General features: G+C 48.1%; 51 protein-coding genes (2 of these 51 cut by a window edge). 8 read left to right on the forward strand and 43 right to left on the reverse strand.

Annotated elements, in window-relative coordinates; genetic code table 11:
* The 5 genes in view from HMPREF1536_RS21510 to HMPREF1536_RS21530 are tightly spaced (at most 35 nt apart) and all read right to left on the reverse strand, a layout consistent with a single transcriptional unit that may run on beyond the window.
* Positions 1-1,175 carry the 5' portion of an NAD(P)/FAD-dependent oxidoreductase gene (locus tag HMPREF1536_RS21510; RefSeq protein WP_028729099.1) on the reverse strand. Its footprint begins 424 nt before the window's first position, so 1,175 of the gene's 1,599 nt are visible here — the first part of the coding sequence; it begins with the start codon at positions 1,173-1,175; its stop codon lies beyond the left edge, outside the window.
* A gap of 31 nt (positions 1,176-1,206) precedes the next feature.
* Positions 1,207-2,580 (reverse strand): DNA repair protein RadA, encoded by a 1,374-nt coding sequence (gene radA, locus HMPREF1536_RS21515; RefSeq protein ID WP_028729098.1) that lies wholly within the window; start codon positions 2,578-2,580, stop codon positions 1,207-1,209.
* A gap of 34 nt (positions 2,581-2,614) precedes the next feature.
* Positions 2,615-3,571 carry a hypothetical protein gene (locus HMPREF1536_RS21520; protein WP_028729097.1) on the reverse strand — a complete coding sequence of 319 codons (957 nt, stop codon included), beginning with the start codon at positions 3,569-3,571 and terminating at the stop codon, positions 2,615-2,617.
* Positions 3,572-3,606: 35 nt separating this feature from the next.
* Positions 3,607-4,152: a ferredoxin domain-containing protein gene (locus HMPREF1536_RS21525; RefSeq protein ID WP_028729096.1), complete on the reverse strand. Its 546-nt coding sequence runs from the start codon at positions 4,150-4,152 to the stop codon at positions 3,607-3,609.
* A 35-nt stretch (positions 4,153-4,187) separates the two neighbouring features.
* Positions 4,188-6,308 carry a KamA family radical SAM protein gene (locus HMPREF1536_RS21530; RefSeq protein ID WP_028729095.1) on the reverse strand — a complete coding sequence of 707 codons (2,121 nt, stop codon included), beginning with the start codon at positions 6,306-6,308 and terminating at the stop codon, positions 4,188-4,190.
* A gap of 543 nt (positions 6,309-6,851) precedes the next feature.
* Between HMPREF1536_RS21530 and HMPREF1536_RS21535 the strand changes: the two genes are divergently transcribed.
* The 3 genes from HMPREF1536_RS21535 (at position 6,852) to HMPREF1536_RS21545 (ending at position 9,807) form a co-directional block, all read left to right on the forward strand.
* The gene (locus HMPREF1536_RS21535; protein WP_028729094.1) at positions 6,852-7,133 is read left to right on the forward strand and encodes an HU family DNA-binding protein; all 282 of its coding nucleotides are present in this window, start codon (positions 6,852-6,854) and stop codon (positions 7,131-7,133) included.
* 200 nt (positions 7,134-7,333) lie between these two features.
* Positions 7,334-8,020: a two-component system response regulator PhoB gene (locus HMPREF1536_RS21540; protein ID WP_028729093.1), complete on the forward strand. Its 687-nt coding sequence runs from the start codon at positions 7,334-7,336 to the stop codon at positions 8,018-8,020.
* A 17-nt stretch (positions 8,021-8,037) separates the two neighbouring features.
* Positions 8,038-9,807 (forward strand): two-component system sensor histidine kinase PhoR, encoded by a 1,770-nt coding sequence (locus HMPREF1536_RS21545; protein ID WP_028729092.1) that lies wholly within the window; start codon positions 8,038-8,040, stop codon positions 9,805-9,807.
* Here the strand turns inward: HMPREF1536_RS21545 and HMPREF1536_RS21550 are convergent.
* The 11 genes from HMPREF1536_RS21550 to HMPREF1536_RS21605 form a co-directional block, all read right to left on the reverse strand.
* Positions 9,791-10,570: a LytR/AlgR family response regulator transcription factor gene (locus tag HMPREF1536_RS21550; protein WP_028729091.1), complete on the reverse strand. Its 780-nt coding sequence runs from the start codon at positions 10,568-10,570 to the stop codon at positions 9,791-9,793. The two genes, HMPREF1536_RS21545 and HMPREF1536_RS21550, sit on opposite strands and share 17 nt — an antisense overlap.
* Positions 10,567-11,604 carry a sensor histidine kinase gene (locus tag HMPREF1536_RS21555; RefSeq protein ID WP_028729090.1) on the reverse strand — a complete coding sequence of 346 codons (1,038 nt, stop codon included), beginning with the start codon at positions 11,602-11,604 and terminating at the stop codon, positions 10,567-10,569. Before HMPREF1536_RS21555 ends, HMPREF1536_RS21550 begins: the two co-directional genes overlap by 4 nt.
* A 13-nt stretch (positions 11,605-11,617) precedes the next feature.
* Positions 11,618-12,511, reverse strand: coding sequence for an efflux RND transporter periplasmic adaptor subunit (locus HMPREF1536_RS21560; RefSeq protein WP_028729089.1), 894 nt, complete (start codon positions 12,509-12,511; stop codon positions 11,618-11,620).
* A gap of 253 nt (positions 12,512-12,764) precedes the next feature.
* On the reverse strand, positions 12,765-17,108 hold the full coding sequence (locus HMPREF1536_RS21565; RefSeq protein WP_028729088.1) for a CusA/CzcA family heavy metal efflux RND transporter: 4,344 nt from the start codon (positions 17,106-17,108) through the stop codon (positions 12,765-12,767).
* 252 nt (positions 17,109-17,360) lie between these two features.
* Entirely contained in the window at positions 17,361-17,543 is a 183-nt protein-coding gene (locus HMPREF1536_RS21575) for a hypothetical protein (RefSeq protein ID WP_028729086.1), read from the reverse strand.
* Between the two features lie 157 nt (positions 17,544-17,700).
* The gene (gene pgl / locus HMPREF1536_RS21580) at positions 17,701-18,402 is read right to left on the reverse strand and encodes a 6-phosphogluconolactonase (RefSeq protein WP_028729085.1); all 702 of its coding nucleotides are present in this window, start codon (positions 18,400-18,402) and stop codon (positions 17,701-17,703) included.
* A 12-nt stretch (positions 18,403-18,414) separates the two neighbouring features.
* Entirely contained in the window at positions 18,415-19,884 is a 1,470-nt protein-coding gene (gene zwf, locus HMPREF1536_RS21585) for a glucose-6-phosphate dehydrogenase (RefSeq protein WP_028729084.1), read from the reverse strand.
* An 18-nt stretch (positions 19,885-19,902) separates the two neighbouring features.
* Positions 19,903-21,357: a decarboxylating NADP(+)-dependent phosphogluconate dehydrogenase gene (gene gnd, locus HMPREF1536_RS21590; RefSeq protein WP_028729083.1), complete on the reverse strand. Its 1,455-nt coding sequence runs from the start codon at positions 21,355-21,357 to the stop codon at positions 19,903-19,905.
* A gap of 25 nt (positions 21,358-21,382) precedes the next feature.
* Positions 21,383-22,765 carry an FAD-dependent oxidoreductase gene (locus tag HMPREF1536_RS21595; RefSeq protein ID WP_028729082.1) on the reverse strand — a complete coding sequence of 461 codons (1,383 nt, stop codon included), beginning with the start codon at positions 22,763-22,765 and terminating at the stop codon, positions 21,383-21,385.
* A gap of 172 nt (positions 22,766-22,937) precedes the next feature.
* On the reverse strand, positions 22,938-23,813 hold the full coding sequence (locus HMPREF1536_RS21600; protein WP_028729081.1) for a helix-turn-helix domain-containing protein: 876 nt from the start codon (positions 23,811-23,813) through the stop codon (positions 22,938-22,940).
* A gap of 24 nt (positions 23,814-23,837) precedes the next feature.
* Positions 23,838-24,644, reverse strand: a complete 807-nt coding sequence (locus HMPREF1536_RS21605; RefSeq protein ID WP_028729080.1) for a helix-turn-helix domain-containing protein — start codon at positions 24,642-24,644, stop codon at positions 23,838-23,840.
* A gap of 117 nt (positions 24,645-24,761) precedes the next feature.
* On the opposite strand from HMPREF1536_RS21605, the gene HMPREF1536_RS21610 reads away from it, so the two are divergent.
* From HMPREF1536_RS21610 to HMPREF1536_RS21620, 3 genes are read left to right on the forward strand one after another with little or no spacing between them, the layout of a single operon-like run.
* On the forward strand, positions 24,762-26,621 hold the full coding sequence (locus tag HMPREF1536_RS21610; protein ID WP_028729079.1) for an SLC13 family permease: 1,860 nt from the start codon (positions 24,762-24,764) through the stop codon (positions 26,619-26,621).
* Between the two features lie 51 nt (positions 26,622-26,672).
* Positions 26,673-27,635 (forward strand): DUF2156 domain-containing protein, encoded by a 963-nt coding sequence (locus HMPREF1536_RS21615; protein ID WP_028729078.1) that lies wholly within the window; start codon positions 26,673-26,675, stop codon positions 27,633-27,635.
* Positions 27,589-28,554, forward strand: a complete 966-nt coding sequence (locus HMPREF1536_RS21620) for a GNAT family N-acetyltransferase (protein ID WP_028729077.1) — start codon at positions 27,589-27,591, stop codon at positions 28,552-28,554. Before HMPREF1536_RS21615 ends, HMPREF1536_RS21620 begins: the two co-directional genes overlap by 47 nt.
* A gap of 30 nt (positions 28,555-28,584) precedes the next feature.
* Here HMPREF1536_RS21620 and HMPREF1536_RS21625 read toward each other — a convergent pair whose 3' ends face one another.
* The 26 genes from HMPREF1536_RS21625 to HMPREF1536_RS21740 form a co-directional block, all read right to left on the reverse strand.
* Positions 28,585-28,809 (reverse strand): hypothetical protein, encoded by a 225-nt coding sequence (locus tag HMPREF1536_RS21625; RefSeq protein ID WP_028729076.1) that lies wholly within the window; start codon positions 28,807-28,809, stop codon positions 28,585-28,587.
* Positions 28,810-28,829: 20 nt separating this feature from the next.
* Complete coding sequence (locus HMPREF1536_RS21630; protein ID WP_028729075.1) at positions 28,830-30,392, reverse strand: ATP-binding protein; 1,563 nt, start codon at positions 30,390-30,392, stop codon at positions 28,830-28,832.
* Positions 30,393-30,446: 54 nt separating this feature from the next.
* A complete protein-coding gene (locus tag HMPREF1536_RS27240; RefSeq protein ID WP_081693389.1) occupies positions 30,447-31,301 on the reverse strand; it encodes a D-Ala-D-Ala carboxypeptidase family metallohydrolase in 855 nt (284 codons plus the stop codon).
* The gene (locus HMPREF1536_RS21640) at positions 31,291-31,497 is read right to left on the reverse strand and encodes a hypothetical protein (protein WP_028729074.1); all 207 of its coding nucleotides are present in this window, start codon (positions 31,495-31,497) and stop codon (positions 31,291-31,293) included. Before HMPREF1536_RS21640 ends, HMPREF1536_RS27240 begins: the two co-directional genes overlap by 11 nt.
* Before the next feature lie 4 nt (positions 31,498-31,501).
* Positions 31,502-31,951 carry an HU family DNA-binding protein gene (locus HMPREF1536_RS21645; protein WP_028729073.1) on the reverse strand — a complete coding sequence of 150 codons (450 nt, stop codon included), beginning with the start codon at positions 31,949-31,951 and terminating at the stop codon, positions 31,502-31,504.
* Positions 31,952-32,155: 204 nt separating this feature from the next.
* Positions 32,156-32,626 (reverse strand): hypothetical protein, encoded by a 471-nt coding sequence (locus HMPREF1536_RS21650; RefSeq protein WP_150115642.1) that lies wholly within the window; start codon positions 32,624-32,626, stop codon positions 32,156-32,158.
* Positions 32,627-32,688: 62 nt separating this feature from the next.
* On the reverse strand, positions 32,689-33,849 hold the full coding sequence (locus HMPREF1536_RS21655) for an OmpA family protein (RefSeq protein WP_028729071.1): 1,161 nt from the start codon (positions 33,847-33,849) through the stop codon (positions 32,689-32,691).
* A 3-nt stretch (positions 33,850-33,852) separates the two neighbouring features.
* On the reverse strand, positions 33,853-34,134 hold the full coding sequence (locus tag HMPREF1536_RS21660) for an HU family DNA-binding protein (RefSeq protein WP_028729070.1): 282 nt from the start codon (positions 34,132-34,134) through the stop codon (positions 33,853-33,855).
* A 2-nt stretch (positions 34,135-34,136) separates the two neighbouring features.
* Positions 34,137-34,646 carry a hypothetical protein gene (locus HMPREF1536_RS21665; protein WP_028729069.1) on the reverse strand — a complete coding sequence of 170 codons (510 nt, stop codon included), beginning with the start codon at positions 34,644-34,646 and terminating at the stop codon, positions 34,137-34,139.
* Positions 34,647-34,658: 12 nt separating this feature from the next.
* A complete protein-coding gene (locus HMPREF1536_RS21670) occupies positions 34,659-35,003 on the reverse strand; it encodes a four helix bundle protein (protein ID WP_028729068.1) in 345 nt (114 codons plus the stop codon).
* Positions 34,987-36,357, reverse strand: a complete 1,371-nt coding sequence (locus tag HMPREF1536_RS21675; protein WP_052349887.1) for an RNA-directed DNA polymerase — start codon at positions 36,355-36,357, stop codon at positions 34,987-34,989. The genes HMPREF1536_RS21670 and HMPREF1536_RS21675 overlap by 17 nt, the downstream gene beginning before the upstream one ends.
* Positions 36,358-36,360: 3 nt before the next feature.
* Positions 36,361-36,594: an Lcl domain-containing protein gene (locus HMPREF1536_RS27245; RefSeq protein ID WP_157395729.1), complete on the reverse strand. Its 234-nt coding sequence runs from the start codon at positions 36,592-36,594 to the stop codon at positions 36,361-36,363.
* An 89-nt stretch (positions 36,595-36,683) separates the two neighbouring features.
* The gene (locus tag HMPREF1536_RS27250) at positions 36,684-36,854 is read right to left on the reverse strand and encodes a DUF1566 domain-containing protein (protein ID WP_081693387.1); all 171 of its coding nucleotides are present in this window, start codon (positions 36,852-36,854) and stop codon (positions 36,684-36,686) included.
* A gap of 575 nt (positions 36,855-37,429) precedes the next feature.
* On the reverse strand, positions 37,430-40,657 hold the full coding sequence (locus tag HMPREF1536_RS21680) for a BACON domain-containing protein (RefSeq protein ID WP_167331515.1): 3,228 nt from the start codon (positions 40,655-40,657) through the stop codon (positions 37,430-37,432).
* A 14-nt stretch (positions 40,658-40,671) separates the two neighbouring features.
* A complete protein-coding gene (locus tag HMPREF1536_RS21685; RefSeq protein ID WP_028729066.1) occupies positions 40,672-41,826 on the reverse strand; it encodes a BF2992 family fimbrillin-A clan protein in 1,155 nt (384 codons plus the stop codon).
* An 85-nt stretch (positions 41,827-41,911) separates the two neighbouring features.
* Positions 41,912-43,033, reverse strand: coding sequence for a fimbrillin family protein (locus HMPREF1536_RS21690; RefSeq protein WP_028729065.1), 1,122 nt, complete (start codon positions 43,031-43,033; stop codon positions 41,912-41,914).
* Between the two features lie 23 nt (positions 43,034-43,056).
* The gene (locus HMPREF1536_RS21695; protein ID WP_044193093.1) at positions 43,057-44,379 is read right to left on the reverse strand and encodes a fimbrillin family protein; all 1,323 of its coding nucleotides are present in this window, start codon (positions 44,377-44,379) and stop codon (positions 43,057-43,059) included.
* A gap of 46 nt (positions 44,380-44,425) precedes the next feature.
* The gene (locus HMPREF1536_RS21700) at positions 44,426-45,367 is read right to left on the reverse strand and encodes a fimbrillin family protein (RefSeq protein WP_028729063.1); all 942 of its coding nucleotides are present in this window, start codon (positions 45,365-45,367) and stop codon (positions 44,426-44,428) included.
* Positions 45,368-45,388: 21 nt separating this feature from the next.
* Positions 45,389-46,339 carry a fimbrillin family protein gene (locus tag HMPREF1536_RS21705; RefSeq protein ID WP_028729062.1) on the reverse strand — a complete coding sequence of 317 codons (951 nt, stop codon included), beginning with the start codon at positions 46,337-46,339 and terminating at the stop codon, positions 45,389-45,391.
* Between the two features lie 61 nt (positions 46,340-46,400).
* Positions 46,401-47,312: a fimbrillin family protein gene (locus tag HMPREF1536_RS21710; RefSeq protein ID WP_046151811.1), complete on the reverse strand. Its 912-nt coding sequence runs from the start codon at positions 47,310-47,312 to the stop codon at positions 46,401-46,403.
* Positions 47,313-47,347: 35 nt separating this feature from the next.
* On the reverse strand, positions 47,348-48,265 hold the full coding sequence (locus tag HMPREF1536_RS21715; protein WP_028729060.1) for a fimbrillin family protein: 918 nt from the start codon (positions 48,263-48,265) through the stop codon (positions 47,348-47,350).
* Between the two features lie 34 nt (positions 48,266-48,299).
* Positions 48,300-49,208: a DUF5119 domain-containing protein gene (locus tag HMPREF1536_RS21720; RefSeq protein WP_028729059.1), complete on the reverse strand. Its 909-nt coding sequence runs from the start codon at positions 49,206-49,208 to the stop codon at positions 48,300-48,302.
* 15 nt (positions 49,209-49,223) lie between these two features.
* The gene (locus HMPREF1536_RS21725) at positions 49,224-50,612 is read right to left on the reverse strand and encodes a DUF3575 domain-containing protein (protein WP_087880890.1); all 1,389 of its coding nucleotides are present in this window, start codon (positions 50,610-50,612) and stop codon (positions 49,224-49,226) included.
* Between the two features lie 502 nt (positions 50,613-51,114).
* On the reverse strand, positions 51,115-52,029 hold the full coding sequence (locus tag HMPREF1536_RS21730; RefSeq protein WP_028729057.1) for a tyrosine-type recombinase/integrase: 915 nt from the start codon (positions 52,027-52,029) through the stop codon (positions 51,115-51,117).
* A gap of 192 nt (positions 52,030-52,221) precedes the next feature.
* The gene (locus tag HMPREF1536_RS21735; RefSeq protein WP_044193091.1) at positions 52,222-53,208 is read right to left on the reverse strand and encodes an Rpn family recombination-promoting nuclease/putative transposase; all 987 of its coding nucleotides are present in this window, start codon (positions 53,206-53,208) and stop codon (positions 52,222-52,224) included.
* Positions 53,209-53,297: 89 nt separating this feature from the next.
* The gene (locus HMPREF1536_RS21740; protein ID WP_028729055.1) at positions 53,298-54,980 is read right to left on the reverse strand and encodes an AAA family ATPase; all 1,683 of its coding nucleotides are present in this window, start codon (positions 54,978-54,980) and stop codon (positions 53,298-53,300) included.
* 86 nt (positions 54,981-55,066) lie between these two features.
* On the opposite strand from HMPREF1536_RS21740, the gene HMPREF1536_RS21745 reads away from it, so the two are divergent.
* Positions 55,067-55,792: an SDR family NAD(P)-dependent oxidoreductase gene (locus HMPREF1536_RS21745; RefSeq protein ID WP_028729054.1), complete on the forward strand. Its 726-nt coding sequence runs from the start codon at positions 55,067-55,069 to the stop codon at positions 55,790-55,792.
* 20 nt (positions 55,793-55,812) lie between these two features.
* Positions 55,813-57,465, forward strand: coding sequence for an amino acid permease (locus HMPREF1536_RS21750; protein WP_028729053.1), 1,653 nt, complete (start codon positions 55,813-55,815; stop codon positions 57,463-57,465).
* 76 nt (positions 57,466-57,541) lie between these two features.
* Here HMPREF1536_RS21750 and HMPREF1536_RS21755 read toward each other — a convergent pair whose 3' ends face one another.
* On the reverse strand, positions 57,542-57,671 hold the end of the coding sequence (locus HMPREF1536_RS21755; protein ID WP_028729052.1) for a GtrA family protein. It continues 254 nt past the right edge of the window; the window shows 130 of its 384 coding nt (coding positions 255-384); the start codon falls outside the window, past its right edge; the stop codon is at positions 57,542-57,544.

Genomic DNA, 57,671 nt, shown 5'->3' on the forward strand with positions numbered 1-57,671 from the left:
CATACTTCTTCCAGCCGCTCCTGGAAAGCCATCAGGGCTAAAGGGGAGTCGGTCGGGACTTTCATCTCTTCATGTTTCATCAATTCGGGATAATCTTCAGGACGGATCTCTACCACCATCCCTGAATTCGACCAACGCGAACCCCGATTGGAAGGAGACATCCCGTTGACAACAACTTGCTTCGGGCCACTCGCAGCCGGAACGACAAACCCGCCCGGGCACATACAGAAAGAATATACGCCTCTCCCGCTTACCTGCGTAACAAAACTATATTCGGCTGCCGGAAGATATTTTCCCCTGCCCTCCTTACGATGGTATTGTATCTGGTCGATCAACTCCTGGGGATGTTCCAGACGGACTCCCACGGCAAAACCTTTTGCTTCGATAGGTATCTGCTGCTGATAAAGATATTGATAGACATCGCGAGCCGAATGGCCTGTAGCCAGGATAACCGGGCCGTAGAAAGCCTTTCCCGTATTGGTTTCTATACCGATCACTTCATTATCCTTCAGGATCAAGGCATCCATACGGGTCTCGAAATACACTTCGCCTCCACAGCGGATAATTTGTTCACGGATATTTTCTATTACACGCGGTAGTTTATCCGTCCCGATATGCGGATGGGCATCTGCCAGGATAGAGGTACTGGCACCATGCTGGCAAAAGACATTCAGTATCTTATCGACCGAACCGCGTTTCTTGCTGCGGGTATATAATTTGCCATCCGAATAGGCACCGGCACCACCTTCCCCGAAACTGTAGTTCGATTCACTGTTCACTACATGCTCACGGCTGATCAGTGCGATATCTTTCTTCCGGTCGCGCACATTCTTTCCACGTTCGACGATGACAGGACGCAACCCTAGTTCGATCAGGCGCAGGGCAGCAAAAAGTCCTCCGGGGCCGGCACCGACCACAACCACTTGTTTACCGCCGGATACATCTTTATATTCCACCGACTGGTATTCCGCTTCTTCCGGTTGTTCATTGATAAATGCACGTAGCTTAACGTTTACATAAATCGTACGCTGGCGCGCATCGATAGAACGCTTCAATAGCCGTACTGCTTGTATATCTTTCAGAGAAGCGCCGGTTTCGCGCGCAACGACCTGTTTCAGAGATTGCTCATTGACTGCTTCTTCCGGCAGAATACGGAGTTGTAATTCTTGTATCATTATTTCTTTGCTTGTTAATGGGGAAAAGAGGTTATCCGAACAGGTGCCGGAAAGCTTCCTCTACTTTCTTTACCTGTATAATCTGTATTTTGCATTTAGCGACATCGAAACCTTTCAGGTTGTTATGAGGAATGATTATACGTGAAAAGCCCAGCTTCTCCGCTTCAAGGATACGCTGCTCAATACGGTTGACCGGACGTATCTCGCCCGACAGGCCGACTTCGCCACACATACATACTCCCTGTTCGATACTGATATCGAGACTCGACGAAAGCACGGCACTGATAACGGCCAGGTCGATGGCCGGATCGTTTACTTTCAAACCTCCGGCAATATTGAGGAACACATCTTTTTGTATCAGTTTAAACCCGGCCCGTTTCTCAAGGACAGCCAGCAACATATTCATTCGCCGGAGATCAAACCCCGTTGCGCTGCGTTGCGGCGTACCATAAACGGCCGAGCTTACCAATGCCTGCGTTTCGATCAGGAAAGGACGGATACCTTCGATCGCAGCAGCGATAGTCACACCGCTCAGTCCTTCGTGATTTTGGGTAAGCAATAATTCAGAGGGATTGCTGACCTCGCGTAAACCGTTCTGCCGCATTTCGTAGATACCGAGTTCCGCCGTACTGCCGAAACGGTTTTTGATACTGCGCAGAATGCGGTACATATAATGTTGGTCGCCTTCAAACTGAAGCACCGTGTCGACAATATGCTCCAATACCTTAGGCCCGGCAATGCTTCCTTCCTTATTAATATGGCCGATCAGCAAAACAGGCACACCGCTCTCCTTGGCATATTTCAGGATAGCTGCGCTACATTCACGTACCTGTGAGACGCTACCGGGTGACGACTCCACGATCTCCGTATAAATTGTCTGGATAGAGTCGATAATCATCAGATCCGGCTGTACGTTTCGAGCTTGCACGAAGATTTGTTCGAGGTTTGTTTCACAAAGGATGAAACAGTCGGGATTTTCGTGAGCCAGACGGTCGGCACGCAGTTTGAGCTGGCGGCTGCTTTCTTCACCGGATACGTACAACGTCTTTAGCCCGTTCAACCCCAGGACGGTTTGCAGCACCAGCGTAGACTTACCGATACCCGGTTCACCACCAATCAGCACCAGCGAACCTTTCACCAGACCGCCACCGAGGACACGGTTCAGCTCCTCATCTTTCAGATCGATACGGGATTCTTCTTCGGAAGTGATGTCGCGCAATAAGACCGGACGCACTTTTTCGTTATCGGTTATTCCGGGGATAATATGTTTTGCCGAAGGTTCTTTGGTAGCAACGATCTCTTCCACATACGTGTTCCATTCGCCGCAATTAGGACATTTGCCCACCCATTTAGGAGAGTCTGCTCCGCAATTGGAGCAGACATATACTGTTTTTGTCTTAGCCATACATCTTTAAGATTTGGCGTAAAGATAGGAAAAGTTAGCCAAATAAGTCGAGTGTAAGTTGTTTCTTCTCCGCTTCCAGCTTGCGCAAGTGGCGCTTGCCCTGGGGAGTAACGATTTCAAGTTTGTCGAAGCGGGTACGGATCACCGTAGTCACCGTATAGCTGACGTTGATCGTTTCGCCCAATTCGCTTAGCTTACGTGCAATTTCCAATACGCAGTCGATGCACATGCCGCTGGTGAAGGATATCTTTTCGTCGAACATCTGCTTTTTGAAATCTTCGTCGCACATATAGAAGTCGATCGTTTCGCCTCCCTTGTTATAAATACCTTTCCAACGGTAACGGCTGTCTTTCAATACTGGTGAAATAATTTCGATCGTAGCTTTGTTATCTTTGATCGTAGGCAGGTCGTCCGAACGCAGGATAAAGTAATCGAACTGTTCACGTTTCACTTCCAGCGAACCGGAGCGGCTGCGGTTGTTCTCGTTCAATTCGCGCACGTTTATCTTCGTTACCTTGGGATAACCTTTCAGCGCTTCATAAAAATTGGACTTGCATTTGCTGAACTTCGGCCATGAAGATAAAAGCTCGATCAGCTCGCGCGGGATGAGTGCACCGACCTGTTTCAGCTTGAGAGAACGCTTCAGCAGCGCTATTTCCTTCTGCATATTCTCCTCATCGGCGTTTGTCCGGTCGGCAATGGGTTGTCCTCCAACCGACAGGGTCGGACGCGTCAGAACCTGCATCAATATATTCAATACCACGGAGATAGCACGGGAACTTTCACCGCCTATCGGCCATACAACCCTGTATCCGCCTTCCTGTAGAACAGGTTCGCAATGGGCAGTCATCTTCACATCCAACATATCAGCCAACACACGGATCATGGAAAGTATCTCCTTTTCACAACGGTGTTTGATCATAGCGTCCATATAGCCGGACTTATCGTTAAAAGAATAACGAAGTTCAAGTTTGTTTGCAAACTTTATCATAGAGTCATCATGTTATTTATCCAAAATCCTGCTAATTACTTTACGGGTTGTTCTTTCGGTTTACGATCGAAGAACGGGTTTTTAGAAGAGGCACTGACAGGGATAGCCATTACACATTTGCTCTCTTCTCCCAACCATCCCAGACGCTGGGCAGCCAGCCCGGCACTGAACATGACGCGGGTATCCAGACGCAAATCGGAAGCAGTAGCGCAGGCAGAACCGATGGCAATTCCCAGATCCACCGAATTAATGGTGCATGGAACCGTTGCCGGTTTCTCTACGCAGGTATCAAACCCACAATGTGCGCAATTCAATCCTTGTACCTGCTGGCCAGTACCCAATATGACTACGGCTTCTGCACTCAGTATATTGTCCGCATCACGCAGGAAAAACTTTAATCCGGTTTCCGCAGCCACTTTCAGCATCTCTTCAGACAGCTGATGGATATCTTCGCCGGTCACCATAGCCATTTCTATAATGTCAATACCTTTCCCTTTTGGAGCTGTCCGGGCAGCGGTCATCATCTGACGTACAGCTGTTAACACGTGTTCGTGTCGTATCTCTCTTTCGTTTTGTATCATCTTATTATTGGTTTAGCAGGAACAAAGATACACTTTTACTCGTTTTCAAGTTCAAGATTTGTCATCTTTTCTGTGATGGCAAACGGATAACCGGGATATTCGTACAAGCTGAAACGCGGTTCGGTTTCCCCTTCACAATAATTCCAGATACTTCGATATTCCTTTACATCCTCTCCCATTTCTTCCAACTGCCGGAGATAGGCTGCCACCGATTTATTTTCGACAATAAAAACCTCTCCCATTTTATTAATGATCGGGCTGTGACGGCGTCCTGTATCATGATCGAACTTAAGGATACGTTTTCCTTCCGAGGTGAGTCCCACCGTTTTAAAGGTCATACTCTTACCTATGGCCGGCAGATTCAGCACGCTACGGTCTGTCGCTGCAAACAGCAGATGATTCTCTTTAAGAAAATTGACAAGCTTCTTTCCTAAAGGACGTTTATTGGTTACGATATCATCCAATTCCGCCAGCTTATTTTCAGGTACTCTCCCGAAGATCTTTTCTTCATATTGTTCCTGAAGTGAACGGCTGTTGGGGGTGAACACGGCATAGTTCTCGTTAAAACCTTTGACAGAGAATGTATAATAGCAAATCACCCCGACAGAGTTAAGTGTCTGCCGCAGTTTAGCCGTATGTCCGCGACGGGAAGCAGCAACCGTATACACCAACTGATTTGTTATGACCCATCCGGCATCCAATATCGCCCGGATAGCCCGCTTAGCCTCCGGTGTTACTTCTAATGGAGACTGAAAATGTGTCTGAATAATAAACTGTGATACACCGACAGCCGATGCCTTCTCCTTAAACTCTTTCAGGATTGCCACCAGTTCGTCGGTAATACGCAAAGGCAGGTAAGCCAGCAGACGCGATCCCAAACGAACCCGCTGCAATTCAGCCAGCTTTTCACCTTCCGGGCGATCCTCGTTGGCTTTACGCTTGCGAACAGCCATCTTATAGACGGCTTCCAATATTTTACGTAAGGTCGCATTCTGGCTCATCAAAGCATCCCCTCCGGTGATCAGGATATCCCGCAGCTGGGCATCTTCTTCAAAATAATGCATCAACCGGCGAAGTTTTTTATCCCAGGTTTCTTTCGGCTTCAACGCTTCAAAATCGAAGTTCAGCCGTTCGCTCTGGAAGTCATACATACGCTGGCAGGAAGCACAGAGACCGCCACAGGCGCGTCCCATCGAGTCGGGTATCAGAATGGCTACTTCCGGGTAACGGCGATGGATATTATGTCCTTCAGGCAACAGCCATCCGGCGGCATTCGGTTTGCCGGCTTCCACGATGTCCTCTTTTTCCCAGGCTTTGATACTGCCATAGGTATCTACCAGCTCATTCGAGTAAAGTATATAGGAACGGACAGTTTCATCGTCAAATCCTTCTGTCCCCGGATTCAGCAAAGACAAATAATAAGGAGTAACGAAGAATGGCATTCCTTTCTTTTTGGCACGTAGCAACAAATGCATCATTTCTTCCGAAAGGGATTCACCCAGAAAATAGTTTAGCTCTGTCGGGCTTTTTATAGCCATCGACAAATGGAAACGTGCCGTATCCCACCATTCCCGAACCTGATTATACTTTTCCTCATAACTCATTTCGGGGGTAAACTGGTAACGGGAAGAAGGGGCCGTACGGCGTTCTATCTTCCGGATCAGCCGTTTTATAATACGTTCTTTATTGGCTTCACGAATAGCGATGACCTCTTCATCCAAACCAGTCGGCCAACGGTTCATTTGTCGTTTCACCAGCGAACGGTCTGTTTCAATCGTTTCCGGATGCTCCAGCAGCTTGAACTGATGGTAAAGATCGATAAACAGATCAGAAGAAACCTCATCCGTAAGTTTACCTGCCAGTAATTGCCATAGATAGGTTATCGTTTGTATCGACAGCTCCTGCCCCGTCGATAGTTCATCGATCGGGGAACCGTCATATTCTATTAAAAGTAAAATACGTTTCGCGACGGCATTTCCCATATTACCACCTCCTTCATTGACAGCTATCCTGGAAGACACAAACGATCGTAGAGCCTCCCTGAACAATTTTATGTTCCGGCTCTCTTCCGCCATTGCTACCAAATGAGGAAAGTCTCTGTTAAATACTTTTAGTAAATAAGAATTGTCGTACGTTAGTTCTTTTCTTTTAATCATAAACATCACTGCTTTTTAATAGATTGGAATAATTCAAGTCTCAGATCGCTTATTCAAAGGGATTACATTATACTAAGGATAGTTCATTTCCCGAATCGCAAATAACAGATGAAGAAGCTCAGACTTTTACACTTGTCCACAAATATAACATTTTTCATCGAAAAGCAGCGAATATTTAATGGAAAAACATTCTAATTTATGATATAACCGGAGCAAAATGACAACCTTTTCACTGTTCGATTACATTTTGGTTGCATTTTTTCATGTTTCAGTTGATACAAGTCACTTCTACTTTCACATACGTCTTGAAAAAAGAGCGATAACGTTTGCATTTATCAAAAACTATATTTATATTTGTGACAAAGTAATATTTGAGGTTAAGACCTCTCGTTTTAGGTAAAGGTATTGGTCATTATAAGAATTAAAAAGTCTACTTGTGAAAGTAGACTTTTTGTTTTATAGGACTGTTCACTAAGACAGTCTTTTTATTATCTTTGCAAAGTTTTGATTGATGCAACATTATTAATTATTAAAAAATCACCTATGAACAAAGCAGAACTGATTGCAGAACTGGCTGAAAGAGCCGGATTGAAAAAGCAAAAAGCAGCTAAAGTATTAGATGCTTACATGGAGATCGTGACTGAAAAAATGTCCAACAACGAAGAAGTCGTTCTTATTGGGTTTGGAACATTAATACCCAGACCTCAAACTAGTCGCTTGGCTCGTAATCCCAAAACAGGTGAGCCTGTTATGATCAAGCCAAGAACAACCGTGAAGTTCAAACCGGGAAAGTTCTTACTAGAAGCGATGAACGGTAAAAAGTAATAGATCCGTTTTAAAAAGCTAGAAACGGCAACGCAGGTTGTCGTTTCTAGTAAATTATTATTGAACCGAACCTTTATCTTAACACAAATGTAACATCTATTTCATCCATCCGAAACAACAATGGCGTTCCTTTGCAGGAAAATAATTAATTTTGTAAACAATGAAATGAGTTTTTCATTTCAATATAAATAAAAAAGACTATGGACATGCCCCGAATTCTTGTTGTGGACGACGAAGAGGACTTGTGCGAGATCCTCAAATTCAATCTGGAAATAGAAGGATATGAAGTAGATACCGCTTTCAGCGCGGAAGAAGCACTTAAGAAAGACCTATCCGTATATCAGTTACTTTTACTCGATGTGATGATGGGGGAAATCTCCGGATTCAAAATGGCCAGCATTTTAAGGAAAGACGAAAGCACGGCTAACACGCCTATCATCTTCCTGACAGCCAAAGATACGGAAAACGATATGCTGACCGGCTTCAACCTGGGTGCAGACGATTATATTTCAAAACCGTTTTCCATCCGGCAGGTTGTCGCACGTGTTAAGGCCGTGTTACGCAGAACTACAGAAAAAGAGAAAGCTACCGTAAACGAACTTCTAGAATACGAGACACTGGCACTGGATATAAAACGTATCAAGGCTTCTGTCGACGGGAAAGAAATTCCGTTGACCAAAAAAGAGTTTGAGATATTAAAACTATTGCTGGAAAACAAAGGGAATGTATTTTCACGTGAAGAGATCCTGTCGCGCATCTGGAAAGATGAAGTATATGTACTGGATCGCACCATCGATGTCAACATTACCCGCCTGCGGAAAAAGATCGGCCCTTACGGAAAAAACATTGTCACCCGCCTCGGCTTCGGTTATTGTTTTGAATGCTAATACCCGTCATTTGAATTATGGTAAAGAGAGAGAATATGAAGAGCAGAATACCGTTCAGCCAACGGTTGTTCTGGTCTGTTTTTGTGATGTTTCTGGGATTTACGGTCTGCTTTCTGTTGTTTCAGTATCAGCGGGAGCGCGAATTCTCACAGGAGAAGTTGAATAATGTATTAAGTAACTATAATTACCAGCTATTCCGACGTACACAACAGCAAGGCACCGATATTGACAAAACCGTAAAGCAGTTCATTGAAGATATTCCGCAGAAGGATTTACGTGTGACGATCATTAATCCGGAAGGGAAAGTGCTTTTCGATAACAGCGGAACCGAAGAGTTCAACAACCATAACGACCGCAGCGAGGTACGCAAAGCCCGTTTATATAATGACGGTTTTGCCATCCGCACATCCGGCTCGACAGGTAGAAGATATTTTTATTCGGCCAGCAATATCGGCGGTTACATCTATCGTTCAGCACTGCCTTACGATCCGTATGTACAAAGTGCCCTGTCGACCGACAAGGACTTTATTTATTTCATGGTGCTGATGACCCTGATCTTCTTCTTCGTCCTCTCCCGCTTTACTTTCAGCATCGGACGAACGATATCGAAACTACGGGATTTTGCCCTGAATATAGAGAAGGACAGGATACCGGAAACGGATTACATGTTCCCCAACGATGAGCTGGGCGATATATCGAGGAACATCATCACTTTATATCATCGCCAGCAAAAGGCAAAGGATGAGCTTTCGATGGAACGTGAGAAACTGATCAAGCACTTCCAGTATGCCAAAGAAGGGTTTGCCATGTTTACCGCAGAAGGGAAAGAGATCCTTTCCAATATTCTCTTTATCCAGTTCTTCAACGTGGTTTCCGACAGCCAGATCCGCCAGGCGGAAGAGGTGGTCGACATCCAGGAACTGGAACCGATCAAAGCATTTCTGAATAAGAATATCCCCAATACGAACCGGAAGCGGAAAGTATTGCGCGAGTCGGCGACTGTCGATAAAAACGGAAAGATTTTCCTGATCGAATGTATCCTGTTTCTGGATAACAGTTACGAGATATCGATCAACGATATCTCCCGCCAGGAAGAAGAAAGCCGTATGAAACGCCAGCTGACGCAAAACGTAGCACACGAGCTGAAAACCCCGGTTAGCAGTATACAGGGATATCTTGAAACGATCATCAGCAATCCGGAGCTGGCAGAAGACAAGCGTCAGTTCTTCCTCGAACGTTGCTACTCGCAAAGTACCCGCCTGACGGGTCTTCTACGCGATATCTCCGTATTGAACCGGTTGGATGAGGCTTCCGAACTGTTCGATCTGGCCGACACGAATATCTCCAGGCTGATCAGTGAGATACAAAAGGAATGCTCGAAAGAAATGGAAGAAAAGCAGATCACATCCGAAATCATCCTGCCGGGTGATCCGACCATTCATGGTAATTACTCTTTGCTGTATTCCATCTTCCGCAACCTGTATGACAATGCAATTGCTTATGCGGGAGAAGGATGCAAGATCACGATCAACTGTTACAAGGAAGATCCTAAATTCTATTATTTCAGCTTCGCAGATAACGGAACGGGTATTTCGGAAGAGCACATCAACCGTATCTTCGAACGTTTCTACCGTGTAGATAAGGGACGAAGCCGCAAGGTAGGCGGAACCGGTCTGGGATTGTCGATCGTAAAGAACGGCGTTAATTTCCACAAAGGCCAGATATCTGCCAAGAGTAGCCCGGGAAAAGGAGTTACTTTCTTCTTTACGCTTAAAAAGAAGTTGTAGTAGATCCTGTGAACCACTCCTTAAATTCGGAAACACGAACTTTACTGACCAATATCTTCTCCGCGGCAGGCACTTTTAGATTAACCGACAAACGTCCGTTAAACCAAAGGTCGATATCCAGAACTGCCTTTCGGGAGATTAGATATTGACGGTTTACGCGAAAGAACAGATTCGGATTCAGGCAATCCGACAATTCATCCAGTGTTTGTGTAAAAGTATATTCTTTCCCGTCCGTCACAACAGCCTTTACATTTCCTTCATGGATATAAAAAAACAGGATCATATCGACAGACAAAGGAAGCAGTTTATCCCCTTTGACCGGAACGAGGAAATGGGTTTTGTAACTCTCCTGTCGCTTCAGTACGCTGATAAGGCTGCTGTAATCCGGTTCTTTCACCGGCGACTCGGCTTTCAGTTGTCTCAATTTACCGATCGCTTTACGGATGTCGCTTTGCCCGATAGGCTTCAACAAATAATCGATGCTGTTCACCTTAAAAGCACGCAGGGCATATTCATCATAAGCCGTCGTAAAGATGATCGGACAGGTGATATCGACATGCTCGAATATTTCAAAAGAAGAACCGTCGGCCAGATGAATATCCAGGAAGATCAATTCCGGCATCGGATTGGCACGAAACCATTCGACACTTTCAGTAATACTATCCAACACAGCTATGATCTCTATGTCGGGAGCCTCATCACACAGGAGTGCCTTCAGATTGCGGACGGCCGCTTTCTCGTCTTCAATGATTAATGCATTCATATCAATGGAATGGTTACAGTAAATGTATTATTGTCTTCACGCACTTCGATCTCCTCTTTAAATAACAGGCGGTAGCGTTTTGCCAGGTTCGACAAACCGATCCGCATGCCGCTGCTGGCCGTCAGTTTACGCTGGATCGGATTACCGACCGTTAAGCGTTTCCCCTCCGAATAGATCCGGATAGTCAGCGGATGGCGGTTACTGATCTCATTATGCTTGACGGCATTTTCAACCAGCAACTGAACCGACATAGGCGGGAGCTGGCAAAGCATAGCCCCTTCCTCAATCCGGATATCGAACGACAGATTATCTTCATAACGCATCTTCAACAGGAACAGGTACGCATCGACAAACTCCATCTCTTCCTGCAAAGTAACGCTCTGGCATTCGTTCTCCTGCAAGGTATAACGAAGCACACGGGAAAGTTCCTGCAGATAATCCTGGGCTTTATCGGGTGTCTCGCGGATCAGCGAACGCAGCGTATTCAGCGAATTGAAAAGCATATGGGGATTCAATTGATTCTTCAGGGCTTCGTATTGATTGACCAGGTTCTCCGTCCGCAACTGCTGATTCTCGATCAACACCTGCTGGCTTTTGCGGATCAGATGGATCATATAACAACTGCCTGTCACAATACAGGTGATGATAAAGTCACGCAACGGATGCAGATAATGATGCACCATCGCATCAATGGCAGGAATATCGAAATGATGATGCAGGAAGACAAACCCTTGTCCCAACAAGTTACTCATTACCCAGGTCATGATAAAAGACAGCATCATCTTCAGCCAGGTGATACGTGCCGTCGCCCGGTTAAACCCGAACAACAAAGTGTTGAGCGTAAACAGGATCAGCAGGGAAACGAACGTGAAAAAAACCTCGTTGGCAACATCGGCCAGCCGCATCCCCGGAAACAGGTTATCCTGCCCGGAATGATCGAACAGGGAGATCATTTCCGGGAAATGAGTCAGGAACGCCACCACTACGGAAATGACGATCACTGCCAGTTTATATTTATCTACATTTAGCTTCATGCCACAAAGATACTTATTTCTTTTCTACGCGTGCCGTAACATACATGCCAGGACGAAAACGTTCGTTATTTCCTTTTACCCGTGCATATATTTCAAGAGAGCGGTTGACGGCGTCCACTTCCTGTCCGATGGAGAGCAGGGTGGCATCAAAGGTTTGTTTACCCATACCGTTTACGCGGAACTGGATGCGGCTTCCGGGGGTCAGGTCATCCAGGTCTTTTTCGTAAGCGGTCAGGCAGAGCAGGGTTTCCCCTTTGTCGATCACATCACAGACCGGTTCGCCGGCATTGAGATATTTACCCAGATTGATTGTCATTCCGGCCACATATCCATTCAGCGGAGATTTCACTTCGAGATAAGGACGGATACCGCTTTTCAACAGATCAGCGGGATCGACACCGAGGATCGTCAACTGGGCGGCAGCGGCTTCCAGGCGGCTTTTCATCGACAGATAATCTGCCTTACTCTGCTGAAAACGTTTCTGGGAAGCAGCTTCCTGCGAACTTAAACGCTCCTGCCGATGGAATTCGGCTTCCAGATATTCCGCTTGTGCATGCGCTTCGAGATAATTTTGCTGGAGAGTGATAAAATCAGGGTTCTCCAACGTTGCCAGGACAGTACCTTTCCGCACATAGTCACCCGGCAGCAGAGATGTTGCATGTACGGTTCCTCCCATTGTCAGCGTAACAGTGGCATGACGCTGAGGGGGAACGATCATTTTCCCATTAAAGGAAGAATGATTCGGCATAGCGGTTGCAGAGGTGACGGCATCCACCTGAAGCGAGTCGGCTGCAGCAACTACCGGTTCGACCTCCGGCTTTGAAATCTCTTGTGGTTGTTCTTTTTCCGTAGTCGCGCTACAGGCTGCCAACAACAGGGCAGCAATGGGAATAAATATTCTTTTCATCGTATCGTTTTTATTATAAATTCTTTTTATTCGGTATTTCCGGGGACAATGCCAATAATTCTCTGTAAGCACTGTCCCCGGGTTGGACAGCGCCAATAATTTTCTGTAAGTACTGTCCTCGGGTTGGACAGCGCTGATAATTTTCCGTAAGCACTGTCGCCAGGCTGGACAACGCCAATAATTTTCCGTAAGCACTGTCGCCAGGCCGGACAACGCCGATAATCTTCCGGAAGCATTGTCGGGCGGAATATTTCTATCGCGTATACAATTCCAGTTCCAGCGCGGAGATATTGTAATTGTAAACAGATTCAATATATCCTCTTTTTATCTCCCGCGCGCTCTTCAAGCTCTGCACGAACTGCATAATATCCGTTTCACTCTCGCGGAATTGTATCTGCGCACTCTTTAGCAAAGCATCGGCTTCCGGCAAAGCTCCCGTCGTATAATAACGGATACTTTCACCTTGCTGGCGAAGCATTGCCTGCAGTTCGTCGACCTTATTGCTTAGCTGGCGCGTACTTGCTTCCGCTTCCGTACGGGCGATATAAGCATCTATCCGTGCCTGCCGCGTACGACTTTGCTGCGAAAAGAACAGGATCGGGAACGAAACGCCGACCATCCAGGAGTTCAGTCCGCTAAGCGGCGCTATTTTCTGGCGGATATAACCGACCGACAGCTCCGGAAAGAAACGGCTACGCTCCACGTTGAGCATCGCTTTCTTTTCGTCTGCCGTACTTTGGAAATATCCGACATGCGCATCCGACAGCACAGCAACTCCGGTTTCTGCCGGGAATAAAGCCAGCGTACTGTCAGCCGGGACGATCGGCCGGTCGGCATAACAAGCCCAAGTAAACCGGCGTGCAGCCAGTTGCAACTCTTCTTCCGACTGCATCAGGCGGGTACGCAGATCTGCGGCAAGCGTGGTTGCCATATTCCGTTCCAGCAAGGTGATATCACCCTGTTCGTAACGGAGTTGACCGGCTTGTTGCAGACGTGCGGCCAGCTCATTCTGTTCGCGGTAAAGGGAACGGAGATTGGCTGCATATTGATAATAAGCCCAGGCACGCTTCACTTCGGCGATGATTTCCTTTTTCACCATATCCCGATAGTATTCGCCGGTTTCGATCTGTTTGCCGACAAGCGTATTCTTATAAAACGGAGTGAGCAAAGAACCCAGCGACTGGGTCACTTCGATCTGATTATCGTTGCGCGTCTCGCCATTGATCTGTCCCCATGAATAGCTGACCGATGTCGGAGCCAACTCCCACGATTCGCCACGGGCAGTACGCGAACGGTCGATGGCAGCAGATGCCGTTTTCAGACGCGGGTGATTCTGCAGGGCGACAGACAACGCTTCATCCAGCGAAACCATAGCTGCCCGACCAGTTACATCATTCTGAGCCCAAGCCGGGGAAGCCAGAAGAGCAAGCCCCAGGATCATCGGCAACGCCTTTACTCCTCTCCCTTTCCGGATCTTCTTCCATAAGAACGGGAATGAATTTACCAGCCGGTAAAAGACCGGAATAATCAATAAGGTAAGGACGGTAGAAACAATCAGTCCCCCAATCACCACCGTCGCCAGCGGACGCTGCACTTCAGCTCCGGCCGACCGGGCAATCGCCATCGGCACAAATCCCAGGGAAGCGACCAGCCCTGTCAAAAAGACCGGACGCAGCAGGTGCGGACAGCCTTTAGCTATAATACGGTTCGTACACATATAATATTTATTTCGTTTACGCAGGTCATTAAAGTGATTGATCATCAGGATACCATTCAGTACCGCCACACCAAACAAAGCTATAAATCCCACCCCGGCCGAAATGCTGAAAGGCAAACCGCGCAGCCAAAGCGCCGCGATACCGCCGATAAGCGACAAGGGGACGGTTGAGAAAACCACCAGCGTATAAGTCACGCTCTTGAAAGCAAAGAACAACAACAAAAGAATCAGTGCCAAAGCCACCGGAATAACGATCAGCAAGGTATTAATGGCATTCTGCAGGTTCTCGAACTGGCCGCCGTATTCAAAATAATAGCCGGGCTTCAGCTTGATATTCTTATCCAATGTATCCTGAATGTCGGAAACGACCTGCTGAATATCCGCATCACGCACATTCACCCCGATCACAATACGGCGTTTGGTGGCATCCCGGTTAATCTGGAGCGGCCCGTTCACCAGTTCGATGTTCGCCACTTCGCTCACCGGGATCTGGATGCCTTCCGCCGTACGGATAAACAGTTTATCCAGATTCAGGTCAGACACTTTATCCTTATCGAGACGGAGCACCAGATCGAAGCGGCGTTCATTCTCAAAAATCACGCCGGCAGCTTCACCGGCATAAGCCGTGCGGACAATCGTATTCAGTTCCTCTATATTCATCCCGTAGCGGGCAATCTTGGCGCGATCGTATTTAACCACCAGCTGCGGAAGTCCCATTGCCTGTTCCACGATCACGTCGGCCGCCCCGGATACTTTCTCAACAAAGGCGGACGCTTCTTTCGCTTTCGCATAGAGTTCTTCCATGTCTTCACCATACAGTTTGATGGCTATATCCGCTTTGGCACCCGTCATCAGTTCGTTGAAACGCAACTGGATCGGCTGGCTGAAATTAAACTCGGCACCCTCGATCGGTTCAAGAGCCGCCTTCATCTTCTCCACCATCCCGGCACGGCTCGACGCGGAAGTCCATTCCTTGAAAGGCTTCATGATGATCATTATATCGGCATCTTCCACTGCCATCGGATCAGTAGGCACTTCCGCCGTTCCTATCTTGGCAACCACGTGTTTAATCTCGGGAAACTGATCCATCAATGTCTTTTGTGCCTCGCCGGACAATTCGATGCTACGGGTCAGCGAACTTCCCGCCGGAAGCGTCATCTGCATGGCAAAGTCCCCTTCATCCAGGGTCGGGATAAACTCGGCCCCCAAACGGGTAAACAACAACAAGGAAGCCGCCAGCAAAGCAAAGGCAGAAACGATCGTCGCCCAGATATGATGCAGGCAGAAACGCAGGCTGCTTTTATATACCCGGTTCAGTTTCTCAAAGAAACGATCGGCAAAAGTAGGTTTGGATGAAATAGTCCGTTTCAGGAATAAAGAAGCCATCATCGGCACATAGGTGAGCGAAAGGATTAACGCGCCGATAATACAAAAGACAAGGGTCTTTGCCATCGGTGTAAAGTATTTTCCCTCGATGCCGGTCAACGTAAGGATCGGGAAAAAGACGATCAGGATAATCAGCACCGCAAACGTGGCACTTCGCACCACACCGCTTGCCCCGGCCTCCACTTCCTTGTCCATCTCGGCTTTCGACAGTGTACGTCCGGCAAGCCGCCGGGTATAAATATGTGCCAGGATCCCTTCCACGATCACGATCGAGCCGTCCACAACGATACCGAAGTCGATAGCCCCCAAGCTCATCAGGTTGGCCGACACACCGAATATACGCATCATGATAAAACCGAACAGCATCGCCAGCGGAATAACGGAAGCCACGATCAGCCCGGCGCGAATATTCCCCAGAAAGATAATCAACACGAAGAAGACGATCAGGGCACCTTCTATCAGGTTCCGTACAACCGTCGAGATATTGCGGTTTACCAACTCCGAGCGGTTCAGGTAAGGCTTCACGCTGACACCTTCGGGAAGCATCTTCTGTACCTTATCGACACGCGCTTCCAGCTCTTTCGTCACCAGATTGGCGTTAGCTCCTTTCAGCATCATAGCGATACCGCCCACACATTCGCCCTCGCCGTCTTTCGTCATGGCACCAAAACGCTTCGGTGCTCCGAAACGGACTGTTCCGACATCGCTGATATGGATAGGGATGCCTCCCCGGTTGGTTATCACGATACGTTCGATATCTTTTGTATCGCTGATCATCCCTTCGGAACGGATATAATAGGCCCGGTTCACTTTTTCGATATAGCTACCGCCTGTATTCTGGTTGTTGCTGTTGAGGGCGGCATACACATCACTGATAGTAATATTCAACGAATACAAAGCGTCAGGGTCGACCGCGACTTCATACTGTTTCAGATAACCGCCGAAACTATTGATCTCTACAATCCCCGGAATACCGGAAAGCTGCCGTTTAACGATCCAGTCCTGGATAGTACGCAACTCCATCGCATCGTATTTATCTTCATAACCCGGAGCCACTTTCAATACATATTGGTAGATCTCCCCCAGCCCGGTGGTTATAGGCATCAGCTCCGGCGTTCCCAGCTCAGACGGGATTTCACCGGACACGGTTTGTATCTGTTCGTTGATCAACTGCCGGGCATCCAATGTAGGTACACTCTCCTTGAATACGACCGTTACGAGCGACAGCCCGAAACGGGATACGGAGCGTATCTCTTCTACATTCATAATATTGCTCATGGCAATTTCTATGGGAAAAGTAATCAGTTGTTCTACTTCCTGCGGGGCAAGGGTCGGCGAAACAGTCACGATCTGCACCTGGTTATTGGTTATGTCCGGTACCGCATCGATAGGAAGCGTCAACATTGCATAAATTCCACCGATCAGCAGAAACAGCGTCGTAAGCCCGACGAACAACTTTTTGTGGATAGAAAAATGTACAATTGCTTTAAACATCACTTTGTAATTTAAAATAATATTACAAAGCTAGCCAGACGGAAAGTGATTACATATAATAAAATACTGAAGCTGACGGAATGGGAGGTGAAGTGTACCTATCAGCATTTAAACGGAAAGGGGAAAAATAATCCGGAAAAGATCAGAGCTATAGTCTTCCTGAAAAGGGGTACATGCGTGTGTAAAAAAGGGGTACATGCGTTTGGTAAAAGAATACAGGCTCTTATTCGTGATCTCTTCCGGAATTAAATCTTATACGACATCGTCTTTTTCGTTGAAGTCGTCGGCTTCCTGGTTACCGCCTTCGATAGTTTCTGTTACGTCCTTGATATCGTCGGCTGTATACGTATTCCCGGTTATAGAATTGTCGACAGACATTCCTTCATCTGTCAGCTCGGAACTTTCGTCCCACAATGTTTTCATTATCTTTGTCATAACCATTGATTTTAATTAGTTAATACTTTAGTTTAACAAAGCTGGCAAGGAAATTGTTGTCCCCAGCCGGGAATTATTCTCCGTAATTGACGGGTGCCGTCAACGGGAGGTGATGACCATCGTCAACGAGGGGTGACGGATGCCGTCAACGGGAAGACTAGAGCGTCGTATAAACGATCGAGTCTACCGCATGAGATAAAATATAGGCCGCCGGCGTGGCATTCACTGCCGAATAGCCCTGTTTCAACTCCTCGATTGCCGGCCCCTTACCCGCACCTAATACCGGTACAAGCAACGGAGAACCGTTCAGTATGATCGGGCCGGTCATCGTGATACGGAACTGCCCGGTTTCCGGATGCTGCGAAACGGCATAATTGCGGCTGTCCGTCAGCAACGGAAGATTATCGGGAAAGATAGAGGCCGTATGCGAATCCCCTCCTATTCCCAGAATGATACAATCGAAATAAGGGAACTGGCCGTGGCGGGGCAGATATTCCTTTACAATACGCGAATAACGCATGGCCTCCGTACCCGGCTCCACCTCACCGTGAATACGATGGATATGATCCCGGGGGATCTGGAGAGGTTCGAACAGCAATTTGTTCGCATGTCCGAAATTACTATCCGGATCGGTCGGGGCCACACAACGTTCGTCTACCCAGAAGAAACGCAGACTATCCCAATCGATCTTATCTCTGTATTCATCCACCCAAAGGGCGAACATCTTCTTAGCCGTTTCCCCGCCGGAAAGGGCGAGGTTGAACGGCTTTTGGTCTTCCTTCCGGGCCATATAAGTCATCAACTGACTGGTCAATGCCCGGAGAGCTTCTTTGTTGTCTTTATAATTCTCTATTTTCATACGCTTCATTTTTTAGCCGCACGAATCGCAGGGAGCTCCCATCGAATCGGCGCCCAGGTTCATTCTCTCTATCGGCCCGTTCTGTCCGGGTTCATAGAAGTACAGCCGCTTCGATCCTTCTTCTTTCCAGTGATGCAGGATCGGATCGATAAAACGCCAGCTGGCTTCCAAAGCGTCGCTGCGGGCATACAGGGTCGAATCGCCCAGCATGGCATCCAATAGCAACCGTTCGTAGGCATCCGGCAAATGAGTCTTTGAAAGCGAGTCGTAACGGAACTCCATTCCGACCTGTTTCACCGTAAATCCGGCTCCCGGCATCTTCAGCCCGAAACGCAAGGTGATGCTTTCGTCCGGTTGGATACGGATCACAAGCTTATTACAGGAGCTTCCCGAACACTGTCCGGCAAACAACTGGTGCGGGGTCGATTTAAAATGGATAACGATCTCCGACGACTTCTCCGGCAGTTTCTTCCCGGTGAAGAAGTAGAACGGTACGCCGCTCCACCGCCAGTTATCGATAAAGAACTTCATACCGACGTAAGTCTCCGTATTCGAATCGGGAGCCACGTTCTTCTCCTCGCGATAACCGTCGTACTGTCCCCGTACCACCCACTCGTTCATTTCGCGGATCGTATAAGGACGGATCGAGCGGAACACCTTCACGATCTCGTCACGGATCGGTTCCGGATCGAACACGGAAGGCGACTCCATCGCAGCAAAAGCCATCAACTGCATCAGGTGATTCTGTATCATGTCGCGCAAAGCGCCGGCGCCGTCGTAATACTTGCCGCGATTCTCCACCCCCAGCGTCTCTGAGGCACTGATCTCGATCGAGTCGACATAGTTGCGGTTCCAGAGAGGTTCGAATATGCCGTTCGAGAAACGGAGTACCAGGATGTTCTGCACTGTCTCCTTTCCCAGATAATGGTCGATACGGTAGATCTCTTTCTCATCGAAGATACGGCACAGATGCTGATTCAGGTTCTGCGCTGTCTCCAGGCTCGTACCGAAAGGCTTCTCCACGATTACCCGGCGCCATCCGTCTTCCGACGCAGCCACATTCATACCGTTCTCCTGAAGATACTTCGGGATCAACTCGTACATCAACGGCGGAGTCGCAAGATAATAGATCACCTTGTCGGGAAGATTTTCCTGCTGTTGCAAAAGATGGATACGGTCTTTCAGTTTTACATATTCGGCGGTGTTGGTTGAATCGAATGCCAGGTAGAAAAGTATCCGGAAGAAGTTATCCAGATCTTCGCTGTTTGTTTCCTTATTTCCCCGTGCTTCCAGTATATGTTTACGTTGTTCGGCACGGAACTCTTCATCCGTAAACGCGGTGCGCGCAGCACCCAGAATGGCAAAATGTTCGGGTAACATCTTGCTGACATACAATTCAAAAAGTGCCGGAAGCAACTTGCGGCCTGTCAGGTCGCCCGATGCCCCGAAAATAACAAGTAGCTGATCATTTGGTCTGTTCATCCTCACGTCCTCCACTTGTTAAACATTATAAGTTCCGGATACCGTGTTACCGCCTTCGCCCGTCCAGTTGGTATGGAAGAAGATGCCACGTTCGCGGTCTGTCCTTTCATAGGTATGGGCTCCGAAGTAATCACGCTGTGCCTGGATCAGATTGGCAGCCGAATGCAGAGTACGCAGTCCGTCGAAATAACTCAGGGCAGAGCTCATGGCCGGTAAGGCGACACCGCTCAGGGCACCTTCCGAAACAGTCTTACGCCAGGAAGGCAAAGCATTTTGTATCTTGGTGCGGAAGAAGTCATCGAACAGCAGGTTTTCCAGCTTCGGGTTCTTGCGGTAGGCTTCCGTTATCTTCTGAAGAAAGACGGAGCGGATAATACATCCCTTACGCCATATCTGGGCGATCGTTCCGTAATCCAGCTCCCAGCCGTAATGTTCGGATGCACGGCGTATCAGGGAGAATCCCTGGGCATACGAGATCAGCTTGGAAGCATACAACGCCTGGCGTATCTCCTCCACGAACAGGTTCTCACCCAGTTCGACTGGTTCGGGATACAGGCCGGCTGCTTTCTCACGTTCGGCATAAAGGGCTGACAACAGACGGGCATAAACAGCTTCGGTAACCAGCGTCAGCGGGTCGCTTTCGTCCATAGCGGCAATCGCGCTCCACTTTCCGGTTCCCTTTTGTCCGGCCACATCAAGTATCTTATCCAGCAACGGCTTACCGTCTTCATCGCGGAAACGGAGAATATTCTTCGTAATCTCGATCAGGAAACTGTCCAGTTCGCCTTTATTCCATTCTTCAAAGACAACCGACATTTCGTCGTCGTCCAGTCCTTTACGGTTTTTCAGCAACGAATAGGCTTCGGAGATCAATTGCATATCCCCGTATTCGATACCGTTATGAACCATCTTAACGAAATGTCCGGCTCCTCCCCGTCCGATCCACTGGCAGCAAGGCGTACCGTCGTCCAGCTTCGCAGCGATACCCTGCAGGATATCCTTTACGATCGGCCATGCTTCGGGAGAACCGCCCGGCATAACGGAAGGCCCGTGAAGTGCGCCTTCTTCACCGCCTGAGATACCTGAACCTACGAAGTACAGGCCTTTTGCTTCCACTTCCTTCACACGGCGTTCCGTATCGTGGAAATCGGAGTTACCCCCGTCGATGATCACATCGCCCGGCGACATGTGGGGCAATAATTGTTCGATCATCTCGTCTACCGGCGCACCGGCTTTGATCATCATCATGATGATACGCGGACGCTTTACGGCATCCGTCAGTTCTTCGATCGAATGTGTAGCGATGAAGTTCTTCCCTTTACCGCGGCCATTCACAAAACGATCCACCACACCTTCCTCACCGGGAAAGTTGCGGTTATATACAGCAACGGTAAAACCTTTGCTTTCCATATTCAGAGCCAGGTTCTCGCCCATTACGGCAAGCCCGATCAGTCCGATATCTGCTTTTTTCATGTTCTTTCTATTTTATATTTTGTTTTTATTGTTTTATCAATGCGAACAAATCGTTCAGCGATTCGCTCATCGACGGGTGAGTATAAATACTATCCCGCAAAAATGTATAATCTTTTCCTGCCCGTATCGCCAGCGACACGAGGTTGATGACTTCCGTAGACTCCGCACAGAACAAAGTACACCCCAGTATTTCTCCTGTTTCCGTATCTACAATGGCTTTCAGCAGGCCGTCTGTCTGGTCGAATGTCCGTGTACGTGGGAATGCAGTAGCCGGAATACGGGCAATACTGACTTTCCTTCCTGAGTTAAGGGCTTCCTCCTCTCCCATACCGATGCGCGACAACGGCGGGTCGATAAATACGGAATAAGCCACACCCAGGCGGTCGTCTTTCGTACGTGTTCCTTTTCCGAACAGTTCATCCTTTATCACACGATAGTCATCCAGAGAAATATAAGTGAACTGAAGACCACCGGTTACATCGCCCATTGCCCAGATACCGGGCACGTTCGTACGAAGATGTTCATCTACCAGGATGGCTCCCCGGTTGGAGAGTTGTATTCCGGCAGCTTCCGTATTCAAGCCTTCCGTATTCGGCTTACGCCCGGTGGCCAGCAGCACGGCTTCGGCAGAGATCTGCTTATCCAGTCCTTCTTTATTCTCTTTATATATTATAACAGCTTCCGCCCCGTTGTGTTCAATAGACTGAACCTGGGCATTCAGATGGATGCTGATTCCTTTCTTTTCGAGAACGGCTTTTACGGCTTCAGCAATATCCCGGTCTTCACGGGCAATGAACTTGTCCCCGCCTTCCAGTATGGTCACTTCCGAACCGAATCCGGCAAACATCGAAGCGAACTCCAGGCCGATATAACCGCCGCCTACGATAACGAGCCGGCGTGGTAACTTGTCCAGTTCCATGATAGAGGTGCTGGTATATACGAAAGGATTTCCCTCCAGCCCTTTGATGGAAGGAAGGATAGTTGTGGCACCCGTATTGATAAATATCTTTTCACTTTCCAGCAGCAGGGCTTCGCCTCCCGCTTTTACTTCTATTTGATGAGGAGAACGGAAAGAGGCAACACCAGTATAAACCGTAACCGTATCTTTCGAATCGAGATTATCGAAATTCTTTTTACGCAAAAGGGCTGTCAGCTCCCGCTTTTCAGCAATCGCTTTACGGTATTCTTCCGCATATTGTTCAAAAGACGATGGTTTTCTGTACGAAATCACTTTCGACATGTGTACCAGCTTCTTTGTAGGGATACAACCTATATTGATACAGGTGCCGCCGTACATTCCGGCAGAACGTTCAATGATGGCCACATTCCATCCCCTTGATCCCAACTCTGCGGCAAGTGTCTTGCCGGCTTTCCCAAAACCAATGATTATCGCATCATACTTCTTCATCTTACATTTCTCCTCTTTTGACTTTGTTATTAACAGAACATTCGTTTTAACCTAATTGTTCGGAATTTTTTGTAATAACCGACAATTAATTGTTAACCTCCTCTCCTTAGAAAGTAAAAGCTAACGGTACAAAAGTAGAGAATACGTAGAGTTAAGGCGATGATAATTTTCCCTATAGAGTTGGCAATTTGTCTATTTGGGTCTCTTCTCCCTGATTTTTGTTCTTCTTCCGGTATTCGGTAGTACTCAATCCGGTTGCATTTTTGAAGAAGCGGCTGAACGTCGCCTGGTCTTCAAACCCCAACAACAAAGCGATCTCTTTGGAACTTTTCGAAGTGTAAAGCAACAAACGCTCCGCTTCCGCCTGCACACGATTGTGGATGACACGGATAGCAGACGGCTGTTGATACGTAGACAGTAAGTTAGCGAGTGTCTTAGGCGACTTGTTGAGCATATCGGCATACTCCTGCACCTGCTTTTTCTCCTTGAAATGGGTATCGACCAGGACATAGAACTTGCGGATCGTCTCAAACTGCATCCCGTTTTCTTTCCTTACCCCCTGCCGGTTCTCCGCCACTCGCGTACATAATATAATAAAGCGTTTCAGCAATACACGGAGCATTTCATCCTGCAGATGGTCGCGGCTCTCGAATTCTTCACGCATGATCCCTGTCAGCGTCTCGATCTTCCGCCGTTCCTGATCCGACAAGTCGAATACGACCACATGCGATGATCCGTGGAACAACAACCCGTTGCATGAGACTTCATGGTCGTTGCCATAGATACAATAGAAATTACTGTTGAACATCAGGGCAAAATACGATCCGTCCACCCGCACGAACTCCAGGTGATGCAGGTGCGATAAAGTGAGCAACTGCCCGGCATTCAGTACCACCGCCTGATGGTCGACATCCAGTTCGAGCTGACCGGAAACCACCCATATAAACTTATACAATGTTTTGTCTTTCAATAAAGCCGGGTTAGCATCCAGCGAATCCGTTAAAACTACTTTCCCTTTGATCTTGCTGTTTTCAAATGATAAATTCATGGTATTCCTATACATTATATATTATTACCTCCATTCGGTAGGGATCTCACCCGTATTCCTGCGGAACCAGCGGGAGAAGGTATCGTGGTTGGCAAACCCCAGCATCGTAGCTATCTGCGAAGGACGCAGGCGGGTCTTCGACAACAGGTCTTTTGCTTCCAGCAATACAAACTCACTGATCCATTCGGCTGCCGATATTCCGGCCCCTTGTTTACACCGGATATTCAGCTCCTGCGAATTGATCCCTAACTTTTCTGCGTAAAAGTACGCAGGAGAATGGTGATATCGGCTAATTAATGTCGCAAATTGTTGGAAAAAGAGCGAATTTTCTGTTTTAGGCACTTCGGCGACTGCTTTTCCCTGCTGCAGGTTTATGATCAAAGCCCGCAGCAACGACTCGACCACCTTGGCACGCATCTCCTTCATCTGCTCGATCTGCGACTCGACCAGGTGCAGGTAGGTTCTCGTCTCTTCAATTTCGTTGGAAGGGATATCACGGTACACAAGGCGTTGCCGGTTGATAAGCAACTCTTCGGAGACATAGACGATTATTCCGGAAAAACCGGTCGACTGGAAAGGTTTCACCTCAGTCACATCGTCACTGGCCACAAGCAGGAGTTGTCCGGCCGTTACATCATATACCTGATGCAAGGCATGGCAGTTAAAAGCACCTCCGGTACAGATCACGGCCAGTGTCCCCGACTCCAACGGAAGCAACTGGTAATTTTCACCATCTTTTACATATAGGATCTTCAGCGAACTTTCAAGCGTTAGCTCAGGCGTCGATACCGTATTGTAAAGATCAACAGGTAATATTCTTTCTGTTTTCATTTTTTAATTACTATTTTTAGCGTATAAATTAAGTATCGGGTAAACATACAAACGTCATTGTTAGTTTATTATACAGTGGGATTTTATCTTTAGTTAAAACCATCTTAAGAACATTTTATGATAACAACTCTTATTATTCTCGCACTTTCCGCCGTATTCTTTGTGAATGGGAAAGTACGTTCAGACCTCGTTGCTCTTTGTGCGCTGGTCTTATTAATGGTATTCAACATCCTGACTCCGGCGGAAGCGCTCTCCGGTTTTTCCAATTCTGTCGTCATCATGATGGTGGGACTGTTCGTTGTAGGCGGCGCTATCTTCAAGACAGGTCTGGCCAAGATGATCGGTAGTAAAATATTACAACTGGCAGGTACCAGCGAGATCAAACTGTTTATACTGATCATGTTGGTCACCGCTTTTATCGGTGCCTTTGTCAGCAATACCGGAACCGTAGCCCTGATGCTGCCGATCGTTGTCAGCATGGCGATGAATGCCAATATCAACCCCAGCCGTTTTCTAATGCCTCTTGCTTTTGCAAGCAGTATGGGGGGGATGGCCACGCTGATCGGTACGCCTCCTAACCTGGTGGTACAGGAAGCATTGTCGAATGCAGGATACAACGACCTTTCCTTCTTCTCTTTCACCCCCATCGGCATCGTATGTATCACAGTCGGCATCATCATCCTGATCCCATTGAGCAAATGGTTCCTGACCAAGAAAGATGAAAATAAGAAGACCGATGCATCCTCAGGCCGCTCTCCCCAGGAACTGGCAGCCAAATACAGCCTTTCCGACAATCTATACCGGGTACGGGTGCATAAAGACTCATTGGTACGTAACAGGAAACTCCAGGAGCTCAACATCACCAGCCTGTATAATCTGACCATCCTCGAGATCCGGCGCAAGTCTTCCTCACAGGGACGCTTTATGAAAACGGTCGACCAGAAACTAGCCGGGCCCGATACAGAGATACAGGAAGAAGATATATTATATGTATTCGGCGACTTCGAAAATATAGACAAGTTCGTAAAAGAGAACCACTTGGATCTTACCGAGTCGCAGGTATCCGAATTTACGGGTGATGCGGAAAAACTCAGTGTACGCGAGATCGGTATCGCCGAAGTCCTGCTGATGCCCGATTCCAAGCTGATCAACAGAGCGGTCAAGGACTCCGGTTTCCGCGACAAATATTCAGTCAACATACTGGGGATAGAACGCAAAAACGAATATATCCTGTCTGATGTAAAGGATGTGAAGATGCATGCCGGAGATATCCTTCTGATACAAGGGAACTGGGACGACATCGCCCGTATGAGCAAGAAGCAGTCGCAATGGGTAGTACTCGGCCAGCCGGTCGAAGAAGCTTCCAAGGTTACCCTCGACTACAAAGCACCTGTTGCCGCCGGTATCATGGTCCTGATGATCGCCGCTATGGTATTCGACTTTATCCCCATCCCTCCCGTTACCGCCGTACTGATTGCCGCCATACTGATGGTGCTGACAGGATGTTTCCGGAATGTGGAAGATGCATATAAAACGATCAACTGGGAAAGTATCGTGCTGATCGCGGCCATGCTGCCGATGTCGCTCGCGCTGGAAAAGACGGGGGCTTCTTCGCTTATCTCCGAAAAACTGGTAGGCGGACTGGGTAACTACGGGCCGCTCGTCCTGATGGCAGGAATCTATTTCACGACCTCTTTGCTGACCATGTTTATCAGCAACACGGCCACAGCCGTACTGGTCGCCCCGATCGCTTTGCAGTCGGCCATCGCCATAGGGGTAAGTCCCTACCCGTTCCTGCTGGCAGTAACAGTCGGAGCCAGTATGTGTTTTGCTTCTCCATTCTCCACTCCGCCGAATGCACTTGTGATGTCGGCCGGTAAATATACGTTCATGGATTATGTGAAAGTGGGTCTTCCTCTTCAGGTCATCATGGGAATAATTATGGTGTTTGTGCTGCCTTTATTATTTCCTTTTTAAACATTCGTGCATCTTAATTAGTTTTATATTTGCACGACAAAAAGAAAAATGATGAAGATTCCTTTTAAACCAATTACTATAGAGGATAAGGAGACAATTACCTCCTTTACCTATCCTCACAATTATCGCAATTGCGATTATTCGTTTGCCAATATTTGTAGCTGGCGTTTCCTGTACGACACGGAGTTTGCCATTGTCGACGGATTCTTGCTGATCCGCTTCCTGATAGAAGACAAAAGCAGGATGGTTTACATGACTCCGGCCGGAGAAGGCAACCTGCGACACGCGTTGGAACTGCTGGAAGCCGACTCACGCGAGCACGGCCATCCGTTATGTATGCTGGGAGTAACCCCCGATGCCAAGGAGATGCTTGAAAAAGCATTACCCGGCGGGTTCTTTTATATCCCTGAACGGGATTATTTCGACTATATCTATCAGCGTGAAGACTTGGCCTTGCTGAAAGGCAAGAAGTACCAGTCGAAACGCAACCATATCAATAACTTCAAAAAGAGATATGAGTACGAATATTCCCCCATTACCCCGGAACTGATCCCCCAGTGTCTGAAGCTGGAATGTACCTGGTACAAAGCCAACCGGACGGAAGACGATGCGGAAGATCTGAACTACGAACGTATCTCCATGACCTATGCCCTCAATCACTTCAACGAACTCGGGCTGATTGGCGGAGCCCTGCTCGTCGATGGCAAAGTGATTGCCTTTACATTCGGTGCGCCTATCAACCATGATACCTTCGGAGTACATGTGGAAAAGGCCGATGTCGACTATGAGGGAGCCTACACCGTCATCAACCAGGAATTCGCTTCCCGCCTGCCGGAACAGTTCACCTACGTCAACCGGGAGGAAGACCTGGGTATCCCCGGACTACGCAAAGCGAAACTTTCCTATAACCCGGTCATACTATTGGAGAAAAACGCCGCGATAAAGAAAACGCAAAACAATAAACAAGATGAACAAGCAACAAGTAATCGATCTGTGGCGTCTCTCGTTCAATGATACGGAAGAATTTATACGCCTCTATTTCGACCGGGTATACAAGGAAGAGAATACCCTGGTCATTGAAAAGGACGGACAGGTGGTATCTGCTTTGCAGATGCTGCCTTATACAATGACATACTACGGGACAGAAATATCCGTAGCTTATATCTCAGGGGCATGTACCCTCCCTTCGATGCGAGGAAAAGGCCTGATGCGGCAACTTATCCAGAATGCATACGAGGAAATGAAATACCGGTCGGTAGCCGTAACGGCTCTGATCCCGGCCGATCCCTGGTTGTTCGATTATTACCGGGAACAAGGTTACACCGAGGCTTTCGACTATTCCGAGGAAACCTACATCCGCCCCGAAGAACCGGTATGGGCTCCGAAACTGACTGTGGTTCCTCCCGAAGTTCCTTCGATGGATCTGCTGTACAAGTTTTTCGATAAGCACATGCGCCAACGTCCCTGTTGTGTACTCCATACCAAAGACGACCTTATCACGATCCTGCGCGACCTGCAACTGTCCGGCGGACAACTACTCACCGCCCTGGACGAACAGGAACAGCCTGTCGGAATGGCTTTCGTACTTCCCCCCGACCATACCTCCGGCATACCGGAAGCAAACCAGCAGCTGTATATAAAGGAATTTCTTTACGACGACGACCGGGTGGCAAACCTGCTGCTCCAGGAAGCGACCCTGCAAAACAACGTAAGCAAAGCCGTTTACAAAACACCTCCGGTCGTTCCCGGTACACACCCGATGGGTATGGCCCGCGTGATCGACACGGAACGGTTGATGCACCACTGGTTGTCTACGCACAAGGATGCTCCGGTATCGGAAAAGTTATTAAAGGAGCAGGATATCCAGACTTTCACACGGATCGTAATGGGATACCCCCAACGGGAAGCTTATATGAGCCTGATGCTGGATTGATCCGGCACCAGGCTCATATAAGCTTCCGTGTCAGCACGAAAGGTTATTCTTCTTTTCCAGCGCTTCCTTATAAAGCTTTTCCTGTAATATCGCAAACTGCGCAATATATTCTTCCTCCATCATCCCTTCCGGTTCACTAGCCCCATCCGTTGCCACAAACAAGCTGATCCGCTCACTCATTTTCAGATATTCTTCAAAACCTTCACTGGAAGCATTCAGCACACTGATAATTGTCTTGTATTTGGGAGTTTCCATACTATATCTAATTTATATGATTAATCTTTCGTTATCCATTCTGCAATATTCCGTTCCTCCGCACTAAAAGAAGCACCTACTTTTATAAGGGTACGACCATCTGCAATATAAGGGATCAAATACCCTTTTTCATCGATCTGCCGGATGGCATCTTCTGCACTACCATCCAGTTTGAATTCAAATACATAGATGTAATCCTTCGTCTTTACTACCGCATCGGCTCGGCCTCTGGCACTACGAACCTCCGCATCGCAAAATTGTCCCATCAGCTTAAATACCAGATAGAAAACGACCTGATAATGTCGTTCCGTACGATCATTCAGTTCATAAGGGAAATCTGCAAAAAAAGCCTTAAGCCGAGTCAGAAACGCATCCGTTTCTCCGGCACGAAGCTCACGTATAAACTGTTCTATATAAAAACCGCTTTCGTCATCCGATACCGGTGTATAGAAAGGCACTATAAAATTCAAAAAACCATATTCCACCTCTTCATTCGGAAAAGCCAGTGTATAATTTTGAAACTCCCTGTCATAATCCTTTATCGTCAGGTAACCACTCTGATAAATCACCGGGATCGGGTTATTAGCCTCCACTCTGTACTCCGAAAAAGCTGAAGCACGCAACTCCACCCCTTCGATGATCCTTCGCAAATCATAGTTACTTTTTTTCAATAACTGAATAAGGAAGGTTGGAGTCCCAGTCTGAAACCAATAATTACTAAAATCCTGTTTTACCAATACGTTCAATACACTGAAAGGATTAAAGACCCCTTCGGCCACCGGATGAAAATGATAACCGTCATATTTCTTTGTCAATGTATCGATCGTTTCTTCAAAAGTAAGATCATTCGCATCTCCCAGACTGGCTATCTCATTCGTAAAATTAGCAGTCAATTCACCCTTTGTCAAACCGCAAAGAGTGGCATATTGACGCGCCATACTGATATCATTCAATTGATTCAAATCACTGAACACGCTCACATGAGCAAATTTGGTCACACCGGTAAGCAGGACGAATTGCAGATAAGGATCGGCACTTTTCAATACACCGTAAAAACCTTTCAATGTACTCTGAAAAGTTTCTAACAAAACATCGTCTCCCAAAGCCTGTAACAAAGGTTTATCATACTCGTCGATAAGAACAACGACTTGCTTTCCGGTCTTTTCGTAAGCACGACGGATCAAACCCTGAAACCGGTCAGCCAACGTCTTTTCTCTCTCATCTCTGCCCCATCTATCCTCCCAAATATTCAGATGTCTGATTAATATAAAAGACAGAGACTCTGGAGATACGAACTTCTCCGCATTCAAATCCAAATGTAGCACCGGATATTCAAACCAGTCCTTTTCGAGCTGTTCGATAGCCAACCCTCTAAACAACTCTTTCTTTCCCTGAAAATAAGCTTCCAGTGTCGAAATCAGCAAACTCTTTCCGAAACGTCGTGGACGGCTCAAAAAATAAGGTTTGCCCCTCGTCACCATTTCATAGATCAAAGCCGTCTTGTCTACGTAAGCATACCCCTTGCTTCGCAAATCCTCGAAGCTTTGTATTCCGATCGGCAGTTTTTGGAGTTCTGTATTCATATTATCCGTTTTATGTAGCAATACACAAAGATAACATTTTCTTTAGAACAACCCTTATTTTTCCTTCCTTAGTTTACACACAATCCACAGACAAAACAACAATAATAAGGCTAATCCGGCGAGTGGCAGGAAAGGGCTCCGGGGCGAAGAGCGGGCGGTGTGTTGAGCCGTGAGGTTTTCTGTAGCAAGACGTTCATATTCCGTATGGCTGTCTGTAACGGCAAGCAGTGAATCCGTCCAGGAACAGATGCGGGAAACTTTGGCGGTAGTGACGCTTTGCAGGTATTGCACGCCGGAACTGTCCGGCGGCAAATATACAACCTGCTCCAACTCCCACGAAAGGCTGTCGGTGATCTCCAGGTTCGCGACACGGATCAAACTATCCCGAAGGCTTACGTGTACCGAATCCCTGCGCTCTTCCAGACAGGTACCTGCCACCGTACGGCGTGCTCCGCATCCCGCCAGCAAAAAGATAACACATAACATACAGAGAATAACCTGCATACGATTCTTTCCTGAAGTCTTTAACGAGAGATGAAGGAACTTCCTGCGCTTATACAGGATCGCCTGGTCGAAAGGCAAACCCGACTGTAACAACAGTTCCAACAGCTTCGCCGGGCCTTCGGGAGTATAACAATCGGCTGCCTCCCCCTTCAGATGCTGGCTCGTAGATACGCCACCCACCAGACGGTTCACCTCTTTGTTCCGGTAACCGCTCAAAACGGCGATCGGCTTCTTATACAACTGCCGCAAGGGTTCCAGCAAACAACCGGTCAGATGTTGCAACGACACCTTTGCTTCGGGAGACGGTGTATTGTCGATTGCATGCTCTACCGCAGTACGACTATAGGTAAGTTCTTCCAATGTGAAATGCTCACTCAACCAGATCTTTTTACTTTTACTTTCCATTGTCATTGATTTTTAGTTTATATGTATAATCCACCCCGAAAAGAGCTCCTGCAAACGTACTGATCTCGCCGAAAGCCACCAGCACACTGTTATCGATCAGTCCCTGCGGATCGATCCAGAACCCGCAGAAGAGAAGGACAATCCCGCTCAATGTGAGCAGGATTGCCATAATCAATTGAATTGTCAGCCGTTTCATCGGATTACTCGATCACCGGTCTGTCATCCTCGCCACCGCCTTCACCTTCATTCTTACCTTCAGAAACTGTCACCTTCTCGAAGTTAGTCCGACTCTTGGCGATACGCAACGCCTTACCGGGGAAGAAGCAAACACGCGGTTCGCGGATCATACTTACATCGAAATCCTTCGCATCGGTCACTCCATCCGAACCAAAAGAGAAACGGAGATTACCCAACTCCCCCAGATTGACACGCCGTCCGTTGCGCAAATGACGTATCGATACCACATTCACACGATCCAGCACCGCTTTCACGCTGGCGCTACTCACTCCCGAGCCGTCGGTTACCTCTTCGATCAGTTCCTCGAAAGTCACCAGGTCGCCGCAAACCATCTGTGCATACTGTTTTACCGGATGTTCCGCCTGGTCGTCCCCCAGATTCTTGCGCGGAACCATTTTGAACTTGATTGCCATAATACTAATGTTTAATAAATTAATAAAGGAGTACGATATCGAACACATGTCAAAGATATAAATCCGGGAAAACCGCTTCTATCCGAATACGGGGGAACGAACAGTCAAAAAGGGAAGAAAACGATCCCATAAGCCCCACAAGCCATCCGAAGATACCTGAAAGGCGATAGATCGATTCCTCCCCTATTTAACATCAATTAATCATCACTTACGCTTTTCCGCCCACTTACGCATGTTTTCCAAATCCTCGATATCATCCCTGTCAGCCCTGTCGTTCCGGAGCTTACAGGAGAAATACTGCAAATTCCCATCAAAACCAAAAGCCAGAAAACAGATAAAGGCCAGATGCATGGAATTAAAGTCGAAATCCTTCTCATACGTTTCCAACAACGTTAGTAACCTGCGTAACATCAGAGGTTCACGCAAAGGGAAAGCCAGTTTTCCCAATACTGTATGAGTACGCAGATAGTCGGCCGACCGGGCCCAATCGCTACATACAAAGATCAGGACAAACGTTCTGTACTCGTCAGTCATTTCCACCCAATCACAAAAAGCGGCATCATAGACCGCTTTTACATAAAAGGCCCTCTCTTCGGGAGCCATCCGTTCCGTTTTTTTCCGGAACTTTCTGCCGGAAGGTTTCTCACCCAGCAGTTCTTTTATTACTTTATACATAAAGCCGGGCCAGTCAGGGAATGGTTTGCCCTTACCGGTCCGGCACAAAAGCCCGTAGGCCATTAATATCCCTGCGCTATGCGAATATTATGACGCGACAGGCGCGGGTTTTGCGGCATCGCCTTGCGAAACCAGGAGATCGCTTCCGACGACTCGTTCTCCATCAGGGCCAATACCCCCAGGTTATTCCACGAACGCGGATCGTCGGCCACCTGCCGCAGGAAATAAGCGGCCGCTTCCCGATCGCCCAGAGCCAGCGAGGCAGCTCCCGCATTCAGCACGGCTTCCCGGCTGGAAGGGAAACGGTAAGCAGCCAATTCATATACTTCGCGGTATTGTTCCGTACCCGGACGATACAGTACCGCCACCTGCAGAAGCTCCTCGAGCGTCAGCTTATCCGGGTCGGCAACCACCTTTTCAGCCAGTTCCTCCAGTCGGGGCAACCCGGCAGGAACCCTAACCGTCGTCTCATAGGTGACGTCCAGCTCCATCCGACGCAAGCGGGAAAAGAAGCTTTTCTCTATATCCTTATATATAGCCCCCTTGCCGAGCGCCTTCAACTGCTTCCGCCGACTGTCGGCATCGGTGTATTTATCCAGTACAGCCAAGACCTCTGCGCTATAGCCGCGTCCCGACTTCGCAACCAGCTCGCGCAAACCTTCCCAGTCTTCGCCTACCCAGTCGATCGTGACCGATACATCGCCCGACAGCTCCGGCAACTTTTGCAGGTAGTTCTTAAAACCGACGGCCCGGTTACCCGCCAGCCGCTCATTCTCACTCGTGCTACCGTCGGGCGAAGCAAAGCCTGTCAGGCGGACGGCCCGTACCCTGTTTTCCGCTCCCTGCAACTGCGACAAGCGTCCTTTCAGTTTTTCCAGTTCGGCCCGGTTGTTGCCATACTTCAGGTCGAGTTTGACACTTCCTGCCGGAAAACCGATATAGGCCGTCAGTTTTTCAGTACCCAATCGTTCTGCCGGACAGGTTTCCGCTTCCGGTGTCAGATAACTGATCATCCCGCTGTAAACGGCCAGGGCATCGATCTGCAATAAAGGGATCTCCGCACGGCGCACCAAGGCAGCTGTAGACGGCACCTTCTCTACTGCAGCCGACTGGACTCTTTCCATACGTCCCGTCGACTGTGTATCTTGCCGGGTTGTCTTACAGGAAGGCAGGACAGCCAGTATACATAAACCGGCCAACCCTTTTGTTACTATTTTCTTCATATGTTATTTGTCGTGGGTATTCAAGGCCTTCAATAAAAACTTTCCGGGTTTGAACTTCACGCTCGTACGGGCTTCAATCATACAGGGAATACCTGTACGCGGGTTACGTCCCTGCCGCTCTGTCTGTTTCCAGGGTTCAAACGTTCCGAACCCCTGAAGCACTATCGCTTCCTGCCCCAGCGAATCTTTCAGCACATCCTGGAAAGCATTGAGGAACTGGCGGGATTTATACTGCGGAATACCCATCTTCTCCGCTAATGCGTTCACTAAATCTGTTTTGTTCATAATCAGTTGTCTTTAAATGTTATGTTATTTTCCAATTGTTTCTTCAACGACGACAGGAAGATCATACACTCTATCGGGGTCACCCCTGCGATGTCATACAGACGCAGCCGTTCCAACACCAGTGCACCGGTATCCGGTTCTTTCCTGACAAGGACAGATTCCTGCAATGTATCCTTTTTCAATGCCTGCATCTTATTGGATATATACCGGCTTTTCTCCGTTGCAAACTCCCCGTCACCAAGTAATACCGAACGGATAACCAGCCGCTTTTCATCCGGTTGCTCGTATTCCCGGTTTTCAAGTATCTTCGGTAGAACCGCATCCGGAAAACCCAGCGAGATCACTTCCATATCGACCACTTTACAGAAACGGGTATTTACCTGATAAACGGTAATGGTCTGTATAAACTTAATTGCTGAACGCTCATACGCCTTCCAGAAAAGACCTTCACGATATAAGTATATATAAGTACTTTCGGCTGTCTCCAAATCCAGCTTCTGTTTCAAGTCCATAAATAATTTCTTTTATTTGATTACACTTTTCCGCCACCCTGTTATCTGCCGTCCGATATCTTCCATCAACAGAACCAGCTTGGCATAACTACCCGTATCGATGATACGCAGATCATTACACAGGCGGATTTCCAGTTTCAGGAATTCGAACTCATCCACCAGTTGTATCAGGTGGGGCGACTTGTCCAACGACACATTCGCCCGGTAGATACAGCGGGTCAGGTTCATCGCGTCCCTGCGGATATCCTGCATCAGGGTGTATTTATACTCCCGGGGAGCATGGTGCGAGACGGCATAGATCATTTTTATCAGTTCAACCGTCCGCAGATAAAGTGGAGTTTCAGTATGTAAAGCCATGATTCAATATTTCATAACAATTGTATCTGGATGCATATATTACCGGATACAGATCGTCGTAATTTCCGGGAACCAGCCCGGCCTTTTTCTGAGCTCTTATTATAGTCGAGCAAATATTCCTGACAGTCTGGTGGCGCAACAGGCGCACCTTCTCCTTCCGGACTATTTTCTCGGGACTGACATAATACAGTTTATCCAGTGCAGGCGAAAGCCATTCCCTGACCTTCTTCCTCAGGTTCATACTACTGTGATGTCTCATCAGTCCCAAATACGAATTCAGGCTTTGTAGAAAATGTTCCTCTTCATCTTCGCTCAACGGGTGTTTGGAAACCTTATAATTATATTCTCCTATCACCTTACGCATCCCTTTCACAGCCCGTTTCCCCGTCAGGATAACACGTCCCTTTACGATAGCTCCGACAAAACGGATACCGTTCGTATAATGGGTCAGCCGTATCTTGTTCGGATGCAGGGTCAACCCCAGTTCTTCCTGCAGATACTGCTGAAATAAGGGGATCAGGCTCTTTAAATATTCCTTGTCGTTGTGCACGACAAAAAAATCGTCTACATACCGTCCGTAATAACGCAGCCCCAGCTTGCTCTTACAATAATGGTCGAAACCGTTCAGGTAAAAGTTGGCAAACAGCTGGCTGGTCAGGTTACCGATCGGCAAACCCAACTCCCGGTTACAGACAAACAAGTCCAGTTGCCGGGGTTTCGTCTCATTCGGCAACGGCATGCCGTTCATCGAAAACAGACTCTTATCTTTCGGCAGGCCTTTCCATAAAGACCGGAAACCTTTTATATGTACCCTCGATACAGGGTTATCCAAAGCGATCAGCCGGGTCAGATAAAGAACGGTTTCCAAATCGTCGCCTTCATACCTGGCACGCAGAAACCTATCCAGCTTATCCGCCAGCAATCGACGGTCTATATTCATAAAAAAGCCACGTATGTCGCACTGAAGGACATAGCAATCTTTCGTATAATTGGCCGAACACTGGGCGATAAACCGTTTTAAGCGATTTATACCGAATAATGTTCCCTTACCGATACGGCAGGAATAACTGTCCAGAATAAATTCTTTCTCAAACAACGGATTGATACGTGCAGCCAGATAATGATGCACCACCCGGTCACGGAACGAAGCAGCAAACACCTCCCGCTTCACAGGTTCCGTTACAATAAATGCCTCCGAACGTGAAATCTTATAGCAGCCCTCCTCTATCTCTTTATATAATGTATAGAGGTTATGCTCCGCATCCATCTCAAATTCCATTGCAGCAGTTGTTCTCCGTTTTGTCTTACGGCAGTCGTACCATGCCTGCACCAATGATTCAAAGTCTATTTTCATTTCCTACTTCATTATTTTTAGATTCATAAACGAGTCCCGGACACAGCGAACATAGTTGTTGTTGGTGTCGTTGTTGTTGTTGGTATTGCCATTGTTGAAGTTCACGATCCAGTGGTTGCCACTACTGTAGACCGTACTACTCCAGTACCAATTGCTCACGAACGTTCGTAGTTGCCACTTATAACTTACTGCCGGAGCTCCCCGGGGTAATTTCAACAGGGCAAGCCCTGCGGACAACCGGATTCGTCTGAATCTTGACGCTACCGTATGCCGTAACTAACGGTATTCTGAAGTCCAAACTATTTTCTTATACTTTTCTCTTTTTCTTATACTAAATAATTACAAACATTCAGTTTTAAAGACTCAAACCAGTCCCGGACACAGCGAACATAGTTGTTGTTGGTGTCGTTGTTGGTGTTGCTATTGCCATTGTTGAAGTTCACGCGCCAGTGGTTGCCACTACTGCCGGCCGTACTACTCCAGTAGTTATTGCTCACAAACGTTCGTAGTTGCCACTATAACTTACTACCGGGGCTCCCCGGGGTAATTCTAACAGGGCAAAGCCCTGTGGACAACCGGATTCGTCTGAATCTTGACGCTACCGTATGCCGTGACTAACGGTATTCTGAAGTCCAAACTATTTCTTATACATCTTTTCTCCTTTACTTAAATAATTACTTGACAATCAGATTTACAGATTTCAAACCAGTCCCGGACACAGCGAACATAGAGATTGTTGTTGTCGTTGTTGTTGTTGCTGTTGCCATTGTTGAAGTTCACGTACCAGTGTTTGCCACTACTGTTGGCCGTACTACTCCAGTAGTTATTGCTCACAAACGTTCGTAGTTGTCACTTATAACTTACTGCCGGGGCTCCCCGGGGTAATTCTAACAAGGCAAGCCCTGTGGACAACCGGATTCGTCTGAATCTTGGCGCTACCGTATGCCGTAACTAACGGTATTCTGAAGTCCAAACTATTCTTTTATATCATAAGCATACCTCCTTTTTATTTTCAAATTTCGACCGCCTTACGGCGGTCTTTGGGTTTCAAATTGTTAAATTGATAAATTGACTATTTATCCCGGACACAGCGAACATAGTTGTTGCTGGTGTCGTAGTTGTTGGTGGTACTGCCATTGCCGAAGGCCACGACCCAGTGGTAGCCACTACTGGAGACCGTACTACTCCAGTAGTAATCGCTCACAAACGGTGTAAAGCCGGCGGTGTTCTGTAACGAACTCTTATTGTTATACATAGTTAGCAGCTGATCCTTCGATGGCAAATACCAATCACTTTTACCTTCTGCTGTAAGGTTACTACAATATGAATTAGCACTACTCCAATTCATGGTGCCTCCATCCGTTTTACATACTTGAAGGTTGCCTGTTGTAGCTGGTGTTTCGCCAGCCACTTGCGTAACACTTAATGCCAGTGTACGCGCAGGACTGGCACCAGTTGCCGATAAAGTAAATGATCCAGTACGCTCAGCACCGGTATTGGCAGTACCCGTAAAAGTGATCGTTGCATTACCGGTACCACTGGTAGGACTCACCGTTATATTATTATTACTAGCCGGTGTTATTGTCCACGCCAAACCGTCTGTCGCGGTAACCGAACCCGTTACTTTACTGTTTGCGGCAGCTGCTATTTGGCCCGACGGATTCGTTCGGCTAAAACTAGAAGCAGCTTGCTTGATTTCTACATCTTTTGTCATATTACCGGCTTTCACAGTTACTGTCGCTTTCCGTTCAGTTCCATTCGGATTTACAGAACTCGTTTTATAAGTTAACTGCTGAGCTGAACCACTAGTCGTCCCGCCACCGATAGAAGCAGTACCATTAGTGACTGTCAACCACGAAGGAAAACCGACGGTGAAGGAATATGACAATCCGCTAGTGCCATTCATTGTATAAGTACCGCCGGCACCTGTTGTTGCAACTAATGCTGTTGTTGGACTGACAGAAGCTGTTAAGGATGATGCACTTTGAGTCACTGCTATCGTTCTGGTCAATCCTTCATCCGTACTACCGACAGCATTGCCAGCTTTTACAGTAATCGTTCCCTGGCGGGTAGAGGCATTCGGATTAACAACCGTACTATACGTTATATTCTGATTCGTACCGGTAGTGTTATTTGTACCCTCAGTTGTGCCGGTCAAAGTCAACCAATCCATATTTTCCGATACGTTCCACGATAAACCTTTCGTAGCCGAAAAAGTAGATACATAATCAGTAGTAGAAGCGGTAGCTGCCACCGTTTTGGCTTCACTCACCTTCAATATTGCTCCCAGCTGGTTCAGAACAATATCGCCTGTCGGTCCGGTAGAAGTATCACCTGCACGAACCGTTATTTTACCGCTCCGGCCAGAAGAAGACGGGTTAACGGTAGCCGTATAATTGATTGTCTGAGCAGATCCGGTAGTAGGCGTGCCCGATCCGCCGGAATTGATAGTTATCCAATTGCCCGAAGTGACACTCGAAGCCCAGACCAAACCTTTTGTAGCCGTAAACGAAGCATCACCGGTTGCACCTTGAGCGACTATATTATTCAATGTCGAACCTGTTACTTCGGAACCCGCCTGAGTTACTGCTATCTCCTGTTTCAACCCGGTGTAAGTGGCATCCCCCACCGAAGCACCGGCTTTCACCGTTATTTTACCGGTACGCACCTGTGCCGACGGGTTTACAGAGGTTGCTCGTACTTTCAACGCTTGCGCCTCCTCCGGCGCTTCATCACCAAATGTTCCGGGGTTTGTGCCTGACCAGTCCAGCCAACCATCACCGTCGCTTAAAGCGGCAAGCCACTGTAACCCCTCGGTAGCCGTAAAAGAAGAAGCACCCTCAGAGCCGGTAATTGCCGCTAACGAAACAGCATTTCCTTTTATCAGGGTCGAACCGCTTTGAGTGATCGTTATCTCCTGATCCGTTCCATTCACTTCTATATTAAAAGAGACAGACCTCTTTTCTGCTTTAGGATTGGCTTCCACAGCCTTAAATTTCACATTGGCAGGACCTTGATGCGTAATAGTAGCACCTGAAGTGATCTCCTTCCCATCCAATAGGGCGGATAACCAATCAGGCATATCGAACACCCACTCCTGACCCGGACGGGCAGTGATCTGAATATCTTTTTCACCACCCTTATTTGCAGGCATTTCAGTTGGATCGACCTCGATAGGAGGTATCTCACCCACAGAGATACGTTCGTCAGAAACGTCGATTCCGACCAGCTTGACTGTCATAGTATAATGCGAGTTGCGCACGATATCATAATTATTCATATTTGTTCCAGGATAAAAAGTGAAACTTACATTCTTATAAGTGACTCCACCCTGTACAGCTTCGCCGGACAACACGATATAAGTTGCATTCGTAACTCCCTTTCCGGTCTTCTTTTTCTCTGAATCGACTGCGTTTTCACCACTGACAGTTCCCGCCATATTTTCAGGCAAATACCAGTAGACTGTCGCACCCGACTGACTCGCCGTTCCCGTATATTCCCTAGTATAAGTAACGCCTGATGTCAACTGACCGGTCGGAACCTCCACCTGCGACACATCCGGTACACTCTTCAAAAGCACGGAAGAAGGAGTAAACGCAAAGCCCTCTCCCATAGAATAAGTAAAGGTGATCTTAGCCAGAAGACGCTTCAGGTTCACGGTAACCTCTTTCACGCCACCTTCCTGTACAATCCCTTCCCAGGTACCTGTCATCTTACATAAATTATCTTCGGGCAAACCTTCATTGGTGGATTTATGTGCTAAAATCCGCTCTTTCAGAGCATTTTCAGTGGCCACTTCACCCAGGTCACTGGCATTCGCTACGAACCACACACGGCTTTTCGCTCCGCTCTGGCTCTGCTTCAATTTCACATTCACTGTATTATCTGTCATCGAAGAGATATACTTGCTGAACAACCGGGCACCCGACGTAGCATCATACTGCCCTACCCACAAACTGGCAATCTTATTTTCCTGTACTTCCGATAACGGAGCGGCAGCCCGTGTACGAACCGTATCGCCGACAGCCGCTACCAACGTATCGGCCTCTATCGTACCCTCGGACGTAAAGGTTATGCTACGTGTCGCGGGGGTCTGGTTAGCCAATACATTCAGGTTAAAACCTGCTTCCACATCTTTCAGGGCATGGGGAGGGATCACATCCTCTTCCACTTCGGTCTGCGTACAGCCACCAGTCAGCAATAAGACCAGATACACAAACAACCATCCCAGTAATAAGCCGATGCGCAACCTCCCGATCCTCGTCAAAGGCCTCCATCCTGTTTCACTTCCTCGTTTCATTGTATTTCGTTTTTTTAATTTCCTCCAATTTCCCCGTTTCCGCTCCAGGGTATTTCTGTCCATTTAGCCACGACTATCGTGGTTCCGATCCCTTCGTTCACATCCGGATCGGGATAAGGCGTGTCGGGACCTCCCACGTTATCGTCCCTGAAGACGATCGCATTCCAGTCGAGCACCCTCATCAAAAGGCTGCTTTCGTTGTTCTTCACTTCCAGCGTAAAAACATACCGTTTGCCTTCATCGAACGAGATATTTTTGTCGATCGTCGCTTTCAGGGTAGCCGCTTCATTATCGCGTTGTACGCCGATCTCCACCTCGAAAGGCTGGTTATTCTTCGGAAGAAGGATACCCTTTGTCTTGTTCAGGCCGATCTTATCAGGGTCCGACTCCACCGGTTCGAATTCTTCGGCTGCAAATACGATCCGGGCCTCTTCCTCTTCACTCCCGCCGGTGGGCGGTATTCCCGTATCCTCACCCGCTATCAGGGAAGCTCCCGAAGAAGAAATCTTTTTCAGTTCCAGCTTTGTGCCGTACAATGTTTCGAAAGGCAGCGCGTTGTCAGGCGAAGGAGCCACATTGAATACCACCAACGCACATTTTCGCCGGAAAATGCCGAGTGTCACCACACGCGATTCTTTAGCAACCGCAACACCGCGGGCAAAAGCATCCATCACATCTTCCTTATGGGGGATACCGGTTATCTTATAATTATTATCGGCACCCTTCAATAGCTTTCGCGCCGGTGATACCGCATAAAAATCGTATACGCCCCCTCTCACCTGCAAGCCTTTGGCTTCTCCTTCCACCACCTTTCCGGCATTATCCACCCGGCAGGGAACCAACGCACCGTCCTCACCTACCCGGTAAGTAGCTTCAAACGAAGGCTCGTCCGTAGCAAAAGAAGCTGGTTGTTGCTTATCCCCGACGTTCCCTGTGAAATAAGCGCCGATCCGTACGGTTGTTCCTACAGGTAACGGCGTCGGTGTCGTCACCGTTTCATCGGCACGGGTCAGTACCGCAGGCACTCCCAGGTCAGGCTTGCCGAAGCTAAGCATCACCAGCTGTGCCTCCTCCGGTACGATCTCTTCCACCGGTCCTGCCGTACACCCTACCAGCAAACTGCCGGCCAGTAACCCATACAGATATAGTTGTATTCGACTCCGTTTCATCTCAGTTCGTTTTAATCTTTACTTGTCACATTCTTCTTTGTGAACGGGAGGGGTATCGCTCCCCGCCCGCCCTGTTTGTTGCAGCCTATTCTACCGGAATGTCGGTCGAACCACCGTCGTTCCAGCCGGCTACTTCCATATTCGCTATAACGATTCCTTGCGGAAGCATACGGATATTATAGATGTAATTATTCCCTTTCACCCAATCGGCCGTGAACGTGCCGGGATCAGCACTTCCTTCGGACGGAGACATGGTGAACACACGACCGTCGTCGAGTGTCAGTTCCAATGTAACGGATACGCCCGTCACCGGGATCACCAGCCCGAAGGCCTGTACCGGTACCTGCGCAGGTTCGTTCACACCGGTTCCGACAGCACGCATATCGCCATCGGCAGTAAAGGTCAGCTGGCTTACCGGTGTCAGCGTACCGCTCAACTCCCCTGTCGACAGGTTCAGCTTGGCAGAAGTCGACTTTTTAAAACCGTCATTGCTTTTCAATACCACCTTAGCCACATGGAAACCATCGAATGCTGTTCCCCCGTCAGCTTCCAGAATACGGAAACTCACCTTCGTCAGCGCATGCCGCATGGTTAAGGAAACCTCCGGATGCCAGCGGTCCACCTGATCGGATGCCGTGCAATAGAGATAATCATCCTGATCGGTATTCCACAGTACATCGGTAGCAGCATTCACCACACCACTGCCGTCATTGAACACGAAATTCTGCTTTTCCGAGACTTTCACGCTACTCATCACCGGCACTTTGGGAGTGCCGGTGAGCGAGACGCTTTTATCGGCAGGCGAATAAGCATATACCGTACCCTTTTCAGAGTACAGGTAGAGCGCCTCTTCGCCTTCTGCCAGTTCCCAGGCAGGCGTAGCGGAATTGTAGGTGAACATCTGCGTGTTATTTCCGCTGGCATAAACGCTCACCGAACCGCTGCTGCTCTGCTTCGTGACACAAAGTCCTACCTGCGTCAGCGGATTCGGATTGGTGTCACTCCTCACGGGACCTCCGGTCACTAAGCTTCTCGTTTCTATCTCCACCGACAAGCCCAGGTTCTTTACCGACAGAGGGACACCTTTGTCTTTCCCGCCGTCTCCTCCATCGCCACCAGCTACCGGCAAAACGATGTCGGCCTGTGTACAGGCAGTACACAAAGACAGGAAGACCGCTAGCGGAAATGTATATAGATTCTGTTTCATGGGCTTTGTTTTAATGGAAATGATTACAGCGGGATTTCGTCCTGTTCGTTATCGACCCATGCTTCTACGGTAACATCCATTACCGTCAGCTTATTACGGCCGGCAGAAAGCGTATAGATGTAATTGTTGTTGGCAGCCCATTCATTGGCCGTTAGGGTTACCGGATATTCGACAGGAGTGTTAGCACCTTCCTGCAGAGTAACCACCACGTCGATCTCACCATCGCCGAAAGTTGTAGGATACACAATGGCACTGACCGTTTTGGATACCGATTTACCGTTTACAGAGGAGGTACTGGTACCTGTCGATTTGAAAGCGTGTTCGCCTTCAGTTCCCGTTGTCGGATCCACCTGTCTCATCAAGATATATTTCGTTATCGTACGAGCCATTCCGGTTGTAGTAGACGGGCCGGTAATCGCACCGTCCACCAAAGACATGGTTCCACTTCCCACCTTGAAAGGATTTACTCCGGAAGTAGCATTGTTCTTTATCTCGAACTTAGTAAATTTCACGTCATTAGTACTCAGGTTACCGCCGTCATACACCCGGAAAGACACCATAGACATGGCATGGTGCATATCGAGATTGATCTTATAACCGGGATTGGTAGCATTCTTATTATCCGGTTCGGCATCCGGAGTGACCGGTGTTTCTCCGTCCGCACGTCCGTTATTTACATAACGTCCTTCTGTTCCTGCAAAATAAAGGTAATCCTTTTCAGTTGCCAGCGACAGGTTCACCAGATCCCCCTTGGCAGTCGTACCCCAGCTACCGCTGTTCCAATACTTCTTCGCATTGTTTTTCGTAGCATCTATTTCACCGGAAGCCAGCACCGTTACCGGAATTTTCAGGTCAGATTCCGCGGATATAGAAGAAAGAGAGGTCGTAATATCTGCACTATAAGGATAATAGGCATATACTTTACCTACTGTTTTACTCAGATAATAAGGAACTTCTTTCGTATCGGCGAAAGTGCCGGCTTTTGTTTTGACAGAGATCCAATTAGCTCCCTTTTCATCTCCCAGATACCATACATGATGGCCCGTATACTCTGTTCCGTCGGGCGTGTACCAACCGGTAGCACCGCTGTTCGTAACCAACACACCCAACCCCGGAGCATTATCGTTACTTGAGAAACTGTTCTTATCGTAAGCGATCGCCTCACCGCTCACGACAGATTTGGTAGCCGCTTTGGTTCCGGCATCCACTTTCAGATTCGGGGTGATCCCCAAAGCTACCTGGTCGTCGTTGCCGGGTCCGGTAATAATTTCCGTTTCCTCGTTCGAGCAACTGACTGCTGTCAGCAGGGCAACTGCCATAGCGCCCATTGTCATTGTCTTTTTCATTTTCGTTCGTTTTAATATAAATACTAGTTATTACTTATTCTATTACTTAAATCGGTATTTCGCCGGCATCCCGATCCGTCCATTGTTCTACGCCGACCGTTGTAGCCTGTATCTTCCGTCCGTCGGTGAAAAACAGCGAGACAACATGCCGCTTGCCGGGCAGGAAACCACCCTCTACGGAAACGGACACCCGGGAGACTGTCTCCACCGCATTGCCGTTGCCGTCTTTTGTTGTCGTCACCTCCAATTGCAGCGGGATCGGCGAAGCGGGAAGCAGGATATACCCCTGCGCTTCGGGAAGCTCACCACCTTCCTCTACCTCGGGAATCGCCAGGCCTGCTATCTCCTGCACGGCGACAGCCTTAATATCTTCCGCCGAAGAGGCATCGGACAACACGGGCAATACTGATTGCCAGTCCAGTTGTTGCCGGGTATGTACCCCTGTTACTTCTATCCCCGCGATCTCTCCCCAACGGTCTGTCCTGTCACTGTAACAAAGCAGGCCGAGTTGAGTCAGCAAATGATGGAACGTACAGGTGCGCAGGGGAGCAAAGCTGTTTCCCGACAAAGGTCCCGTCGCCATCACATCTGTCATTCCGTCTATTGTAAAGGTCATCCGACCTGCCGCAGCATCCGGTTCACCGGTTACCGGATAATAGCCATGCAAACGGATATTGCTTCCATCGGACGGATAGAGCTGCGTCTCATCGAACACGACCGGACGGTTGCCCGCCCCGCCGCTCCGGACGGCTCCGGATACACTCCACGTACCATACACTCCGGAACCGGTTTCATCCTGCCGGGCAAAACACACAGCCAGATCCTTTTTATAGCCGGAGCCGATCACTGCACGGGTAGACACACCGATCGCCCCTTCCAGGCATACCTTCGTTTCGGGGACAGGCTGCGGTGTAGGATCGCTGCCGTCCGAACAGGCGGTTAGTGCCCGAAGGCAAGCGATGGTGGCTATCACTATTATTTTCTTCATCTCCTGCTATTCTAAAAAGGGTTATGCTCCGGGAGTGATCGTTGAACTGCCTCCGTTGCCCGGCTGCCACTCGGCAATGCCTGCTTCGATGGTGATCTCGCCGTCGATCGTGAAATTGAGGGTGATCAGGTGCGACTGTCCTTTCTGTGCTCCTCCGCTGATATTAGAAATAGGCACCTGCAATGTTTTTTCTGTTCCGTCATAAGTCGCTTTTACTTCCAGGGCGATAGCGGCAGACTCCGTACCCATATCCGCTACGGGATAGACCATCAGATAACCGATCTGCGGGTCGGCTGCATCGGGAGCCGATACTTCTTCCGGACAACCGATCACGCTCAGGCTGGTGTTGGCCGAACCTGTTGTAGCTAGCGTTGCGCCGCTTGTTTTATCGAGCGACAACGACAGCGTGTTATATACGTTCTTTACCGTAATAGATGAAACTTTTGTCCATTTCTTAACTGCTTCCGCCGAACCGGAACATTTGAATTGCAACTGGGTAAGCAGGTGCTGAAAGGTGAATGGGATAAACTTGGCGTTAGCAGCTCCGGTCTGTACTTCTGTTGCCATAATGTCCTCGTCGCCCGTAATAGTATAAGAGACTGTCGGGTTATTTTTCCCGCTCAGGGCAGCCTGCGGATAATAACCGATCAGAACCGACTGACCATTAGCAGGCATATAAGTCTGCGCCGTTGCAAACGTAACGGAAGTATTGCCGCCACCACCGAGACGGGTAGCACCGATAGCCGGCGTTGTCCAATCGTCATTAGATATCGGATTATCCAAACGGGCAAACGATACGGCCAGATCACTGCCGTAACCGGCATCGATCACCGCACGGGTAGCCTCTCCGATACCGGCACGTACCTGCATCGCTTCCGGGATACCTCCCACAGCGGGTTCTTCTTCGTTGGAACAGCTGCACAAGAAAACCGTCGCCAACATACTCATTACTAAAAATTTGTTCGTTCTCATTTCATTTATCGTTTAATAATAATACCAGTTTCATTTATTGTCAGATGTGAATCACTTCTTTTTACTCTGTTACCGTTCCGTTTCCGGAGGCACCTACCTGCCACGGGGCTACAGTGGCTGTTCCTTCGATGGCTATTTCACCTGTTTTCAGGAAGGAAAGAGTGATCAGATGAGAATTTCCGGCCAGGGCATTCAGACCTTCTTTGGTAGACGCATCCATAATGCTGATGTCCGGACTGGTTGTACCACCTTCATAGGTTACTTTCACTTTTACACCGTTCAATGCCTGTATCATAAAAGGTTCACCGATCTTCGTCACATCTTTGGTAAGCTGGGTAGATGTAATACCCGGAACCGGCAATGTAGCTGCAGTCGCATACGTTACAATACCGTCTACGATCGTCATTGTCTTCGGATAAGATGCGGATAAAACTTCTATTTTTGTGATCTTCTTATCCGGGTTTGCCGTCAAATAACCATCCGATGCCTGTACCTGAAAATTCAACTGCGTCAGCGCATGAGTAAAGGAGAACGCTCCTGCCGGAACACTTTTGCTTCCGCTGACGATACCGCCATACATCACATCCTCCGTTCCTGTCTGCTGAAAAGTCACGACCCCCGATACGGAAGCGATCTCCGGGTGCCAGGCCGCCATATAAACATTTCCTGTGGCCGGATACACCTTCGATACATTCAAAGGGACCGATGTTCCCGCCGCTGTTTCGGCAGCAATCAATGTGATACTGTTCTGCCACGCAAATGCAGCAGTCCATGATGCAGGAGCTTGGGTTCCTTCAAAAGCTGTGATAGCTGCCGTAAACGTATCGCCCGTAACGACCGGCGCCTTGGTTATGGCTCCGCTTACGGTCGCCCCGACCCTGATTTCTGATGTTTGGAGATCTCCTTCTTCCGAAGAAGAGCAACCCGACATCACTACCGCCAGAAAAGCGGCATACATCCATACTTGTTTCATACTTTCTTTTATTAATTGATTAAATAACTATATCTTCAATCGATAACTCCCGTTCCGTTATTCCCTCTCTTCCACTCCGACACCTGTGCCGACAGGGAACAGGCACCATCGGCACGAAGCACGACCGACAAGAGATAAGAAGTGCCGGATGCCGGATAGCCATCCGTTTCATGGAACGATACCGGCAACCGCTCGAACCGCGTCAGGTTGCCTGCACGGTCTTCCAGTATTACCGTCAGGCCCACCGCAACACCAGGCTGTATCATGACCATTTCCGACACGTCTACCCAATCGGTATCCAGCGGCAGACACTCGCCGCCGGCCATCCGGTCAAGGACGATCAACGCCTTTTGTTCACCGGAGAAAGTCAACCCTTTATCCGGCAGAGACAATACGGCATCGCATTGTACCCCTTCCGCCACAAGGCCGAAAAGTTTCCACCCTTTCTCTTTTCCCGCCTCGTCACACCGGAACTGAAAACGTAGCTGGCTCAGCAGATGCGTAAACCGGAACGACTTTCCTTCCTGCCAGAACATATCCGTCAGGGAGCCATTCTGTTCGTCGGTCACCAGCAAATCCTGCCGGCCATCGATCGAATAAACGATCCGCCCCTCACCAGACAACTGACCTTCGGGAGCAAAGCCGCGCAGGTAAATACGACTATTGTCCGAAGGATAATATTTCGGTTCCGCCAGGCTCGTGCTCCCATCCTCTTTTACCCGGGCTTTCCATATATCCGTATACTTTCCCGATTCATTGCCTTTGGCAAAAAATACAGAGTCGGCAAAAGAAACCTCGCCCGATAGCTTCTCCGAAAAGGCACGAAGCACCAACTTTTGCCCGAACAGATCAGTAAAATCTCCGTCACTACCCGAACAGGCCGCCATTATTGCTCCTAAAAGGACAAATACAGGCAGATACCATCCTCCTCCATATCTGTTTTTAATCTTCATTTCCCTATACATTAAATATATATCAAGTATTGTCTCAGTTCCCCGCCTCACCGGTTCCTTCTTTCCAGCCGGACAGGGTGATCGTTGCACCGTTTATCTCATCATACGCGATCTCCAGGTCGAGTACGACATGAGCCGATATGCTTTGCTCGAATGCCTTACCCACTTCCCCGGTTATATCCGTAAACGAAGTGACCTCTTTTCCGTCTTTCAGAGTAAGCGTCAGGTAAAGTTCGACCGGATCGCCCTCCTCTCCTCCGTCAGACAGGCCGAACAGATTAAGAGAAGAAGTGTATACTCCCGGATTAGCTGATTCAGGCTCGAATGCCATAAAAGCCGGCGTATCGAACAATGCTTTTCCAGTCGGAATTTGTATCTGCGACGAAACGCCTGTCAACCGGCCGGATAACCCCGTCAACCGGATATCTTCCCCTCCTGTCACCTTTATATTGAGTTCCAGTGTCTTCACCAGACTGACCGGATACAGCTCTTCCACAACAGTCTTTTCTCCTCCTACATCGATCGACTGACAACCCGTACCGTATAAATTACCGGGACGTGCAATATGTACGGAAGCGGATTTTAAAGAAGAAATCAGCCGGGCCTTGCCGAGAGCCTGTTCGTAACCGTTATTCATTTCCAGTTGGACATTATCACAATCGGTATTGCATACCACTACTTTATAATGTCCCGACGGCAGTGTCCCTTCATAACCCGTAGCACTTCCCGAGCGGACTACCGGATGCCCTGTCCCGTCTTTATAGAAATAGTACGTCATACCGGACGGATAACTGCTCCGGGTCTGCCAATCCAGATGCAGACGTACTTTCCCGTTCTTCTCCCAGTCTTCGTCGGGGACATGGTAGGTACAAGACGATATTGCAAAGACACATACAAGAAATGCCATCCAACCCACTATTCCACTCTTTTTCTGCTTTTTCATATTTCTACCCTTTCCTTATCTGATCTGAAAACGATACACCAGGCTGACTTTCAGCCCGACCATAAAGCCCGTCGACGAAAAACGGCTCTCCATATAATTCTTATCGTCTATTTTATCATAACGGTATTTCTTCCCGTCGAAAACCGAACGGTAACCTGTACGTACACTCGCCTCGGCACAAAAACCATTTCCTAAAGGAATCAGGCAACCGATCGAAGCACCTAACGTCCAGAAACGACCGGTCCTGCCATAAAGCACTTCTTCATCGGGATCTATATCGCTCCCCCGCACATCGAAATCACCATATTCACCGAACAAGCCGGTGTTCAGCCAAGTAAATTTTCCGGGAGTAAGCGGCCACACACGGGGCTCGACCGAAAATTCGGATACCGACCAGCGGTCGCGTGTCTTATTCTTATAGGAGAAATCGGAATACATTCCCGATACAGCCACCGACCAACGGTCGGAAAAATAGCATTCCACCTCCAGATTAGGCATAAAGGAGCCGGTTTGCAGTTTCACATCTCCTGTACCCAACTGAATAGAAGGAGATACCGTAAACCAGGGTAACAAATTGGTCTTGACGGACATATATACAGGCGATCCCGGAATTGAAGGAGACGGATGCCGGCTGGTAACCGCTACTGGATCATCCGCTTTTGCCGGTATATCCTCCGTTACTTTATTCACCGGAACTTCTTTCCTGACAACTCGCGTTTTTTCATGTGTCGTTACAACTGTTGAAGACAGAGGAGTCCGGACTGATTTATCCACCATCGAAGCCAGTCGGTAATCCTCCAGTTCAGAAGGATCGAACAGCGGATCGTCGATACGGTATACCGCACGATCGTAACCGCCCGCCTCTCCCCGTCGGAACAGGTCTGCATAGGGGATAGCTCCGTATTTCTCCAATGCATCCCGGATGGCTTTCGGATAACGGCTTTCACTATACCGGATCGCAGTATTAGCAAACCAGGGAAGCGGAGATTCCACCAGATAAACGTGTACCCTATCCCGATAACTTCCACTACGGTCGATATAGAATGCTACACAATCACCGGGAATATCCAACCGGGTTTTCAGATAGGCACGGATCCGATTGGCACGAAGCGAGGCTTCATTGATGACTGTATCTTCTTCCGAGTCGTAAGCGCTCACATGCGATATGATCAGTAAGTGGCAACCTCCGGTCAACAGGCGATTACGGAAAGCAGGCAAATACTGTCCCATTCGTTCCAGTTGATAGGCGTTATCACCAAAATCAGCCAGGAACATATCATTATTTTCTTTAAAGGAGAATAAAAAAGATTCTGCTTTCGTATATGATGTAGTCTGGGCTTTTACTCCCGGAAAGAAAAGTATAAAAAGCAGGAACAGGCAAAGTGCGGTTCTTATTGTTTCCATTCTCTTTTTATGTGTTTGCTGTTTCATCCTGTACATCTCCCTATTAGCTTTTGATATTCAGTTTTTCTTTATTTTTCTACCCTTATTTATAAAATAAGGGGAAAGCAATAAGAAAGCTCTTTTTAGGAGAAGGATTTTACTCTTCAACAATGGTAAAAAATATAGGATTGGGATCTTTTTGAGACTCTTTTAGGGAAAAATTTAACAGAAAGGATAACAGTTTTTTTCTAACGGACATTAAAGAGATAGCACTCCCAGCCCCCTTTATGTCTGCACCACCTAAAATTTAGGTAATAGGACTATAAAACAGAAGAAAAGGTGAAAATATATTAAATCTGTGTGCTTTTTTTAATAAAACACTTTCGAAGCCTTGTTTATTCGTAGGATTCTATCTATGTTTGCACAGTACTTTATCTCAAATGATAAATTAAAGAGATTATAAACACCTCTATTTGAGATAGAAACGATACTTTATCCCTTATTTTATAAATAAGGGTATATTCTAAGCCCTCATCATAGCTTCTATTTCTTCAGTAACAATTTGAGTAGCTTCTGCCATCTTATCAAGATCAAAGGCTGCCAGATAAATACGGGTTGTTTTTTCCGAGGTATGTCCAAGTGCCTGACTGATGATGCTGATCGGCACTCCCCGATGATAAGCCTCCGAGGCCCAAGCATGACGGAATACATACGTAGTCAGTATATCCAACAATTCCAGATCGACACAGATTTGCTTCAAGTACTCATTTTCCTTTGCCAGACAAGATTTATACTGTTCGTGGGTAGCCCCCTCCGACAATATCGGAAAAAGATAGTATGCGTCCGGACGGCTATAACGGTCTATCAGCTGCTGCATCCCCAGAGTAACCTCCATCCGGATCAGGACACCTGTTTTCTGCCTGTAATAGGCCAACACTTTACCGCCCTCCTCCAGGTTCGCCTTGGTAAGATGCGCAATATCGACAAAAGGAATACCGCAGGCCAGAAAAGAAAACAGAGCCATATCGACGGCGAGTTGCTTTCCGGGTTCCTCTTTCAGTTCGAGCGAAGCCAGTTTTTTGATCACGTCAGTCGGTACGGCACGTTTTACCGTCTCCTCCCGTTTCAACCGAATACCGCTAAACGGTGATTCAAGAGGCCGGCTTTTCCATCCCAGGCAAGCACGGTTATACATGGCACGCAGGTTACTGATATAACTGTTTATACTATTCACCTTTAAGCCTTTGTTCTTCAGCCATTTCAGAAAGGCATGTACCATTTGCGGGGTCACATCCTTCAGCAAAAGTTCGCTCCTACCGGTAAATAACATAAAATGGTTTCGTACAGCCCTATACAAGTCCGCCGTACTTTCATCGCCCGCAGAACGTTTCTCCTGTTCCTGCAAGCGCATCTGTTTGCAAAAATCCTTATGTTTCATAACTTTTCCCTCAATTTTAAACAAGGGCAAAGTTACAACAATTACTCCCGGATAAAAGTTAGCCGCACAGGCGTTTATCGCTACCTGCGCGGTTAACTGTAATTGGCTGCGCAGGGGATATTCATTTCCTGCACAGGGAGAAACCGGTTCGGGTTGGAAATACGGCTTACTTCTGGTATTGTGAATGTTTGATTATAACGACTCTATCTCCCCGGCCGACAGACCGGTACATTTTGCAATGTCGGCAGTCTCTATACCCATGCTTTTCATATTGATTGCCGTCCGGCGTAAGGCTTCCGCTTTTCCTTTGGCCTCTCCTTCGGCAAGACCTTTCGCCTTTCCGCTGACTTCTCCTTCAGCAAGGCCTTCTGCTTTTCCTTCGGCAAGGCCTTCGATCCGGCCCTCCCATTTGGCGGTATTGAGGACGTCGTTCTGGATCATGATTACGTTCAGGTGCTCGTCATAAGCATGTCGTTCCTGCGAGGACATGGAGTAATACTTTAGTTTCTCGCGGGCTTCACGAAGACCCGGTGTTGTCGTGTCCGGACGGATAGTTCCGTCTTTCAGGTATTTGATCCATTCGTCCAGAGGTGTCGAAGCTACTTTATCGAACTCGTTTACGCGGATCAGGATATATTCGGGGAAAATCTCGGCAGGCAGGCGGGTGATGACTGCGTCGCGGTCACGCATGTTGATACGCAAACTGTCGCCGGTATGTACACCCGTGAAATGGTTCTGACCGTGGTAGAAATAGTCCGTACCCACACCCAGATCGAAATAAAGAATGCTGATGGAATACACTTTCTTCACTTTCTGATAACCTTCACCCAGCGAGATATGCTCGGTAATAGCTTTGGCCACTCCGTAGAGGATACGTTCGAGATAATGAACCTCACGTGTGTTCTGGATTTCAACGATGATAATTTCGCCTTTGCTGTTCAGGGCTTTGATATCTACCCGGTTGAACTTATCGTCGGCACTTTCCTGATTGCTTTCGCTTTCAAGGATTTCAAGGATACTGACCTCTTCACGCAGCATAACGGTCAGGAAACCATTTAGCACATCGAAGTTGGCCTTCTGGCGCAACAAACGCTTGATAGCCCAATCGAAACGGATATACCGGTCCTGCAACTCTTTTCTTTCATTCTCTGCCATGACTTTCGGATCTGAATTTTTCATAATTAAGTGTTTTTATGTCAGGTAATTCGCAAATATACGTAATTAATATATAAACAGGAAGAGTCGGTTCAATTATTTTCATACCTGCGTCACTCGTCAACCGTCTTTATCCAAACCCGTTTGCCATCAAAAGTGATGGCCATTTTGAGGATGTCGGCGAAACCGGCAGCACAAAGGGTAGCGGCATATTGTTTATTTTCAATCTGCTGGAGAGCCGAGGCAAGTGCCTGTTCGACCGTTTCCTTCGGACGAAGCCGTTTGAGTTCCATTATGATAGCCTGTCCTTGTCCGTTTTTGGGGCGTAGCATAATATCATAACGACCAAAGCCGGCTTCTCGGTTACTGCTGACCTCATAGTCGGACATACCGGCAAGCAAGCCGAGCATAAAGGCCTGATAGACCTTTTCCGGATCGCGTCCGGAAGTATCGTAATAAGAAAGTGAATTTATCAGGAAGTCATTCAGTAGCTCTTCGAAGTATTCGATATCCCCGATACGCAAAGCCTGTAGCATCCGTTCGAGACGGTCGTTTTTCACAGGGCCTTTATTGATCCAACTACGGATAATAGTAAAGAATACTGTTCTTACCTCCCGGTTGGGCACTTGCAGCGTATATTCCAGCAAATCTTCCGAAGTTAAAACCGGATCGGAAGCTTTCAGGTACCCGCTGAACAGCATGAATGACCAGATATTGACCGTTTCAGCCAACAAATCAGGGAACGCCAGCTTATCATTTATTACGCTGCGAACAGGATAGCCTTGTATCAATGCCTCTACACCATCGCGTATCTGCGAAGGACCGTCGGCCAACAGATGGCGCAACAAAACATCGGAACCGGTGTTTACCCAATAGGGAGCTAACACACCATTATACATTATATAATTAAGCACTGACCAAGGATTATACATCACTTCGTCACCAAACAGGTAACCATCATACCATGTTTTTACATCTTCTTTATGCTCTCCCTGAGAATAATCGTCAAGAAACCGGTCCGTTTCTTCCTGAGTGAAACCGAAAGCGCTGCAAATCGGCCGGTCAAGCAATGTAAATACAGCAATATTATTCAGTCCGCTGAAGATAGACTCCTTGCTCACCCGAAGGATGCCGGTAATGACACCACGGAAGATATCCGTATTGTCCTTGAATACAGCACTCATGAAGTTGCGCATAAAACCGATCATCCGGTCGTAGTAGCCTTTGTCGAAAGCGACATGGATCGGGCTATCGTATTCGTCAAGCAAGACAAGCGGGGGCGTGCCCCAGTATGTAGTCAGCATGGTAGACAACATAGCCAACGAGTTTTGTATCTGCACTTCCGTTGCCTGTTGTTCAACGATAGCTTTAAAAGCCGGGATATATGCAGGTTCAGTACGAGGATCTTCCAACAAATACTTATGACGCAGGAATTCGTTTTGCAATTCCTGTCCTAACATACTCAGGAATTGTTCGAACGTATCCGCTTTGCAATCTTTCAGCGTGATCAGTATCACCGGATATTTTCCCTGATATTTATCGAAATCTTTCCATTGCTCGATACTTTTCCCGTTGAACAGCGGGCGATACACATTCCCTTCGGTCTTCTCAAAGAAATAACGGAGTGTGGAAAGGTTGAGCGTCTTACCAAAACGACGCGGACGGGGAAGCAGGGTGATTTTACTTCCGTTTTCTATTATCTGGCGGATAAAGTCGGTCTTATCTACATAATAATAGCCTTCGCTGATCAGTTCTTTATAATCGCTGATGCCTATCGGTAATTTCTTTCTGTCCATACGTCGTTGTTTTTAAGCATGCATACAAAGATAGGCATATTATTCTTATATTTGTGGCTCTATACTTTATTAAACAGCGGAAAATAGTGAAAAGGATTGTTATCATTGGGGCGACGTCCGGCATTGGGTATGAGGTTGCTAAAATATACCGTCAGCTGGGTTGGCGGGTCGGAGTGGCCGGACGCCGTATCGAACGGCTTGAAGCATTTAAGGAACAGGCCCCCGAACAGACAGAGATACAACAACTCGACGTTACCGAGGTCGATGCGGTAGAAAAGTTTCATCTGCTGATCGACAAACTGGGCGGCATGGATCTGTTTCTGCTCAGTACTGGTATCGGTAGCCAGAACCGGGCATTAAACACCGACATCGAACTGGCTACAGTCAACACCAATGCCATCGGCTTTACCCGTATGGTGACGGCGGCCTATCACTATTTCAAGGAACAAGGCACAGGACATCTGGCCGTTATCAGTTCCATCGCCGGAACCAAAGGACTGGGGGCTGCCCCCGCCTATTCGGCTACCAAAAGATTTCAGAACACTTATATAGACGCACTGGCTCAACTGGCCCGGATGGAGAAACTACCAATCAATTTCACCGACATCCGTCCCGGCTTTGTTAAGACAGACTTGCTGAAAAACGATAAGTATCCGCTGCTGATGCGCCCCGAACGGGTAGCACAACGGATCGTAAGGGCATTGAGCCGGAAGAAACGCAGTGTCATTATCGACTGGCGCTATTTTACACTTGTATTTTTCTGGAAGCTGATCCCCTCCTACGTGTGGGAACGGTTATCCATACACAATTAAACGCACACTAATAAAACAAAATGGGATTATTCATTAAGAAACCTCTGGGAGCCTTACAGGCAGAAGCAAATGAGTCAGGAAGTAAATCACTAAAACGGGTATTAGGGCCGTGGAGCCTGGTGGCACTGGGTGTCGGCGTTATTATCGGGGCGGGATTATTCTCGATCACGGGAACCGTTGCCGCCGGATATACGGGTCCCGCTATCACCTTGTCGTTTGCCATCGCCGCACTGGGCTGCTGTTTCGCCGGATTATGTTATGCCGAATTTGCCTCGATGATCCCGGTGGCCGGCAGTGCCTACACCTATTCGTATGCAACGATGGGCGAACTGATCGCATGGATCATCGGCTGGGATCTCGTTCTCGAATATACCGTAGCTGCAACGACCGTCAGTATCAGTTGGAGCCGCTACCTTGTCGTCTTTCTCGAAGGGTTGGGAATCCATTTGCCACAAACGCTTACCGCCTGTCCCTGGGATGGCGGGATCGTCAACGTGCCGGCTTTCCTGATCGTTGTCCTGATGAGCCTCTTCCTGATCCGAGGGACGGAAGGGAGTTCGATCTTTAACGGGATCATCGTCTTTCTGAAGGTGTCGGTCGTATTGGTTTTCGTGGCACTGGGCTGGAAATATATCAATACGGATAATTATGTCCCCTATATCCCGGCCAATACAGGTACATTGGGCGAGTATGGTTTCTCCGGCGTACTTCGCGGGGCAGCTATCGTTTTCTTTGCTTTTCTCGGATTCGATGCGGTATCGACTGCGGCACAGGAAGCCAAGAACCCGAAACGCGACATGCCGATCGGTATCCTCGTCTCACTCCTGGTGTGTACGGTATTATATATGCTTTTCGCCCATGTTATGACAGGGGTGGCACATTACACGCAGTTCGGCGGCCAGGAAGGGATCGCCCCGGTGGCCGTTGCCATCTCGCACATGGGGAATGCGGATGCGGCAGGTATCATCCAACCGGATTATCCCTGGCTGAATAAAGCGATCGTACTGGCTATCCTGTTCGGTTACTGCTCCGTTATTATGGTCACCCTACTCGGACAAAGCCGCGTATTCCTGAGTATGAGCCGTGACGGATTGCTTCCTCCTTTCTTCTCGCATATCAATGAAAAGTTCCGCACACCGGCACGCAGCAACCTGCTTTTTATGTTGCTCGTTGGGACACTTGCGGCTTTTGTTCCGGCACGTGTAGCTGGTGAAATGACAAGTATCGGAACCCTATTCGCTTTTACACTGGTTTGTGCAGGTGTGTTGGTCGTGAGGAAAACAATGCCGGATGTTCAGCGTGCCTTTAAGACCCCGTTCGTACCGCTCGTCCCCATCCTGGGTATCGTAACCTGCCTGTGCATGATGCTCTTCCTGCCGGCCGACACATGGATACGCCTGGTACTGTGGATGCTGATCGGACTGGATATATATGCCTGCTACGGGGTGAAACACAGTAAACTGGAATACATGCAACAGCATCGCAAAGGACAGCTTTCGCTCAATATGATAGGTATCACCCTTTCCGTCCTCTGTGTGATCACCGGATTATGGCACCAGCAGACAGTGGGATGGAACGAAAGCAAGACATTGCTGATCATTTCGTTTGTCTTCGCCTTTACACACCTGCCGTTCTATATGACACGTATCTGGAAGAACACGACACAGGCTTAAAAGAACCTGTGCCAAAGCATCTGCACAACTGTGCCATAGTATATGCACTATTGTGCCACTGCATGTGCACAAAATATTACTTACGAAAGAAGGTAAGCCGTTTATTCATGCTGAAATTGACGGCACCATAAACGAACAGGCCGAGGAACTGGGCCAGATATTCGTTCATATCGCATAACTCTACCATGAGTAAGAGGGAAAAGAAT

It is taken from the genome of Parabacteroides gordonii MS-1 = DSM 23371 (assembly GCF_000969825.1).
Lineage (GTDB): Bacteria > Bacteroidota > Bacteroidia > Bacteroidales > Tannerellaceae > Parabacteroides > Parabacteroides gordonii.

Bases quoted from the DNA above. Each gene is read 5' to 3' on its own strand.
- HMPREF1536_RS21640 (WP_028729074.1), bottom strand. From the start codon at position 31,497: ATGAAACGGCTGACAATTCAATTGATTATGGCAATCCTGCTCACATTG.
- HMPREF1536_RS21750 (WP_028729053.1), top strand. From the start codon at position 55,813: ATGGGATTATTCATTAAGAAACCTCTGGGAGCCTTACAGGCAGAAGCA.
- HMPREF1536_RS21710 (WP_046151811.1), bottom strand. From the start codon at position 47,312: ATGAAACAAGTATGGATGTATGCCGCTTTTCTGGCGGTAGTGATGTCG.
- HMPREF1536_RS21605 (WP_028729080.1), bottom strand. From the start codon at position 24,644: ATGAAAACAGAAAGAATATTACCTGTTGATCTTTACAATACGGTATCG.
- HMPREF1536_RS27240 (WP_081693389.1), bottom strand. From the start codon at position 31,301: ATGGAAAGTAAAAGTAAAAAGATCTGGTTGAGTGAGCATTTCACATTG.
- HMPREF1536_RS21630 (WP_028729075.1), bottom strand. From the start codon at position 30,392: ATGAATACAGAACTCCAAAAACTGCCGATCGGAATACAAAGCTTCGAG.
- HMPREF1536_RS21560 (WP_028729089.1), bottom strand. From the start codon at position 12,511: ATGAAAAGAATATTTATTCCCATTGCTGCCCTGTTGTTGGCAGCCTGT.
- HMPREF1536_RS21725 (WP_087880890.1), bottom strand. From the start codon at position 50,612: ATGGAAACAATAAGAACCGCACTTTGCCTGTTCCTGCTTTTTATACTT.
- HMPREF1536_RS21540 (WP_028729093.1), top strand. From the start codon at position 7,334: ATGGACATGCCCCGAATTCTTGTTGTGGACGACGAAGAGGACTTGTGC.
- HMPREF1536_RS21650 (WP_150115642.1), bottom strand. From the start codon at position 32,626: ATGTATAAAGTAATAAAAGAACTGCTGGGTGAGAAACCTTCCGGCAGA.
- HMPREF1536_RS21660 (WP_028729070.1), bottom strand. From the start codon at position 34,134: ATGAACAAAACAGATTTAGTGAACGCATTAGCGGAGAAGATGGGTATT.
- HMPREF1536_RS21520 (WP_028729097.1), bottom strand. From the start codon at position 3,571: ATGATAAAGTTTGCAAACAAACTTGAACTTCGTTATTCTTTTAACGAT.
- HMPREF1536_RS21730 (WP_028729057.1), bottom strand. From the start codon at position 52,029: ATGAAACATAAGGATTTTTGCAAACAGATGCGCTTGCAGGAACAGGAG.
- HMPREF1536_RS21735 (WP_044193091.1), bottom strand. From the start codon at position 53,208: ATGAAAAATTCAGATCCGAAAGTCATGGCAGAGAATGAAAGAAAAGAG.
- HMPREF1536_RS21575 (WP_028729086.1), bottom strand. From the start codon at position 17,543: ATGACAAAGATAATGAAAACATTGTGGGACGAAAGTTCCGAGCTGACA.
- HMPREF1536_RS21625 (WP_028729076.1), bottom strand. From the start codon at position 28,809: ATGGAAACTCCCAAATACAAGACAATTATCAGTGTGCTGAATGCTTCC.
- HMPREF1536_RS21545 (WP_028729092.1), top strand. From the start codon at position 8,038: ATGGTAAAGAGAGAGAATATGAAGAGCAGAATACCGTTCAGCCAACGG.
- HMPREF1536_RS21670 (WP_028729068.1), bottom strand. From the start codon at position 35,003: ATGGCTTTACATACTGAAACTCCACTTTATCTGCGGACGGTTGAACTG.
- HMPREF1536_RS21715 (WP_028729060.1), bottom strand. From the start codon at position 48,265: ATGAAGATTAAAAACAGATATGGAGGAGGATGGTATCTGCCTGTATTT.
- HMPREF1536_RS21680 (WP_167331515.1), bottom strand. From the start codon at position 40,657: ATGAAACGAGGAAGTGAAACAGGATGGAGGCCTTTGACGAGGATCGGG.
- HMPREF1536_RS21645 (WP_028729073.1), bottom strand. From the start codon at position 31,951: ATGGCAATCAAGTTCAAAATGGTTCCGCGCAAGAATCTGGGGGACGAC.
- HMPREF1536_RS21595 (WP_028729082.1), bottom strand. From the start codon at position 22,765: ATGAAGAAGTATGATGCGATAATCATTGGTTTTGGGAAAGCCGGCAAG.
- HMPREF1536_RS21535 (WP_028729094.1), top strand. From the start codon at position 6,852: ATGAACAAAGCAGAACTGATTGCAGAACTGGCTGAAAGAGCCGGATTG.
- HMPREF1536_RS21565 (WP_028729088.1), bottom strand. From the start codon at position 17,108: ATGTTTAAAGCAATTGTACATTTTTCTATCCACAAAAAGTTGTTCGTC.
- pgl (WP_028729085.1), bottom strand. From the start codon at position 18,402: ATGAAAATAGAGAATTATAAAGACAACAAAGAAGCTCTCCGGGCATTG.
- HMPREF1536_RS21695 (WP_044193093.1), bottom strand. From the start codon at position 44,379: ATGAAAAAGACAATGACAATGGGCGCTATGGCAGTTGCCCTGCTGACA.
- HMPREF1536_RS21740 (WP_028729055.1), bottom strand. From the start codon at position 54,980: ATGGACAGAAAGAAATTACCGATAGGCATCAGCGATTATAAAGAACTG.
- HMPREF1536_RS21550 (WP_028729091.1), bottom strand. From the start codon at position 10,570: ATGAATGCATTAATCATTGAAGACGAGAAAGCGGCCGTCCGCAATCTG.
- HMPREF1536_RS21690 (WP_028729065.1), bottom strand. From the start codon at position 43,033: ATGAAACAGAATCTATATACATTTCCGCTAGCGGTCTTCCTGTCTTTG.
- HMPREF1536_RS21720 (WP_028729059.1), bottom strand. From the start codon at position 49,208: ATGAAAAAGCAGAAAAAGAGTGGAATAGTGGGTTGGATGGCATTTCTT.
- HMPREF1536_RS21525 (WP_028729096.1), bottom strand. From the start codon at position 4,152: ATGATACAAAACGAAAGAGAGATACGACACGAACACGTGTTAACAGCT.
- HMPREF1536_RS21620 (WP_028729077.1), top strand. From the start codon at position 27,589: ATGAACAAGCAACAAGTAATCGATCTGTGGCGTCTCTCGTTCAATGAT.
- HMPREF1536_RS21685 (WP_028729066.1), bottom strand. From the start codon at position 41,826: ATGAAACGGAGTCGAATACAACTATATCTGTATGGGTTACTGGCCGGC.
- HMPREF1536_RS21655 (WP_028729071.1), bottom strand. From the start codon at position 33,849: ATGAAGAAAATAGTAACAAAAGGGTTGGCCGGTTTATGTATACTGGCT.
- zwf (WP_028729084.1), bottom strand. From the start codon at position 19,884: ATGAACAGACCAAATGATCAGCTACTTGTTATTTTCGGGGCATCGGGC.
- HMPREF1536_RS21700 (WP_028729063.1), bottom strand. From the start codon at position 45,367: ATGAAGAAAATAATAGTGATAGCCACCATCGCTTGCCTTCGGGCACTA.
- HMPREF1536_RS21555 (WP_028729090.1), bottom strand. From the start codon at position 11,604: ATGAAGCTAAATGTAGATAAATATAAACTGGCAGTGATCGTCATTTCC.
- HMPREF1536_RS21675 (WP_052349887.1), bottom strand. From the start codon at position 36,357: ATGAAAATAGACTTTGAATCATTGGTGCAGGCATGGTACGACTGCCGT.
- HMPREF1536_RS21610 (WP_028729079.1), top strand. From the start codon at position 24,762: ATGATAACAACTCTTATTATTCTCGCACTTTCCGCCGTATTCTTTGTG.
- HMPREF1536_RS21615 (WP_028729078.1), top strand. From the start codon at position 26,673: ATGAAGATTCCTTTTAAACCAATTACTATAGAGGATAAGGAGACAATT.
- radA (WP_028729098.1), bottom strand. From the start codon at position 2,580: ATGGCTAAGACAAAAACAGTATATGTCTGCTCCAATTGCGGAGCAGAC.
- HMPREF1536_RS21600 (WP_028729081.1), bottom strand. From the start codon at position 23,813: ATGAATTTATCATTTGAAAACAGCAAGATCAAAGGGAAAGTAGTTTTA.
- HMPREF1536_RS21705 (WP_028729062.1), bottom strand. From the start codon at position 46,339: ATGAGAACGAACAAATTTTTAGTAATGAGTATGTTGGCGACGGTTTTC.
- HMPREF1536_RS21665 (WP_028729069.1), bottom strand. From the start codon at position 34,646: ATGGACTTGAAACAGAAGCTGGATTTGGAGACAGCCGAAAGTACTTAT.
- gnd (WP_028729083.1), bottom strand. From the start codon at position 21,357: ATGAAAAAAGCAGATATCGGACTGATCGGGCTTGCCGTAATGGGCGAG.
- HMPREF1536_RS21530 (WP_028729095.1), bottom strand. From the start codon at position 6,308: ATGATTAAAAGAAAAGAACTAACGTACGACAATTCTTATTTACTAAAA.